This is a genomic window from Flavobacterium cauense R2A-7, from assembly GCF_000498475.1.
GTDB classification, from domain to species: domain Bacteria; phylum Bacteroidota; class Bacteroidia; order Flavobacteriales; family Flavobacteriaceae; genus Flavobacterium; species Flavobacterium cauense.
Genome location: NZ_AVBI01000019.1, coordinates 634,387 through 692,057, shown reverse-complemented (window position 1 = coordinate 692,057; position 57,671 = coordinate 634,387). Strand labels below are relative to the sequence as shown.

51 protein-coding genes (2 of these 51 only partly in view) are annotated in these 57,671 nt (G+C 37.7%); 18 read left to right on the top strand and 33 right to left on the bottom strand.

The annotated features are described in order from the left end of the window. The 7 genes from fabV to FCR2A7T_RS13135 all read left to right on the top strand — a co-directional run. Positions 1-1,067, top strand: partial view of an enoyl-ACP reductase FabV gene (fabV, locus tag FCR2A7T_RS13165; protein ID WP_035118482.1) — the 3' portion only. 124 nt of this gene lie to the left of the window's left edge; 1,067 of the gene's 1,191 nt are visible here — the last part of the coding sequence; the start codon falls outside the window, past its left edge; the stop codon is at positions 1,065-1,067. A gap of 124 nt (positions 1,068-1,191) precedes the next feature. Continuing rightward, positions 1,192-3,660, top strand: coding sequence for a T9SS type A sorting domain-containing protein (locus FCR2A7T_RS13160; RefSeq protein ID WP_023571799.1), 2,469 nt, complete (start codon positions 1,192-1,194; stop codon positions 3,658-3,660). A gap of 148 nt (positions 3,661-3,808) precedes the next feature. Then, positions 3,809-4,909 (top strand): T9SS type A sorting domain-containing protein, encoded by a 1,101-nt coding sequence (locus FCR2A7T_RS14905; protein WP_023571798.1) that lies wholly within the window; start codon positions 3,809-3,811, stop codon positions 4,907-4,909. A gap of 89 nt (positions 4,910-4,998) precedes the next feature. Next, positions 4,999-5,997, top strand: coding sequence for a glycosyltransferase (locus tag FCR2A7T_RS13150; protein ID WP_023571797.1), 999 nt, complete (start codon positions 4,999-5,001; stop codon positions 5,995-5,997). Between the two features lies 1 nt (position 5,998). Beyond that, positions 5,999-6,583, top strand: a complete 585-nt coding sequence (coaE, locus tag FCR2A7T_RS13145) for a dephospho-CoA kinase (protein WP_023571796.1) — start codon at positions 5,999-6,001, stop codon at positions 6,581-6,583. 71 nt (positions 6,584-6,654) lie between these two features. Beyond that, positions 6,655-8,238, top strand: a complete 1,584-nt coding sequence (locus FCR2A7T_RS13140) for a sensor histidine kinase (RefSeq protein ID WP_023571795.1) — start codon at positions 6,655-6,657, stop codon at positions 8,236-8,238. 5 nt (positions 8,239-8,243) lie between these two features. Beyond that, complete coding sequence (locus FCR2A7T_RS13135) at positions 8,244-8,960, top strand: response regulator transcription factor (protein WP_023571794.1); 717 nt, start codon at positions 8,244-8,246, stop codon at positions 8,958-8,960. 247 nt (positions 8,961-9,207) lie between these two features. Here the strand turns inward: FCR2A7T_RS13135 and FCR2A7T_RS13130 are convergent, their stop codons facing one another. The 9 genes from FCR2A7T_RS13130 to FCR2A7T_RS13090 form a co-directional block, all read right to left on the bottom strand. Beyond that, a complete protein-coding gene (locus FCR2A7T_RS13130; protein ID WP_023571793.1) occupies positions 9,208-9,939 on the bottom strand; it encodes an acyl-[acyl-carrier-protein] thioesterase in 732 nt (243 codons plus the stop codon). A gap of 15 nt (positions 9,940-9,954) precedes the next feature. Further along, positions 9,955-10,863, bottom strand: coding sequence for a CDC27 family protein (locus tag FCR2A7T_RS13125; protein WP_023571792.1), 909 nt, complete (start codon positions 10,861-10,863; stop codon positions 9,955-9,957). 9 nt (positions 10,864-10,872) lie between these two features. Continuing rightward, positions 10,873-11,802, bottom strand: a complete 930-nt coding sequence (miaA, locus tag FCR2A7T_RS13120) for a tRNA (adenosine(37)-N6)-dimethylallyltransferase MiaA (protein WP_023571791.1) — start codon at positions 11,800-11,802, stop codon at positions 10,873-10,875. Then, entirely contained in the window at positions 11,795-12,634 is an 840-nt protein-coding gene (locus tag FCR2A7T_RS13115; RefSeq protein ID WP_035118472.1) for an ion transporter, read from the bottom strand. Before FCR2A7T_RS13115 ends, miaA begins: the two co-directional genes overlap by 8 nt. Before the next feature lie 28 nt (positions 12,635-12,662). Continuing rightward, on the bottom strand, positions 12,663-14,024 hold the full coding sequence (locus tag FCR2A7T_RS13110; RefSeq protein WP_023571790.1) for an exonuclease domain-containing protein: 1,362 nt from the start codon (positions 14,022-14,024) through the stop codon (positions 12,663-12,665). An 87-nt stretch (positions 14,025-14,111) separates the two neighbouring features. Then, positions 14,112-14,771, bottom strand: coding sequence for a YggS family pyridoxal phosphate-dependent enzyme (locus FCR2A7T_RS13105; protein WP_023571789.1), 660 nt, complete (start codon positions 14,769-14,771; stop codon positions 14,112-14,114). 127 nt (positions 14,772-14,898) lie between these two features. Further along, a complete protein-coding gene (locus tag FCR2A7T_RS13100) occupies positions 14,899-16,119 on the bottom strand; it encodes a DUF1015 domain-containing protein (protein WP_023571788.1) in 1,221 nt (406 codons plus the stop codon). A 77-nt stretch (positions 16,120-16,196) separates the two neighbouring features. Then, on the bottom strand, positions 16,197-17,084 hold the full coding sequence (locus FCR2A7T_RS13095) for a 3-hydroxyacyl-CoA dehydrogenase family protein (RefSeq protein WP_023571787.1): 888 nt from the start codon (positions 17,082-17,084) through the stop codon (positions 16,197-16,199). Between the two features lie 80 nt (positions 17,085-17,164). Then, positions 17,165-18,130: a Gfo/Idh/MocA family protein gene (locus tag FCR2A7T_RS13090; RefSeq protein ID WP_023571786.1), complete on the bottom strand. Its 966-nt coding sequence runs from the start codon at positions 18,128-18,130 to the stop codon at positions 17,165-17,167. 167 nt (positions 18,131-18,297) lie between these two features. Here FCR2A7T_RS13090 and FCR2A7T_RS13085 point away from each other — a divergent pair, with 167 nt between their 5' ends. Then, complete coding sequence (locus FCR2A7T_RS13085; RefSeq protein WP_023571785.1) at positions 18,298-18,939, top strand: protein-L-isoaspartate(D-aspartate) O-methyltransferase; 642 nt, start codon at positions 18,298-18,300, stop codon at positions 18,937-18,939. A 4-nt stretch (positions 18,940-18,943) separates the two neighbouring features. Here the strand turns inward: FCR2A7T_RS13085 and FCR2A7T_RS13080 are convergent, their stop codons facing one another. Both FCR2A7T_RS13080 and smpB read right to left on the bottom strand, forming a co-directional pair. Continuing rightward, a complete protein-coding gene (locus FCR2A7T_RS13080; protein WP_051369563.1) occupies positions 18,944-19,306 on the bottom strand; it encodes a helix-turn-helix domain-containing protein in 363 nt (120 codons plus the stop codon). 65 nt (positions 19,307-19,371) lie between these two features. Then, on the bottom strand, positions 19,372-19,824 hold the full coding sequence (gene smpB / locus FCR2A7T_RS13075) for an SsrA-binding protein SmpB (protein ID WP_023571783.1): 453 nt from the start codon (positions 19,822-19,824) through the stop codon (positions 19,372-19,374). A gap of 137 nt (positions 19,825-19,961) precedes the next feature. Between smpB and FCR2A7T_RS13070 the strand changes: the two genes are divergently transcribed. Continuing rightward, entirely contained in the window at positions 19,962-20,648 is a 687-nt protein-coding gene (locus FCR2A7T_RS13070; RefSeq protein WP_023571782.1) for an OmpW/AlkL family protein, read from the top strand. A gap of 45 nt (positions 20,649-20,693) precedes the next feature. On the opposite strand, the gene FCR2A7T_RS13065 is transcribed toward FCR2A7T_RS13070, so the two are convergent. After that, positions 20,694-21,191 carry a GNAT family N-acetyltransferase gene (locus tag FCR2A7T_RS13065; protein WP_316928595.1) on the bottom strand — a complete coding sequence of 166 codons (498 nt, stop codon included), beginning with the start codon at positions 21,189-21,191 and terminating at the stop codon, positions 20,694-20,696. Between the two features lie 201 nt (positions 21,192-21,392). Here FCR2A7T_RS13065 and FCR2A7T_RS13060 point away from each other — a divergent pair, with 201 nt between their 5' ends. Further along, positions 21,393-21,677, top strand: a complete 285-nt coding sequence (locus FCR2A7T_RS13060; RefSeq protein ID WP_023571780.1) for a hypothetical protein — start codon at positions 21,393-21,395, stop codon at positions 21,675-21,677. Between the two features lie 302 nt (positions 21,678-21,979). Further along, positions 21,980-22,510, top strand: a complete 531-nt coding sequence (locus FCR2A7T_RS13055; RefSeq protein ID WP_023571779.1) for a hypothetical protein — start codon at positions 21,980-21,982, stop codon at positions 22,508-22,510. A gap of 69 nt (positions 22,511-22,579) precedes the next feature. On the opposite strand, the gene FCR2A7T_RS13050 is transcribed toward FCR2A7T_RS13055, so the two are convergent. Next, complete coding sequence (locus tag FCR2A7T_RS13050) at positions 22,580-23,824, bottom strand: MFS transporter (RefSeq protein ID WP_023571778.1); 1,245 nt, start codon at positions 23,822-23,824, stop codon at positions 22,580-22,582. A gap of 533 nt (positions 23,825-24,357) precedes the next feature. Beyond that, a complete protein-coding gene (gene clpB / locus FCR2A7T_RS13045) occupies positions 24,358-26,964 on the bottom strand; it encodes an ATP-dependent chaperone ClpB (protein ID WP_023571777.1) in 2,607 nt (868 codons plus the stop codon). 152 nt (positions 26,965-27,116) lie between these two features. On the opposite strand from clpB, the gene ytxJ reads away from it, so the two are divergent. Further along, entirely contained in the window at positions 27,117-27,503 is a 387-nt protein-coding gene (gene ytxJ, locus FCR2A7T_RS13040; RefSeq protein WP_023571775.1) for a bacillithiol system redox-active protein YtxJ, read from the top strand. 65 nt (positions 27,504-27,568) lie between these two features. Here ytxJ and FCR2A7T_RS13035 read toward each other — a convergent pair whose 3' ends face one another. The 5 genes from FCR2A7T_RS13035 to fahA form a co-directional block, all read right to left on the bottom strand. After that, a complete protein-coding gene (locus FCR2A7T_RS13035) occupies positions 27,569-29,986 on the bottom strand; it encodes an outer membrane beta-barrel family protein (RefSeq protein WP_023571774.1) in 2,418 nt (805 codons plus the stop codon). Positions 29,987-30,165: 179 nt separating this feature from the next. Then, positions 30,166-31,626 (bottom strand): N-acetylmuramoyl-L-alanine amidase, encoded by a 1,461-nt coding sequence (locus FCR2A7T_RS13030; protein ID WP_023571773.1) that lies wholly within the window; start codon positions 31,624-31,626, stop codon positions 30,166-30,168. A gap of 3 nt (positions 31,627-31,629) precedes the next feature. Continuing rightward, complete coding sequence (locus FCR2A7T_RS13025) at positions 31,630-32,481, bottom strand: hypothetical protein (RefSeq protein WP_023571772.1); 852 nt, start codon at positions 32,479-32,481, stop codon at positions 31,630-31,632. A 109-nt stretch (positions 32,482-32,590) separates the two neighbouring features. Continuing rightward, complete coding sequence (locus FCR2A7T_RS13020) at positions 32,591-33,775, bottom strand: hypothetical protein (protein WP_023571771.1); 1,185 nt, start codon at positions 33,773-33,775, stop codon at positions 32,591-32,593. A gap of 181 nt (positions 33,776-33,956) precedes the next feature. Beyond that, positions 33,957-35,243, bottom strand: a complete 1,287-nt coding sequence (gene fahA, locus FCR2A7T_RS13015; protein ID WP_023571769.1) for a fumarylacetoacetase — start codon at positions 35,241-35,243, stop codon at positions 33,957-33,959. Positions 35,244-35,355: 112 nt separating this feature from the next. Between fahA and glyA the strand changes: the two genes are divergently transcribed. Next, positions 35,356-36,630 carry a serine hydroxymethyltransferase gene (glyA, locus tag FCR2A7T_RS13010; RefSeq protein WP_023571768.1) on the top strand — a complete coding sequence of 425 codons (1,275 nt, stop codon included), beginning with the start codon at positions 35,356-35,358 and terminating at the stop codon, positions 36,628-36,630. 60 nt (positions 36,631-36,690) lie between these two features. On the opposite strand, the gene FCR2A7T_RS13005 is transcribed toward glyA, so the two are convergent. Both FCR2A7T_RS13005 and prfB read right to left on the bottom strand, forming a co-directional pair. Next, positions 36,691-37,929, bottom strand: a complete 1,239-nt coding sequence (locus tag FCR2A7T_RS13005; RefSeq protein ID WP_131473119.1) for an outer membrane beta-barrel protein — start codon at positions 37,927-37,929, stop codon at positions 36,691-36,693. Between the two features lie 194 nt (positions 37,930-38,123). Then, positions 38,124-39,219, bottom strand: a protein-coding gene (gene prfB / locus FCR2A7T_RS13000; protein ID WP_117614405.1) for a peptide chain release factor 2 whose coding sequence is annotated in 2 segments (ribosomal slippage) — positions 38,124-39,155 and positions 39,157-39,219 — 1,095 coding nt in all. Because the reading frame shifts where the segments join, the coding sequence is not laid out codon by codon here. A 47-nt stretch (positions 39,220-39,266) separates the two neighbouring features. Between prfB and FCR2A7T_RS12995 the strand changes: the two genes are divergently transcribed. Continuing rightward, positions 39,267-40,292, top strand: coding sequence for a threonine aldolase family protein (locus tag FCR2A7T_RS12995; RefSeq protein ID WP_023571765.1), 1,026 nt, complete (start codon positions 39,267-39,269; stop codon positions 40,290-40,292). Here FCR2A7T_RS12995 and FCR2A7T_RS12990 read toward each other — a convergent pair. Then, positions 40,289-41,989, bottom strand: coding sequence for an RluA family pseudouridine synthase (locus tag FCR2A7T_RS12990; RefSeq protein ID WP_081709392.1), 1,701 nt, complete (start codon positions 41,987-41,989; stop codon positions 40,289-40,291). The two genes, FCR2A7T_RS12995 and FCR2A7T_RS12990, sit on opposite strands and share 4 nt — an antisense overlap. A 104-nt stretch (positions 41,990-42,093) precedes the next feature. Then, the gene (locus FCR2A7T_RS12985) at positions 42,094-42,417 is read right to left on the bottom strand and encodes a YbaB/EbfC family nucleoid-associated protein (RefSeq protein WP_023571763.1); all 324 of its coding nucleotides are present in this window, start codon (positions 42,415-42,417) and stop codon (positions 42,094-42,096) included. A 138-nt stretch (positions 42,418-42,555) separates the two neighbouring features. Between FCR2A7T_RS12985 and FCR2A7T_RS12980 the strand changes: the two genes are divergently transcribed. Further along, positions 42,556-44,616: a S9 family peptidase gene (locus FCR2A7T_RS12980; protein ID WP_117614409.1), complete on the top strand. Its 2,061-nt coding sequence runs from the start codon at positions 42,556-42,558 to the stop codon at positions 44,614-44,616. Between the two features lie 82 nt (positions 44,617-44,698). Continuing rightward, the gene (locus tag FCR2A7T_RS12975) at positions 44,699-45,739 is read left to right on the top strand and encodes a PLP-dependent cysteine synthase family protein (RefSeq protein ID WP_023571761.1); all 1,041 of its coding nucleotides are present in this window, start codon (positions 44,699-44,701) and stop codon (positions 45,737-45,739) included. Positions 45,740-46,031: 292 nt separating this feature from the next. On the opposite strand, the gene FCR2A7T_RS12970 is transcribed toward FCR2A7T_RS12975, so the two are convergent. Together FCR2A7T_RS12970 and gcvT are read right to left on the bottom strand one after the other, a co-directional pair. Beyond that, on the bottom strand, positions 46,032-46,742 hold the full coding sequence (locus tag FCR2A7T_RS12970; protein ID WP_023571760.1) for a YebC/PmpR family DNA-binding transcriptional regulator: 711 nt from the start codon (positions 46,740-46,742) through the stop codon (positions 46,032-46,034). Between the two features lie 150 nt (positions 46,743-46,892). Beyond that, positions 46,893-47,975 carry a glycine cleavage system aminomethyltransferase GcvT gene (gcvT, locus tag FCR2A7T_RS12965; protein ID WP_023571759.1) on the bottom strand — a complete coding sequence of 361 codons (1,083 nt, stop codon included), beginning with the start codon at positions 47,973-47,975 and terminating at the stop codon, positions 46,893-46,895. Positions 47,976-48,067: 92 nt separating this feature from the next. Between gcvT and FCR2A7T_RS12960 the strand changes: the two genes are divergently transcribed. Beyond that, a complete protein-coding gene (locus FCR2A7T_RS12960) occupies positions 48,068-48,913 on the top strand; it encodes an NAD(P)H-hydrate dehydratase (protein ID WP_023571758.1) in 846 nt (281 codons plus the stop codon). A 46-nt stretch (positions 48,914-48,959) separates the two neighbouring features. Here FCR2A7T_RS12960 and FCR2A7T_RS15045 read toward each other — a convergent pair whose 3' ends face one another. Continuing rightward, a complete protein-coding gene (locus tag FCR2A7T_RS15045; protein ID WP_023571757.1) occupies positions 48,960-50,324 on the bottom strand; it encodes a TlpA family protein disulfide reductase in 1,365 nt (454 codons plus the stop codon). Positions 50,325-50,455: 131 nt separating this feature from the next. On the opposite strand from FCR2A7T_RS15045, the gene hutH reads away from it, so the two are divergent. Next, entirely contained in the window at positions 50,456-51,964 is a 1,509-nt protein-coding gene (hutH, locus tag FCR2A7T_RS12950) for a histidine ammonia-lyase (protein WP_023571756.1), read from the top strand. A gap of 28 nt (positions 51,965-51,992) precedes the next feature. Here the strand turns inward: hutH and FCR2A7T_RS12945 are convergent, their stop codons facing one another. From FCR2A7T_RS12945 to FCR2A7T_RS12915, 7 genes are all read right to left on the bottom strand, one after another. After that, positions 51,993-52,358 (bottom strand): DUF1304 domain-containing protein, encoded by a 366-nt coding sequence (locus tag FCR2A7T_RS12945; RefSeq protein WP_023571755.1) that lies wholly within the window; start codon positions 52,356-52,358, stop codon positions 51,993-51,995. 3 nt (positions 52,359-52,361) lie between these two features. After that, complete coding sequence (locus FCR2A7T_RS12940) at positions 52,362-52,559, bottom strand: GldL-related protein (protein ID WP_023571754.1); 198 nt, start codon at positions 52,557-52,559, stop codon at positions 52,362-52,364. Between the two features lie 2 nt (positions 52,560-52,561). Beyond that, positions 52,562-52,990 (bottom strand): SRPBCC family protein, encoded by a 429-nt coding sequence (locus FCR2A7T_RS12935; protein ID WP_023571753.1) that lies wholly within the window; start codon positions 52,988-52,990, stop codon positions 52,562-52,564. Positions 52,991-52,992: 2 nt separating this feature from the next. Further along, positions 52,993-53,571 (bottom strand): TMEM175 family protein, encoded by a 579-nt coding sequence (locus FCR2A7T_RS12930; protein ID WP_023571752.1) that lies wholly within the window; start codon positions 53,569-53,571, stop codon positions 52,993-52,995. Next, on the bottom strand, positions 53,572-54,087 hold the full coding sequence (locus FCR2A7T_RS12925; protein WP_035118468.1) for a DUF421 domain-containing protein: 516 nt from the start codon (positions 54,085-54,087) through the stop codon (positions 53,572-53,574). A 234-nt stretch (positions 54,088-54,321) separates the two neighbouring features. Then, entirely contained in the window at positions 54,322-55,689 is a 1,368-nt protein-coding gene (gene rimK, locus FCR2A7T_RS12920; RefSeq protein WP_023571750.1) for a 30S ribosomal protein S6--L-glutamate ligase, read from the bottom strand. Positions 55,690-55,768: 79 nt separating this feature from the next. Then, on the bottom strand, positions 55,769-57,671 hold the 3' portion of the coding sequence (locus tag FCR2A7T_RS12915; RefSeq protein WP_023571749.1) for an ATP-dependent Clp protease ATP-binding subunit. It continues 647 nt past the right edge of the window; the window shows 1,903 of its 2,550 coding nt (coding positions 648-2,550); its start codon lies off the right edge, out of view — the gene reads right to left on this strand; it ends in the stop codon at positions 55,769-55,771.

The window sequence follows — 57,671 nt, the reverse complement described above, 5'->3', positions numbered from 1 at the left end:
GCGTATTGGTTATAGGAGCTTCTACCGGATTTGGCTTGGCTTCAAGAATTACAAGTGCATTCGGTTCAGACGCTTCTACGATTGGTGTGTTTTTTGAAAAACCGCCAATGGAAGGAAAAACAGCTTCTCCGGGTTGGTACAATTCTGCTGCTTTCGAGCAGGAAGCTCATAAAGCTGGATTGTATGCTAAAAGTATCAATGGTGACGCCTTTTCAAATGAAGTGAAACAACAAACCATCGATATGATTAAAGCTGATTTGGGTCAGGTTGATTTGATTATTTACAGTTTGGCTTCTCCGGTTCGTGTTCATCCGGTTACAGGCGTTACACATCGTTCTGTTTTAAAACCTATCGGAACAACATTTACTAACAAAACGGTTGATTTCCATACCGGAAATGTATCTCAGGTTTCGATTGAGCCTGCAAACCAAGAGGATATCGACAATACGGTTGTGGTAATGGGAGGTGAAGACTGGTCAATGTGGATGGATGCCATGAAAGAAGCAGGTGTACTGGCTGATGGTGTAACTACCGTTGCCTATTCTTATATCGGCCCTGAAGTTACGGAAGCCGTTTACAGAAAAGGGACTATCGGTAGAGCAAAAGATCATTTGGAATCTACTGCTTTTGAGATCACAGATAAGTTACAAGATATTAACGGTAAGGGTTATGTATCGGTAAACAAAGCGTTGGTTACTCAGGCAAGTTCTGCCATCCCGGTAATTCCTTTGTATATCTCCTTATTATACAAAATCATGAAAGAAAAAGGTATTCATGAAGGTTGTATCGAGCAAATTCAGCGATTATTCCATGACAGGTTATATAGTGGTGCAGCTGTTCCAACGGATGACAAAGGAAGAATTCGTATCGATGATTGGGAGATGAGAACTGATGTTCAGGAGACAATTGCTAAATTATGGACAGAATCTACTACAGAATCTCTGGTTGAAATTGGGGATTTAGCAGGTTACAAACAAGACTTTTTAAACCTGTTTGGTTTCGGTTTTGACGGGGTGGATTACCTTGCGGACACTGATGAAATGGTTCAGATAGAGAGCATTAAGTAAGTAAAATCCTTAAAAATTGTTATAAAACTCACGCTTTGTCGTGAGTTTTGTGTTTTATGTCTGATTTATGTTATAATTAAGATTATTGTTATTAATTTTATGCTTTAATTTTAAAAGTTATAACATGAAAAAAATTACTTTATTGATGGCATTATTGATGTTTGCTATTACGGGTTCGTATGCGCAATCAGCATCAACTTATGCTTTTTCAAACAGTATGGGCACTTATACAGAAATGAGTGGTGCAGCTACTCTGTTAACAGCTGTAAGAGCTGATAGTTATTTAAGCCCTGCACAAAATATTGGATTTACATTTGTTTATGAAGGTGTGAATTATACCCAATTTAAAATGGGTTCCAATGGTTTTATTAGTTTGAATACTACCGGAACAGCGGTTTTAACTACAAACGACTTGTCGACAGCAAATGCTACATCAAGACCAATCATTGCACCTTTATGGGATGATTTGGATGGTGCTACACCAGCTTCTTCTGTTGCGGGATATGAAGTTACCGGTTCCGCTCCTAACAGAGTTTTAACTGTTGAATGGAGAAATTGGGAATGGAACTGGAATTCTGGTGCTACGCCAGTAATCAGTTTTCAAGTTAAACTTTATGAAACAACAAACGTTATTGAATTTGTTTACAGACAAGAGGCTACAAACGTAGCGTCAGGGTCAGCAACTATTGGTATCGGTTCAGCAACTGGATCCGGAGCGGGAAGTTACTTAAACTTAACAAGTGTTTCAACTCCAGCTGTAAGCAGTACTACATCAACAACAAATATTAGTACGAAACCTGCTACAGGTCAAATTTTTACCTTTACACCACCTCCTGCGTGTGCGGGAACTCCAGTTGCAGGAACAGCATCTCCGGTTTCCCAAACACTTATCAGCGGACAAGCTTCTGCTGCATTAAGTATTACTGGTCAGACTACAGGTGTAAGCGGTTTGTCATATCAATGGGAACAATCTACTGATGGTGGTTCTAACTGGGCAAATGCTGTTGGCGGAACAGGCGCAACAACATTGTCTTATACACCACCGGTTTATGCGGGTACTCCAATCCAATACAGATTAAAAATTACTTGTACTACTTCAGGTCTTTTTGCTTATTCATCTGTTGCTTCAATCGTTTCTTGTGGAGCGGTGACTTCTTTGCCTTGGACTGAAAATTTCGACGGCTTAACTACTTTAGGAACTACAAATTTCCCTTCATGTTGGTTTAAAGAAATTGGTGATTGGTCGTCTTCAAATGCAACCACATATAATACTGCCAGATCCGGTGCAAATTACATAAGAAATGCATGGTCATCTACAAATGAATATATCTGGACTGTTGGATTTGATTTAACAGCAGGGACTTCTTATGATTTCTCTACTTTTGTTCAAGGTGATGGTGGAACTGGTTGGGTAGTAGATATGTTCTACAATACGTCAGCTAGTTCTGTTGGTGCTACTCAATTGGGTGGCAGCTACAATGTACCGGGATCAGGAACAATAGCGATTCAGTCGTATGCTGAAGTGAAAAGAACTTTCGTTCCTTCATCTTCAGGAACTTATTATTTTGCTGTAAGAGTTAACCAACCAAGTTCTTCACCTTGGTATGTAGCTTTTGACGATTTTAAATTAGAGTTAACACCGGCATGTCCTTCTCCATCAGGATTAGCTGTAAACTCAATCACAGATGCAAGTGCATCGATAACTTGGACTGCAACATCAGGAAACTACCAATATGTTATCGATCAGGTAGCAACAGCTCCAGCAGGTGCAGGTACTAATTTAGCTGGTGAAACCTATGATGCGGCATCACTAAACCCTGTAACTACTTATTATTTCCATGTGAGAACTGATTGTGGTTCAGGAACATACAGTGCTTGGTCTACAGTGTCTTTCACAACATTGGCAACACCTCCTGCAAATGACGATTGTACTAATGCAGTTGCTTTAACACCAGGCGGAGTTTACAGTGATAACCCAGTAGACGGAACTAATGCGGGCGCGACAACTTCAAGTCAGACTGCACCAACAACTTGTTTCGGATTTAGCGGAGGAGATGTTTGGTATAGTGTTGTAGTGCCTGCCAGCGGAAATATTACGATTGAAACAGGAACTCCGGTAGGAGGAGGTGCAGGAATTGATACTGTAATTACAGCTTATTCAGGTGATTGTGCTTTTCCAACACAAATCGGTTGTGATGATGATGGTGCTACCGAATTTGCAGTAGGTTTTTCAAAATTATCATTAACGGGACAAACACCTGGAAATACAATTTTAATCAGAGCTTACGAATATAATAATGATGCAGTTGGAAACTTCGGAATTTCAGCTTACGATGCATCATTAAGTACGGGATCTTTTGATAGTGCTTCTTTCAGAGCTTATCCTAACCCAGTTAAAGACATGTTGAATCTTTCATATTCTTCAGATATTACTTCTGTTGAAGTTTATAATATGTTAGGTCAAAATGTTATGACAAAAACATTAAATGCTTCACAAGGACAAATTGATTTATCAAATCTTAATGCCGGTAACTACATTGTAAAAGTTACAGCTGACGGATTGGTTAAAACAATTAAAGTGGTAAAACAATAATCTAAACACGTTGTTTTTTTTAAAAGGTGGTCGAAAGACCACCTTTTTTTATGCTTTTACGAGTAATTTGTTATTTTTTATAAGAAATATGTAATAATGTTAATTATCTGAAAATATTTACTATTTTTATCCAAACTACTAAAAGCTTATGAAAAAAATTACTTTATTTATCTGTTTATTTTTTGTTGGTGTTGCGGTTAAAGCGCAATGTATTTCAACCAGCCAATATCCTTTTTCGGATGTAACTTCCTCTAATACGGGAGTCGTTCAGGAAATTACAAGTTGTAATTATGCCGGCGAATATTCCGTAATTACCGGTCTTATTATTGGGAACGATTATGAATTTACTGCAACAGGCGGAGCAGGAAATTATATCACGGTAACTGATGATTCAGACAACGTAATTGCATTTGGGAATTCACCCTTAACTGTAAATGCTGTCGCTGTAAGCACGGTCAGATTTCATATCTCTTTGAGTAATGGCTGTGAAACGGATTCCGATTGCCATACTACTACTATCCAGTGTATCTCTGCGACATGTGCGCCTCCACCTGCACCAGCAAATGACGAATGTGTGAATGCAATTTCATTAACAGTAGATTCTACTTTTTGTGATGGGACCAATACAAATGCTACAAATGCAGGCGCTACAGATTCAGGGGTAGTTGCGGCTTCTTGTTTCGTATACGGTGAAAACGATGTTTGGTTTTCATTTACCGTTCCAAGTGGTATTGCAACAGTAGATGTTTCAACAGATTTTACCGGAGGAACTCTTGTCGATTCTGAGATTTCATTATATTCAGGAACTTGTGGTTCTTTAACAGAAGTGAGTTGCGATCAGGATGGAGGGACTACAACCTTAAGTAATGGTTTCTCTTGGAATTCAATTATTTCGGATGCTCCTGTAAATGTAGGTCAAACGTATTATGTTAGGGTTTCTGGTTATGATGCTACTTCAGAAGGAACCTTTTGTTTGAAAGTGTCCACTAATCAACTGTTATCAGCTCAGGATTTTGTTTCAGATGCTTTCAAAGCGTATCCTAATCCGGTTAAGGATGTTTTAAATTTATCCTATTCTACAGAAATATCTTCAGTATCTGTTTATAATATGTTAGGACAGGAAGTTTTATCAAAACAATTAAATGCTGCACAAACCCAATTAGACATGTCTGTACTTTCTTCCGGTAATTATTTGGTTAAAGCAAATGTTGACGGAATAACGAAAACCATTAAAGTGGTTAAGCAATAATAAATTCACTCAAAATAATTCAAAAGCCACTTTTTCAAGTGGCTTTTTTGTTTTTATAGCATTACCTTTGTTAAAATTTATTTGCAGCAATGTATTTTTCATTTATTATTCCGGTGTATAACCGACCTGATGAAGTAGAGGAACTGCTAAAAAGTTTGGCAGAACAGGTTTATCATGAAGATTTTGAAGTTGTTATAGTTGAAGACGGTTCAACTATACCTTGTAAGGATGTGGTTAAAAAGTATGAAGGGAAATTGTTTATTTCTTATTTCAGCAAGCCCAATTCCGGTCCTGGCGATTCCAGAAATTTCGGGATGAAGCATGCCATGGGCAGTTACTTCTTGATTTTAGATTCGGATTGTATTTTACCGGAAGATTATTTGGCTTCGGTAGATAAAAACCTGAAGAAAAAGTACGTGGATTGTTTCGGCGGACCCGATAATGCATTGGATTCCTTTTCTTCAGTCCAAAAAGCAATAAACTTTACCATGACTTCGTTTTTAACAACAGGTGGGGTTCGTGGCGGTTCGGAAAAAATAGGAAAGTTTCAGCCAAGAAGTTTTAATATGGGATTGTCTAAAAAGGCTTTTGAAGCGTCGGGTGGTTTCGGAAATATTCATCCCGGAGAAGACCCGGATTTGTCCATCCGACTTTGGGAAAAAGGTTTCAAAACCCGATTATTCAAAGATTCCTACGTATATCATAAACGAAGAATAGATTTCAGTAAGTTCTACAAACAAGTTAATAAATTCGGAAAAGCCAGACCTATTTTGGATTCCTGGTACCCAAAATACAGTAAAATAACGTTTTGGTTTCCTACACTTTTTCTGTTTGGATTTGCGCTCTCTTTACTTTTATTCGCCTTCGGATTTTCAATTCCGATTAAAGTATATGCGGCTTATTTTATTTTATTGTTCTGGATCGGTTCTATAGAAAATTTAAATCCCTGGATTGGATTTTTGTCTGTTTTTGCAGCCATTTTTCAGTTTGTCGGATACGGTGTCGGGTTTTTACAGTCGTTCATCAAAATTAAATTGAAAAAACAACAGCCCGAAACCGCTTTCCCGGAATTGTTTTTTAATAAATAATATGACAAAGATAATCGGACTTACAGGTGGCATCGGTAGCGGAAAATCAACCATAGCGGGCTATTTCAAAGCGCTTGGGGTTCCTGTGTATATTGCTGATGATGAAGCAAAAAAACTAATGAACAATCCGGAAACGGTTAAAAAGGTACAGTCGGTTTTTGAGGAAAATGTAATAGAAAACCATGTTTTGGATCGGAAAAAAATTGCGACTCTTGTTTTCTCCAATCCGAAAAAATTAGAACAGCTTAATAGCGTTGTACATCCGGAAGTTAAAAAACATTTTCTTACATGGCTGAAAATACACAAAAACGAACCTTTTATTGTTAAAGAAGCGGCCATACTTTTTGAAAGCGGAAGTTATAAAGACTGTGATAAAATAATAATGGTAACGGCTCCGGAAGCTGTTAGAATTGAACGAGTTATGCAGCGCGACAAAGTTACAAAGGCGCAGGTTTTAGAACGGATGCAAAACCAATGGCCAGAAGAAGAGAAAATAAAAAGGAGTGATTTTGTAATTGAAAACATCGATTTAAAGGAGTCTGAAAAAAAAGTAACCGAAATTCTTAAAGAATTGAATAATCTGTAAAATGAAGGGCAGATGTTAATCTTTGGTTAATATTTTTAAGGTCTAAATGTTAAAATGTTAATTTTGTTTTGATGAATAAAACGCGTTTCCGATTGCTTGTTGTTTTGATGAGTTTGTCCCTCTTGGGGATAATTCTCGTTCAGCTGTATTGGATTGATACTTCTTATAAGAATAATGAAGAGCAATTCAAATACCATGTGCAACAGGTTGTGGGTAATGTGGCAGATAAATTGCAACAGCAGGAGTTCTTTGAATTTTACAGAAAATACAATAAACTGAAAGACAGTATCGGGAAAGCCCCTAAGCAAAGTGACTTGAAAGAGTATTTCTTTGTGGAACGCAATCCGAAAACCAATGAGCAAATCATTTATTCGAATACTATTATTTCAGAAGATTACAATTTAAACCGTTCGTTCTTTGATAAAAATTCTGATTCGGTGCCGCTAAAAAGTTTCGTTGCAAAACGTAAAACAGAAATTTTTAACGGAAACATCATCGATAATTCCGGAATTCAGAAAAAAAGCACGCCGGACATAACTCTAGAAAAATCCGGATCGCTCGATATTTTGGATAAAGCACAATTTGAGATATATTTCAAGGACATTGTAGCTTTAAAACCCTTGCAGGACAGGATTTCGAAAGAGCGGCTTAATGCAATGTTGGCCAACGAATTACGCCAGTACGGTGTGAAAACGCCATTCGAATTCGGTATTTACAGTAACGGATTGGCTACGAAAATAAAATCGGAAGATTTCAATTTCGATAAAAAGTCAACCTACAGCATTCCGGTTTTTACAGACAATGATAACGAAAACAAATACCAGTTGCTGGTAAGTTTCCCTCACAAAGGAAAATTTTTGTTTTCATCGCTGGTAGGCATCACATCGTTATCGCTCATTTTTACATTGGTAATTATTGTCGCTTATTTCAGTGCACTGAACCAATTGATTAAACAAAAACAGATTTCGGAAATTAAAACCGATTTCATTAACAATATGACGCATGAGTTTAAAACACCTATAGCAACCATTAATCTTGCTTTAGATGCGATTAAAAACCCAAAAATTATAGAAGATAAAGAAAAAGTGCAACGTTATCTTCAAATGATTCGCGACGAAAACAAACGAATGCACGCGCAGGTGGAAAACGTACTCCGAATTTCAAAATTGGAGCGCAAAGAGTTAGAAATCAGCAAAGAACCAACCAACGTTCACGATATTATTGAAGATGCCATAGAACACGTGAATCTGATTATCGAAGATCGTGGAGGAACAATTCGGGTAAATCTGGAAGCCAAACGAAACACGATTTTATTAAACGATGTTCATTTTACGAATGTGATGGTTAACATATTGGATAATGCCATAAAATATTCTCCGGAAACGCCCGTAATTGAGGTTTCAACGGAAAATGTAAAAGACTATATCCTTATAAAAGTAAAGGACTATGGCGCCGGAATGAGCAAAATAGCCCAAAAGAGAATATTTGAAAAGTTTTACAGAGAGCACACCGGCGACCTGCATAATGTCAAAGGACATGGTTTAGGGTTGGCTTATGTAAAAAGAATTATAGACGACCATAACGGTCAGATTTTTGTAGAAAGTGAAAAAGGAAAGGGAAGTACCTTTACCATAAAAATGCCTTTAATAAATTAAAAAATATGGATACAACTAACAAAAAAATTCTATTAGTAGAAGATGATCCAAATTTCGGAGCGGTTTTAAAAGATTATTTAATTATAAATGATTTCGAGGTTACTTTAGCTAAAAACGGAATGGAAGGTTTCGAAAAATTCAAGAAAGACAATTACGATTTGTGTATTCTTGACGTGATGATGCCTTACAAAGACGGTTATACTTTGGCAAGAGAAATCCGCGAAAAAAACAAAGAGGTGCCTATCATTTTCCTAACAGCGAAATCGATGAAAGAAGACGTTTTGAAAGGATACAAAGTAGGAGCCGACGATTATTTAAACAAACCGTTTGATTCGGAAGTATTATTGATGAAAATCAAAGCCATCATCATGCGTAAAGCTTCCGAAACCAAAACAGACAACACCAAATTTGAATTTGAAATCGGTAAATTCCATTTAAACTCAAAATTGCGTTTTCTAACGTTCCCTGGCGACGAACCAATCAAATTGTCTCCAAAAGAGAACGAATTGCTTAAAATGTTGGCCTTGCATGAAAATGATTTAATGCCTCGTGAATTGGCGTTGACAAAAATATGGAGAGACGACAACTACTTCACTTCCAGAAGTATGGATGTGTATATCGCAAAATTGCGTAAATACCTGAAATCCGATGAAGACGTTGAAATTTTAAACATTCACGGTGAAGGGTTCCGTTTGGTGGTAAAAAGCAAAGCGGCAGAATAGATAGTTATTAGTTAATAAATTATATTGGTTAAGAAGCTCTGAGAAATCAGAGCTTTTTTTTATGTGAAACTGTTTCCCGCTTTCCGCTCCAAGATTTTTCATAAAAAAAGAAGTTCCAAAGAACAAAAAAGAGCTTCCGTTGGTCGCTTTTTTTCTTCAGGAACTTCTACTTTTTTATTTCAAAATGCTTTCCACTGCAATCGGGGTTAGGGCTTTTTGTTATTGAAACAACATTTTTTTTAAAAACTTATTTCCGTTCCAAAACCAAAGCAAAACAAACCTTTTCGTCTTTCGTAACCGTAAAGAAACCTTTGTCATCCGAATGAAGTTCCACTTTATCATTCCAATTCAGCTCCCGCAGAAAATTCATTTCCAAATTTTTTATTTCCTGTTTCAGTATCGTTTTCGGATTTAGAGTATCAAGGCACCATTCCAGATATTTTGTGTTATTCACGTGATTTACAATATCCAAATCGGATAAAACTACTGTTCTATCAGCAATTTTTTCAGTTTCCTGAAGCACGTTTATTCTCATAAATCTTTGTGATGTAGCTTTGCGATCAACATATTTTTCAAAATGTTCGTGTGGTAACGCCAACGGCTCCGATTTTCGCAACTTCGTATTTAAAACGGCCCAATACGTCGTTGCACCAACAATTTTCTTTCCGTCAAGGTACATTTCAATGTTACGAATCGATTTATTGCCGTCCAGAAGTTCAATCCATGTTTTTACAGTCACTTTATCCATCCATTTTGGTAAAGTTTCAATTTCCACCCGAATCCGGCTTAACACCCATGCCTGATGGTGCTGTTGCATATCATTAAAACTCAGTCCGCCTAAAATAGAATGTTCCGCAGCGGTAAGTTGCAGTAAATTGCACAAATCTACATACTTTAAAAAGCCGTTTGGAGCGCATTGGGTAAAATTAATTTCCCATTCGTGCGAATATAGGGAAGTGAAATTTGGGGATATTGGCATTTTGTATAGTATGGATTATTTTTTAAATAGTTCTGGATATTTTTTCCGTATTATTTCCATCTTTTTTTTCCGCAGTTTATAAGGAGGTAAGCCGATAGCCATCCTGCGCTCATCTATTTTGTGAAAGTCTTTGATTGCTGTGGAATCAACATTATCATAGATTCCATATGAATATTGCCCTGCAAACCTTAATCTGCTATCTATCATGTTGGCTAACAAATTTGGAGCGGCCTGTCCCTTGCGAATGTAGTCTAATAAAACGGGTTTAAAGTAGGTAGTGTCGTTAAAATGCATGAGCATAACCGTGATATCCGTTCTTGATTCCCATGTCGAAGGTCCTATTAAATCTGCATTTGGGTAACCGTATTGTTTAATTATCTCTTTAATACGAATTTCGTTCAGGCTGTCCGTTTTCTGTACTACTTGCCAGTTTATTGGCTGTTGACGCACTTTTTGATCAGCAATTTTCATTTGGATTATTTCTTCACGAAGCTCCTTATTGATTTTTTTGTCGAAGGCCGCATTGGCCGCATTTGCATAAACTACTAAATTGTTCCATTCCGGATTTTTTTTCAGTGGGGCAAAGATATCACTACTCTCCACATTACTTAGTTTCATTCCATGATCGACATAACTTTTAAGATAATGGAGCACTTCCTTTTCCTTACCCAATCTCATGCAGCATTCTGCCATTATTCGGGTTTCATTAATTTCCTCTTGGTTCAATAAGCCTCCGCAATTGCTGTCTGCCTTTTTTAAAAGTGTGTACGCTTCGGAAAACTCATTGCTTAAATAATGTATTTCTGCTTGGTACACCAATTGGTAATAATTTTTTGTATAATCGCAATTGCAGGAATTGTTTTGGTAGCTGGTTAGAAAAAATAACGAAACTATACCTAATAAAATCTTGTTTCTTGTTGTCATGAAGTCAAGTTAATTCTTTTGTATTTCAATATTGATTTGTTTTATAATCTCATTGATATCTTTTTGATAATCAAACCATTTTGCATTTTCGGTTCGTTTAAACCAGGTGATTTGTCTCTTGGCAAAACGTCTGGTATTTTTCTTGATTTCTTCCACAGCGAAATCCAAAGTCGTTTTTCCGTCGAAATAATTAAATAATTCGCGGTAACCTACAGTTTGTAAGGCATTCAACTGTTTGTTCGGGTACAATGCTTTTGCTTCTTCCAGCAATCCTTCCTTCAGCATTAAATCGACACGAAGGTTAATGCGTTCGTACATTTTTTCTCTGTCGGCTTCCAAACCAATGATAATCGGAGTGAAGTTGCGCTGGTTTTTTCTCAGTCCGATAAAAGAAGAATACGGTTTCCCGGTACCCAAACAAACTTCCACAAAACGCTTCATCCGTTGTGGATTTTGCAGTGTTTGCGGATTTTCGGAAAGCAACTTGGCATAGTAAACAGCATCCAGTTCTTTTAGTGTGTTTTGCAGATAATCAATTCCGAATTCGTCAAATTTAGCATTGATTTCTTCCCGTACCGTTGCGTCAATTTCCGGAAAATCGTCAAAACCTTTCAAAACCGCATCCACATACAATCCCGAACCGCCCACCATAATCTGAATGTTGTTTTCTTTGAAAAGTTCGTTCAATTTGGCAATAGCCTCAGTTTCAAAATCACCCACTGAATAATTGTCGAAAACAGATATATGTTGAATGAAATGGTGTTTTGCCGAAGCTAATTCCGCTGTATTTGGAACCGCAGTACCGATTTTCATTTCTTTAAAAAACTGCCTGCTGTCGCACGAAATGATATCACAACCAAAATGTTGCGCTAATTTGATGCTTAAAGCGGTTTTTCCAATGGCTGTAGGACCAATTATGGTTATTAGGTAATTATTCATGTGCTAATTTTTCACCACAATGATGGCAATATCGTGCGTCTTCATTATAAATTATGGTAGTGCAGGACGGACATTTTCGGTTAGTTTCATTGAATTTCTGATTTCTTTTCGCAGCTGCAAATTCTGCGGTTACGATTCCGGTTGGGACTGCGATAATGCCGTAACCCATAATCATAATGCAGGAAGCTATAATTTGTCCGAGCGTCGTAACCGGTGCAATATCGCCGTAACCAACTGTTGTCAGCGTAACGATACACCAATATATACTGGTGGGAATACTGGTAAAACCACTTTCTTTGCCTTCAATTACATACATCACAGCACCCAGTAAAATGGATACAATCAATACGAAATAAACAAACACGATAATTTTTGTCCGACTGGCTTTTATGGCCAATTTCAATTGCGATTCCTGACCGGTAAAATGCACCAGATTCAAAATCCCGAACAAACGCAACAAACGCAGTGCTCTAATTACGGACAACATTCGAGATCCCGGAATGAAAAACGACAAATACATCGGTAAAATCGAAATAAAGTCGACTATTCCGTAAAAACTGAAAATGTAGGTGAGGGGCTTTTTATTGCAAAGTATCCGCAGTAAGTATTCTAAAGTGAAGGATATTGTGATAATCCATTCTGAAATAAGAATGAACGAATGGTATTTGGCATCGAGTTTCTCCACCGATTCCAACATGACCAATAATACGCTTAAAAGTATTATTCCAAGCAGAATTAAATCGAAAAGACGTCCGGCTACCGTATTGGAACCATAAATGACGATGTAAATTTTCTGTCGAAGAATTTCATATTCCGATTTTAATCTTTTCATAGTATGAAACATAAGGTATCAAAGTTACTTAAAACTTTATGATTTTAATAACCTTCTTTTTTCGGATGTAATTCTGAATGATGTTACGGCTGTCGCGGTTGTTCTGCATCGGAATAATAATGTTTTTTAAAATTTCGATGTTGTTGATCTGATAATTCAAATCGTAAAAACAATAACCTTTGTAAATACCGTTTTCAAAGAGAACAGCGCTGCGTTCGTTCACGGTTCTTCCATGATCGACAATTACCATGCTTTGGCTTTGCAATTGGTTGTTTTCCAAAAAGTAGGTTACTCTTTGGTTGTACTCTTCCGGAGCCTCTTTGTCGATACAAGCGCCATAACACTTTTTTAAATCGTATTGAAAACAACTTTTTTTGGTGTCGTACAATCCGTTGATTTTCTGGCAAAGATTGTTTTCCTCGGTAATTTTATGCAGTATGTTTTTCCCTTCCTGAAGTGTCGCAAAGGAAGTGATTTCTTTTTTTCGACCGTCGGTTTTCTGTAATCGTAAAGCCATATATCCTTTTTTATCCTTTTCGGCATATAGCGCCCAAGGGAAAATGGTTTTGCGTCCGGCACGATTATATACTGGGCGGTTGACTTTAATTTCTTCGCTTTCTTTCAATAAGGCGATGAGTTCGCTGCCGGTTTCTTCAAACGTTACGGCATAGACTTCGTTCTGTAGTTTTTTAGACTTACGATCGGTGCCGGTAAAATGTTGGTTGACTCTTTTTTTGATGTTTTTGCTTTTCCCGATATAAATGATTGTGCCGTCTTCACGATGAATATAATAAATACCGGTTTTCGACGGAATCCCGTCAATAATGTCCATTAGTTTCGGCGAAATACCGGATTTAATTTCAATTTTGATATAACTTTTTACGATTTCTTTCTCCAAATCCTTGGCCAAAAGCATTTTAAAAAGTTTTACAGTTGCCATAGCATCACCGGTGGCGCGATGTCTGTCGGCCATTGGAATTCCCAATTCACGAACCAATTTACCCAAGCTGTACGAATGATGTCCGGGTAATAATTTTTTGGAAAGTTCTACCGTACAAAGGGTTGGTTTTTTAAAATCAAAACCCAGTCGGCGGAATTCGGTTTGTAAAATTCTGTAGTCAAACGAAGCATTGTGCGCTACGATAACACAATCCTGAGTGATTTCGATAATGCGTTTTGCCACTTCATAAAACTTCGGAGCCGAGCGTAACATTGCATTGTTAATTCCGGTAAGTTTTACCACAAACGGCTGAATCGGAATTTCAGGGTTTACCAGACTGATAAACTGATCCACAACCTCATGACCATCGAATTTATAGATGGCGATTTCGGTTATTCCTTCTTCATTATACTGACCTCCAGTGGTCTCTATGTCGAGAATTGCGTACAAAATAGGTATTCAGTGTTCAGTTATTAGTAATCAGTGTTCAGTCCGAGATAAAGCCGATTATTCTTTTTGTCTTATCCCTTTCTTCTTCTATCGGTTTCCAAAGATACTACTTCCTACGCGAATCATCGTACTTCCGCATTCAATTGCTAATTCGTAGTCGCCACTCATTCCCATTGAAAGTGTATGCAGCTGACAGTTTCCGGCATTCAACGGTTTGTATTTATCGAAAATGGATTTTAGATGTAAAAATTCCCGTTTGATTTGTTCTTTATCTTCTGTAAAACTAGCCATGCCCATCAAGCCTTTAATAGTAATGTTTGTCATTTGTTTCACTTCCTCAGAATTCAGAATTTCATTCAGTTCTTTTTCGTCCAATCCGAATTTAGTTTCTTCTTCAGCAATGTAAATTTGTAACAAAACATTAATGTGTTTGCGCCATTTTACTGCTAAACGATTTATTTCTTTGAGCAATTTCAAACTGTCAACCCCATGAATAAGTTTTACATACGGCACCATATATTTGACTTTATTGCTCTGAACATGACCAATCATATGCCATTCGATATCTTTAGGCATTTGCTGCCATTTTTCAGTCATTTCCTGGATTTTATTTTCTCCGAAAATGCGCTGACCGGCTTCGTAAGCTTCCATCAAATCACTGACTGGTTTGGTTTTGGAAACCGCTACCAGTGTTACGTTTTCAGGTAAGTTGGTTTTTATTTGCTGAAGGTTGGATTGGATGGACATAATTGTATTTATTTTTTGGTCATTGTTAAGAAAAACGCGATTCCGGCAAATTAATTTAATAACTATTTTTGTATTAAAGCTTGTTTACTCAGAAACTCAGAAACTCAGCGACTCTGCAACTCTATCTTCACAACTCATACACCACCAAACCACTTCGAAACTTAGGTTCGATATAAGTGCTTTTCGGAGGCATGATCAGATTTTCGTCTGCAATGGTTTTTATTTCTTCGATAGCAATAGGGTAGAGCATGAATCCCACTTCAAATTCTCCGCCGTCAACTAAATCTTTGATAACAGAAACCGATTGTTTACCGGGAATATAATCAATACGTTCGTCGTTTCTCAAATCACCAATGCCTAATAAAGGATGCAACACTTTGTCATATAAAATCTGAGCGTCAAGATTGCTTAAAATGTTTTTTTTCTGTGACACTTCATTTTTATAGTATAACGCATAAAAATTGCCGTCCAGATACATTCCGAACTCATTTTTATTTTGCGGTTTCCACAGTTCCTGATCTTTTAGTTTGATGATAAAAGTGTCAGCCAGTTTTTTGATGAATTCTTCTTTCGACATTCCGTTCAAATCCCGAATGATACGATTAAATTCGTAAATTTTGACGTTGCTTTCGGCAATCAGAAAACTCATGAAATATTGCAGGTTTTCTTTCCCTAAATGCTTGTCCTCTTCATAAAGTAATTCCGCGGAAGCTGAACGATGATGACCATCGGCAATATACAGATTCGGAATCTTTTCAAAATGTTCCTGCAGCCAGTCGATTTCACTTTGGGTATCAATTTTCCACAACGTGTGTTTTTCCTTGTTCGTGGTGGAAAATTCATAAATCGGTTTCGTTTTTTTTCGCAATCCGATAAAAGTATTGATTTCGATACTGTCCGGATAAGTAATCAGCACCGGTTCGGTATTGAATTTCGTCTGATGCAGATAATCCTTAAAAAGTTCCACACGATATTGCAACGTGTCTTCGTGTTTTTTGATAACATTCTCTTGATAATCCTTAACAGATGTTCCGGCTATGATTCCGGTGAAAGTCTGCACTTTTGTCTGAATTTCATAAAGATAAAAAACAGGTTTTTCTTCGGTAATAAGAATGTTTTCCTGTTTAAAATCCTGATATTTAAGCGCTACTCCTTTAAAACGCTTGTCCGTCGAAATTTTTTGCAGATGTGCATAAGCCGGATTAATAACATGCAAAAACGAATACGGATTAAAATTCAGCCAGGCAGCAAGTTCGGCCGGACTGTAATCGTCATACGTTCTGCAGGTTACCAAAGCTACTTTATCTGCAATGGGACGAACCGCTTTAAAAGGAATTATTTTGGCCATTCAATTAATTGATAATTAAAAATTGACAATTGATAATGAGCGAACCCAATTATCAATTGTCAATTATCCATTGTTAATTATGAAAATTGTTTTGATACTTTTTCTGCTTTTTTGCTTTCCGAATAGTCATAGAACCCTTCTCCGGATTTTACGCCTAATTTTCCGGCCATAACCATGTTAACCAATAACGGACATGGTGCGTATTTAGGGTTTTTGAATCCGTCGTACATTACGTTTAAGATGGATAAACATACGTCAAGACCAATAAAATCAGCTAATTGTAATGGTCCCATTGGGTGTGCCATACCTAATTTCATAACGGTGTCGATTTCCTGAACGCCGGCAACTCCGTTGTACAAAGTTTCAATCGATTCGTTAATCATCGGCATTAAAATTCTGTTGGCTACGAAACCTGGATAATCGTTCACTTCGGTTGGCGTTTTGCCTAATTTCACCGATAAATCCATGATAATTTTCGTTACTTCATCAGACGTATTGTATCCGCGAATGATTTCCACCAATTTCATAATCGGCACCGGATTCATAAAGTGCATTCCAATAACTCTTTCCGGGTGAACTACTTGCGCTGCAATTTGTGTAATTGAAATGGAAGAAGTGTTGGTTGCCAAAATCACGTTATGATCGCATACTTCACTCAACTGTTTGAAAATATTCAGTTTTAACGTTACATTTTCCGTAGCGGCTTCCACCACTAAGTCACAACCTACCACACCATCTTTAATATCGGTATAGGTAATAATGTTTCCAATGGTTTTATGTTTGTCTTCTTCGGTGATACTTCCTTTGGCTACCATACGGTCAAGGTTTGCGGCGATAGTGGCCATTCCTTTTTCCAATGATTTTTCGGAAATATCAATCAATTTTACGGTAAATCCGGATTGCGCAAAAGTATGAGCAATTCCGTTGCCCATGGTTCCCGCGCCAATTACAGCTATGTGTTTCATTTTATATTAGTTTGTTTTCTGTTTTTATTTTTGCCGCAGATTAAAAAGATTTTCACAGATTAATTTTGGCTGATTATTCATTATTTCTGAAAGCAATCGATAATCTGATACGCCACTCGTAAAGCTTCCGTAGCTTGTTCTAAGGTTACGATTGGTGTTGTATTGTTGTTGATAGCATCTGCAAAAGATTCCAATTCGTCCAAAATCGCATTGTTTGGTTCCACGGTCGGATTGTCGTAATAGATTTGTTTTTTAACACCTTCCGCATTTTGCAGAATCATGTCGAAATCACCCGGAGTTTCCGGCGCATCTTTCATCCGAACCACTTCGCAGACTTTGTCCAGATAATCAACAGAAATGTAAGCGTCTTTTTGGAAGAAGCGCGATTTACGCATGTTTTTCATGGAAATTCGGCTTGACGTAATATTTGCCACACAACCGTTTTCAAATTCGATACGAGCGTTGGTAATATCCGGTGAATCAGAAATCACGGCTACACTGCTGGCATTGATGGTTTTCACTTTCGATTTTACAACACTCAAAATAGCATCGATATCGTGAATCATCAAATCCAAAACTACAGGAACATCTGTACCGCGCGGGTTGAATTCGGCCAAACGATGCGTTTCGATGAACATCGGATTTTGGATTCGGTCTTTTACTGCTTTAAATGCCGGATTAAAACGCTCCACGTGACCAACCTGACCTTTTACATTGTATTCGTTGGCTAATGCTATAATCTCTTCAGCTTCCTCAACGGTAGTGGCAATAGGTTTTTCAATAAATACGTGCTTCCCGGATTTGATGGACACTTTGGCACATTTGTAATGCGAAAGGGTAGGTGTAACAATATCCACCACATCAACCGCATGAATTAATTTAGCGATGGTATCGAATCGTTTGTAACCGAATTCGGCTGCGATTTTTTCAGCATATTCCTGATTTTCATCGTAAAAACCTACTAATTCGAATTTCTCAGATTGATTGAGTAATCGTAAATGTATTTTTCCAAGGTGACCGGCACCTAAAACGCCTACTTTTAGCATAGAAATCTATTTTTTATTTCATAACAGTTCGGCTTACAGCCTCGAGTGAACAAATGTAATATTATTTGTTTAAAGTTTGATGTTGAAATTTAGTGGTTTTTTGGAATTTTACATTTGATTTTTGAGAATTTTAAACCTAATTTTACGAAATAAAACACGCCGAAACAGTGAGAGATTTAGCCAGACATCAAGGACTTCGAAATCAGTTGGTAACCCTTTTGGAAAAGAAAGGCATAAGCGATAAAAATGTATTGGAAGCCATTCGAAAAATTCCGAGACATTTATTTCTGAATTCGAGTTTCGAAGATTTCGCCTATCAGGACAAACCTTTTCCGATAGGTGCCGGGCAAACTATTTCTCAACCTTACACGGTTGCCTTTCAAACCGAATTACTCCAGGTGAAGAAAGACGATAAAGTAATGGAAATTGGTACCGGTTCCGGTTATCAGACGGCTGTTTTATGTACGATGGGCGCCAAGGTTTATTCCGTGGAAAGACAAAACGAATTGTTCAAATCGACTTCCCTTTTATTGCCGAAATTAGGCATTCGTCCGAAGCATTTGGCATTCGGGGACGGATATAAAGGCTTACCGAATTATGCTCCGTTCGACAGTATTATTGTAACGGCTGGCGCTCCTTTTATTCCGCAACCCTTAATGGCGCAGTTAAAAATAGGAGGACGATTGGTAATTCCGGTAGGGGAAGATGTGCAGGTGATGACGTTGCTAATCCGTAAAAACGAAACCCAGTTTGAAAAACACGAATTCGGTGATTTCCGTTTCGTGCCTTTATTGGAAGACAAAAACTAATTAATTATAAATTGGAAAGTTTGTTTTTCAGATTGTCGATTTCCGAAAGAATATCGGCCAGCTGAAGTTCCTTTTTATCTTCCTGAGCGATTTTGATCCCTTTCTCTGACAGTATTTCCGTTACCGCCTGAATCGAATAGGTGTTGAAATCCAAAATATGCAACAGTTTTTCTTTGTACCAAGCCACCATTAGTATTGCTAAATCTATATCCAATAATTTCGCAAGATTTTGAATTTGTGTTTCGGTGGGAATGCGTTGTCCGCTTTCAAACTTACTGATTAAGGCTTTGTCAATGGAAAGCAAACGCGCGACTTCTGTAGTTTTGAGTCCTTTTTGTTCCCGGGCGTTTTTAAGCAGTGATTTCATTTTAAATGACGTTAGTTTTTCAGACAAATGCTGTCCTGAAATTTAAAACAAAAAAGTGAAGTACATTAAAATGATTTCTTAATTCGATCCAAATCACGTTTGGTATCCTGTTCTTTCAACGATTCACGTTTGTCGTACGTTTTCTTACCGCGACAAAGTGCGATGTCCATTTTCGCCAAACCTTTTTCGTTGGTGAAAAGACGTAACGGGATAATTGTCAAACCTTTATTCTGCACACTTTTCAGAAGACTTTTCAACTCGCGTTTGTTCAGCAACAATTTGCGCTCGCTTTTCGCTTTGTGGTTGTAATGTGTTCCGTAAAGGTATTCTTCGATGTGTGAGTTGATTACGAAAAGCTCTGTTCCGTGGAATTCACAGAAACTCTCCGCGATACCTGCTTTTCCTAAACGGATGGATTTGATTTCAGTTCCGGTCAAGACAATACCAGCTGTATATTTTTCGAGTATTTCATAATCGAATTTGGCTCTTTTATTAAGGATGTTGACCGTTTTTTGCATAGGACGACAAATGTATGAACAATTAGTCGAATATTAAAGAGTAAATAAAGCGAAAATACTTTTTTGACTATGATTTTTATCAGCCTTTTCGTGGTTTTTGAGGGGTACTTTTGAAGTGTAATTAAAAACAAACAAAAATGAAAAGAATTGTATTTGCCCTATTAGCGATGTCTTTTTTAAGCGTTGGATTTGCTCAAGAGAAAACAGAAACCAAATCAGCAGATTTTTCAAGATGGAAAGTACGTGTTAGAGGAATCGGAGTGGTTCCTAACGAAAGCGCGTCTATCGAAACAATTGGTGGTGATGTTTCCATTTCGACAGCCTTGGTACCCGAGTTAGATTTTACCTATTATTTCACTAAAAACATTGCAGCCGAATTAATTTTAGGTACAACAAAACACGATGTAAATACCGTTGGTTCTGATATTTCAGCCATTGGCGGACCAACAAACTTTAATGTTGATTTGGGTTCGGTTCGATTATTACCGCCAACATTAACAGTTCAATATCATTTCAATCAATCGTGCGACAATGTGTTTAAACCTTATTTGGGTGCTGGTGTAAATTATACCATTTTTTACGACGTAAAACCCGGTGATGTGGTTAAAGATGTTAGTTATGACAATGCATTTGGTTATGCAGCTCAAGCCGGTTTTGACTTAATGGTTACCGATAAGTTTTTTATCAACGCCGATGTGAAACGCTTGTTCTTAAAAACAGATGTTACCGTAGATGCTTCAAACCTTGCGCCCGGTTTAAGCATTCCTGCAAAAGTGGATATCAATCCGTGGATTATAGGAATGGGTGTGGGAGTGAAGTTTTAATTGATAGTTTTTTGGTTTGAAAGTCCGCTGTAAAGCGGACTTTTTTTATTTATTCAAAAGCGAATACACAAAGCTGTCCAGGTATTTTCCCTGCCAAAAACAATCTTCTTTGAAGTGCCCTTCACGGATAAAACCATTTTTTTCCAATAAACCCCATGAAGCATAATTTTCAGGATCAGTTACCGCTTCTATGGAATGAAGTTTCATGGTTTCAAAACCATAATTGATAATTTTTGTTAAGGCTTCCTGCATGATTCCTTTTCCCTGAAATTCCGGTCCGAGCATGTAGCCTATTTCGGCACGGTGGTTTTCGGGCTGCATTCTGAAATAGCCAATATTGCCAATCAATACGTTATCTTCTTTCAAACAGATTGCCCAGTTAATACATTCACCACTTTCCAACAATCCCTGCATGAATTCGATGTGTTTTACAGCATCATCAATGTTTTTTGGCATTTCACGGGGAATGTATTTCATGATTTCCGGATTGGAACGTAACGCAAACATTTCATTGGCGTCTTCTTTAATTATTTGTCTAAGCAATAATCGTTCGGTTTGAAGTAAGGGAAAATCAGTAAAATCGAAAATTAGCATGGTTACTGTCAGAAAGTTAGGTTTTGTTGAAAACGTACTGTTGTGAAATTTTAGTGAAAATTACTAAAAAAAGGGGTTGATGCTAACTTTTTAATATTTTTTTTAATAAATTTAGAAAACCAAAATCAAACTAACTAACTATTAATTACCATGAATTACAATTTTGAAACTATTGACAAAGAAAAAATCGGAAGTTTATCTTTTCCGAACAATGATGTTTTGGAAGATGACAAAGAGGCTATCAAACAGCGTAAAGAAGAATTAGACAGAGCGCTGACTTTAGGAAATCTGGAGCACCTGAAAATTAAAATTTATTTTGAAGATGATACGTCCAAAAAAATGGTGGATACCACAATTTGGGGATTAACCGAAGAGCGAATCATTTTAAAACAAGGTGTCGTTATTCCGATTAAAAGAATTTACAAAACCGTTTAAGCTATCTTAGGATAGCTTTTTTTATGCACGCCTACTTTCTAAATTATAACAAAATATACTGAAATCTTTAACAGTGTAACATTTCTATATCGACTAACTTTACACTATTAAACTCCTGTCTTCCATACTACTAAGTTCTCTTGCGGTAATTATTGTTTAATTTTAAAGAATTGATTACTAATGCTGTTTTTTTTGAATCTGAATAATGTATAGTTCATACAACAAAAAGGGGAAGTAATAATATGCCTTACGATTTATACATTATGAATAAATAAATATTTATAAATCAAAAATCGAACATTATGAAATCAATAATCTGTTTATTAGTTATCGTTGGGTTTGCCCTAACTGGATATTCTCAGGACAAAACCTATCAAAGTGAGGAAAGTATGAGTTTGAAAAAACTTCCTGAGATAGTTATTAAAAGAGCCGGTAACGACTTTTCCGTGTATCTTCCTGAATTTGAAAATCAAGACGCAAAAATCAAACAATTACAGGAATCGTTCATAGCCTACGACTTAGGTAAAGATTATGAAGGATATGAAAATTATTTGGTAACCATGAGAGTAAAAGATGGTTCGTTGGTGGCAACTTATAATGAAAAAGGCAAACTAACCCGAGTAGTTGAAAAATATGAAAATGTAAAACTGCCGATGGATGTTATTTATGGTGTATATAAAACCTATCCAGGTTGGAAAATCAGTAACGATAAGTATTTGTATTCTCAAGAAGATGGGGATATCATTAAAAAACAGTACAATTTGAAACTCACAAAAGACAAGGAAACTAAAAAAATTGTTGTGAATTCAAAAGGTGAAGTCCTAAAAGGATAATGGATTAGAAGTGTATTAAAAGTAAATATAAATAAAAAAGCTATCTCTTTCGGGATAGCTTTTTTTGTCTTATTCGTTGAAATCCAAGTCTTTGTTGTGGGTTTCTTCAATGGTTAGTGTCGAATAAATGCCGAGTGTAAACGCAATTAAACCAACAATTGCTGCCGCCGTAATTACACCGCTGTTAACTTTTAAACCATCAAAAGCGAGTAACATTACCGGAACGAGTCCGCGAACCATATTGGGGATGGTCGTGGTTGCCGTACTGCGGATGTTAGTCCCGAACTGCTCCGAACCCACCGTAACAAACATGGCCCAATATCCCGTTCCTAATCCTAACCATGCGCAATAAAAGTAATACATGTTCTCCGATTTAGTTCCGCTGAAAAGTAACAGACAAACGCCAACAATGGTAAACAACATCATATAGAAAATGGCTTTCTTGCGCGAGTGCAGCCAATGCGAAATGAATCCGCTGGCGAAATCTCCCACTGATATTCCAACATAAGCCCACATGATTGCTTTTCCGGGTGTGATGGAAGTAATGCCCATAACCGGTGCAAACTGATTGGCCATCATAGCAAGGATGCCGATACAGAACCATGTTGGTAAGCCTATGGCGATGCATTTCATGTATTTTATAAAACGGTCCCAATTGGTAAAGAACGAAAAGAAGTTTCCTTTTTTGATCTCGCTGTCGTGTTTGATCTCGTTGTAAATTCCCGATTCCGCAACGCTTACACGGAGTAATAACAGCATTAATCCTAAACCACCGCCAATGAAGTAGGCAATGGTCCAATCTCCGGCCAATTCTACGGTTAATTGTGCTACCACGGCACCTAACAAACCAAAACCTGCTACAATAGACGTTCCTATGGCGCGTAGTTGTTTGGGTAAAGATTCGGAAACTAAAGTAATTCCGGCGCCTAATTCTCCGGCAAGACCAATTCCGGCAATAAAACGGAGTAGGGCATACACCGTTGTTTTGTCTTCAAAAGGCATTTGCGGTAAGAACCCGCAAGCGATATTGGCCAAAGAGTACACTAAGATGGAGCCGAATAAAACAGAGAGCCTTCCTTTCTTATCGCCTAAAACGCCCCAAAGGATTCCGCCCAACAATAAGCCAACCATTTGATAGTTTAGGATTAAAGTGCCGGCGGTGTCTACGTCAAGATTCATGTCTTTTAAACTGGGAACACGCACGATCCCGAACAGGAGTAAGTCGTAAATGTCTACGAAATAGCCTAAGGCGGCGACAATTACAGGAAAGGAAAACAGGTGTTTCAGTTTTTCGTTAAAGGTGAATTCTTTCATTTTTGGGTTTGGTTAGGATGCCAAAAATAGAAAAATATAGTTAGTAGTGAAATTTTGTGCTGTTTATGATGCATGTTTTTTAAATGTAATACGATGCAGAGGACAAGTAAGCTTTTACCATAAAAGAAATGGTAGGAAGTCAGGCAGAAAATAAATGCGTTGAGAAAGAAAGTCAATGCGCAGAAGTAAAATATGAATGCGCCAAGGCAAAAAATGAATGCGCCAAGACAGATTATGAATGCGACGAGACAGAAAAAGAATGCGTCGAGGCAGAGAAAGAATGAGTCGAATCAAAGAAAGGATGCGCCGAGGTAGAATACGAATGTGCCTAACCAAATAGTTATTGCAATTGTTTTATGAAATGTTGATTTTAAGTAAGACCACCACTCAATAGCCCTGATGGGAGCGGTGCCTTGCAAAGCAGACAGCAGGAAAAGGGATTGCAAAGAAGCGTTGCCCTTTCGCTCCAAAAAAATACCCGACTGATGCTTTGAAACCAGTCGGGTACAACCAAAAATAATATGAAAAACTATTTACGCTTTAATTTCATCGGATTGGTTTCTGAAAACCAGTTGCCCGTTGAAGCTGTCTAACAGTATGATACTGTCGGTTTTGACTTTGCCGGAGAGAATCTGTTTTGACAGTTCGTTGAGAACGTCTTTCTGGATTACTCGTTTTACCGGTCTTGCGCCAAAAGTTGGATCGTATCCTTTCTCGGAAAGATAGGCGATTGCTTCCGGAGTGGCATCCATTGTGATGTGTTGGTGTGCCAGCATTTTGATAACGCTTTTTAACTGCAAGCCTACGATTTCTTTGATGTTGTCGCTGCTTAGCGGAGTGAACATCACGATTTCGTCGATACGGTTGATGAATTCGGGACGAACGGTTTGTTTTAACAAGCCTAAGACTTCGGTTTTGGCTGCTTCGGTAGCTGCTTCGATTCCGCCTTTTAAGTTCTCGAATTTCTCTTGTATGATGGCGCTTCCCATGTTGGACGTCATGATGATGATGGTGTTTTTGAAATCGGCCAAACGTCCTTTGTTGTCGGTTAAACGTCCTTCGTCTAATACTTGTAGTAAGATATTGAACGTGTCCGGATGTGCTTTTTCGATTTCATCCAATAATACTACAGAATACGGTTTGCGACGTACGGCTTCGGTTAACTGACCGCCTTCATCATATCCTACATATCCCGGAGGCGCACCAACTAATCGGCTTACGCTGTGACGTTCCTGATATTCGCTCATGTCGATTCTGGTCATGGCGTTTTCGTCGTCGAATAAATATTCGGCCAACGCTTTTGCCAATTCGGTTTTACCGACACCAGTGGTACCAAGGAATAAGAACGAACCGATTGGTTTTTTAGGATCCTGTAAACCGGCACGGCTTCTGCGTACGGCATCACTAATCGCCTGAATGGCTTCTTCCTGACCAACTACACGATTATGTAATTCGTCTTCCAGTTTTAATAACTTTTCGCGTTCGCTTTGGAGCATTTTGGTTACCGGAACGCCGGTCCATTTGGCTACCACTTCGGCGATATCGTCGTGCGTTACTTCTTCTTTTATTAGGGAAGTTCCGGCTTGGTTTTCCTGTAATTGTTTTTGCAGTACTTCGAGTTTTTCCGTGGCTTCTTTGATTTTTCCGTAACGGATTTCGGCTACTTTTCCGTAATCGCCATCACGTTCGGCACGTTCGGCTTCGGCTTTAAAATCTTCTATTTCTTGTTTAACCGTTTGAATGTTATCGACTACATCTTTTTCGGATTTCCATTTGGTGAAAATCTCGTTGCGTTCTTCTTTCAGATTCGCCAAGTCCAAGCCGAGAATCTTTAATTTGTTCTCGTCGTTCTCACGTTTGATGGCTTCGATTTCGATTTCCAATTGCATGATTTTTCGGTCCAAAACGTCGAGTTCTTCGGGTTTGGAGTTGATTTCCATGCGGAGTTTGGAAGCCGCTTCGTCCATTAAGTCGATGGCTTTATCCGGAAGGAAACGATTCGTAATGTAACGTTGCGACAGTTCTACCGCGGCAATGATTGCATCGTCTTTGATGCGTACTTTATGATGGGTTTCGTATTTCTCTTTGATTCCGCGTAAGATGGAAATGGCGCTTTCGGTATCCGGTTCGTCCACCATTACTTTTTGGAAACGACGTTCCAAAGCTTTGTCTTTTTCGAAATACTTTTGATATTCGTCAAGCGTAGTGGCTCCGATGGCTCTTAGTTCACCGCGGGCTAATGCGGGTTTTAAAATGTTGGCAGCGTCCATAGCGCCTTCACCACCGCCGGCACCCACTAAAGTGTGGATTTCGTCAATAAAAAGTACGATATCGCCTTCGGCAGAAGTTACTTCTTTTACTACCGATTTCAAACGCTCTTCAAATTCTCCTTTGTATTTCGCTCCGGCGATTAAGGCACCCATATCCAAAGAGAAAACGATTTTGTCTTTTAGGTTTTCGGGTACGTCGCCGTCTACGATTCGGTGTGCCAAACCTTCGGCAATTGCGGTTTTACCTACACCGGGTTCACCGACTAACATTGGGTTGTTTTTGGTTCTTCGGGTAAGAATCTGTAATACACGACGGATTTCCTCATCACGACCGATAACGGGATCTAGTTTTCCGGTGCGGGCTAATTCGTTGAGGTTTTTGGCGTATTTGTTTAAGGCGTTATAAGTTTCTTCAGCAGAAGCTGAGGTTACGCGTTCTCCTTTTCGGATTTCGGCAATGGCGGCTTCCAGACCTTTTTCGGTTACGCCCTGATCTTTTAAAATTTGGGCAACTTTGCTTTTCGATTTGAAAATCGCCAGGATTAAATGCTCGATGGAAACGTATTCATCGGTCATTTTTTTGGCAATGTTGTTGGCTTCTAAAAGCGTGTTGTTGGCTTCTCTGGAGAGCATGATGTCGCCACCGGAAACCTTTGGAAAACTCTGAATGGTACTGTCTAATATTTGTTTGAATAAATCGACGTTAACATTCAGTTTCTTTAAAATAAAAGGAGCAACATTTTCATCGACCTCAAGAATCCCTTTAAAAAGGTGTTCGTTTTCGAGTTGTTGTTGTCCGAAGCCTTGCGCAATTTGTTGTGCTTGCTGAATGGCTTCTTGTGATTTAATGGTAAAGTTATTTAAGTTCATAGTGTTAAAAACTATTTATCGTTGTTGTAATTGTTTAGCTTTGCATTGCAATGGACAATATGTGTTCCAATGTTGAAATCAGGACAAAATGACTTGTTTTGGTGTTTTTTCGGAATCAGAACAAGACAAAATGTCGTAAAAACGGACAAATTATGAGTTTTATTAAAAATATCTTCGGTAGTTCGGGTGAAGAAAATCCGCAATCAAAAATGGATTGGGTTTCGCTTACCGATTTGGGGCAGTTGCATGAAATTACCGATTTATCGCATGAAAATCCGGTGGTAATCTTCAAACACAGTACGCGTTGCAGTATCAGCAGAATGGCGTTAAAGCAGTTTGAAAACGAATTTACATTGAAAGATAAAGTTACTCCTTATTTTTTAGATTTGCTAAATCATCGGGAAATTTCTAATACCATTGCTTCGATGTTTGATGTGGTACACCAATCGCCACAACTGATTGTGGTTAAAGAAGGCAAAGCTGTTTATGATGCTTCTCACAGTGATATTGATGCGGAAGATTTGAATCGGTTTGTCTAATTAGAGCTAAATAAAAAGCCTGCTGATTAAGCAGGCTTTTTATTTGGTTAAAGAGAGGTTTAGATTTAGAACATTCCTCCTCCTTGTTTTACGTTATTGTCTCTCTGTTTTCTGTCGAGCGATTTGTTTTTACCACTTCCAAAGCGATAGCTGAAGTTTAAGTTAACGGTTTGGCTTTCCCATCTGAATTTCCCGTTTATGTTTGCTGGCTCTGTTGAATAAAATCGAGACTGCATTGTTTTGAAAATATCATTAAATCGTAAGCTTAACGAGCCTTTACCTTCAAACAAGTCCAATCTTGAACCTAAATCCGTTTTCCACATATCTTTATTAGAGAATTGCAGCCCTTGTCTTGCTCCTGAATACATCGTGAACCATATTAGTCGGAAGTTTTTGGTAACTTTAAAAGTGTGATTCATTCTGGAATTGAATATGGACGCATGTATACTTTCTTCGTATAAATTCCCGTCTCTTTTTTCAATAATACCTCTTGTATTGTTGAAATAATTATCTACACCAAAGTTTACATTCCACCACTTTTTAAATTCGTAACTACCTGAAACTTCTAAACCATATTCCTGATTTTTGTCGAAATTAGTAAAGGTCATTAATTGTTTTGTAGGATCGTAAGGGTTGCTGGTTAATACCTGATTGATTTCGTCTTTGATGAACCTTACAAACGCTCCGGCTGTAATGCTTCCTTTTTGCAGTTTGCGGGTATAATTAGCTTCTATTGAATTTGTAAACTGTGGTTTTAATTCGGAATTACCTATTTGTTCAATGGTGGAAGCGCTCCATTGTCTGATTTTATTAACCTGATCCATGTTTGGTCTGTCAACTCTTCTGGAATAGTTAAAATTGAAAGAATTATTTTCAGACGGATTATACGTCAAATATGCTGAAGGATACGCCGTGAAAATATAATCTGTAAAGGTTTCATTAGGAAATCCGCTCTTTTTGAAAGTTCCTTTTACATCGTAGCTTTCCAGTCTTAAGCCTAACTGATAGCTCCATTTTGTAAATTGCTTGCTGAAGTTTCCGTATGCCGACTGAATATTTCGTTCAAAGTTAAAATCGGCATCAAAATTATCATTTACAACAAAGGTATTTGAAGTTTCATCTAATCTGCTTTCTAGACCTAATTCTACTTTCGTTGTTTCGTTTATCGGATTAACAAAATCAATATTTCCTATAAAGTTTTTTCCGTTTTTAGTAACGTTGTTTTTACGTAAGAAAGCATTGTTTCCGTCTGTATACAAACTGTTTTCAGGGGATTTGTCGGTATTGTAATTTAATTCGATATCTAAGGTTTTTTCTTCTTTATCAAAGATATGTTTGAAGGCTAAATTATAAGTTTGATTTTTAGATTTACCGGTTGAGTTTTGAATTTGCAGCTGATCTGTTGTTGCCGGATTAGAATAATCTACACCATTTTCAAATTTGAAAAGCGGACTGTTAAACGTCTGTAAGGTGTAAAATGAAACTGTGTTTTTATCATTGATATAATAATCAGAACCTAATTTGGTAAAATGTTCTTTGTTGAATTCCGTGATTTTAAACGATAAATCATAATCTTCTGCACTGTTGTATTTGTCCCAATGCACAATTCCCTTGTTTATTCTTTTTCCATGATTTAAGGAATACGTACTGTAAAAATTGAATTTATTGACTTTATAATTCAGGTCAAATGAGCCATTAAATTTTGGAACAATACCGAAAACCACACCCGAATTTACATTACCATTAAAACCCATCATTGAATTTTTGTTCAAAACGATATTAATGATTCCGCTCATTCCCTCCGGATTGTACTTCGCAGATGGATTTGTAATCAACTCAATTTGCTTGATTGAAGTTGATGGAATTTGCTGTAAAGCCTGAATGGCGGTTAAATTTGAAGGCTTACCGTTAATAAGAATTTTGACATTTTCATTGCCTCTTAAACTCACCGTATTATTTTGTAAATCCACGTTTACTGTTGGGATATTGTTCATTATATCGGCTGCCGTGGAACCTGTTGCCTGTAAATCTTTTCCAACGGTCACAATTTTTCTGTCAATCTTTTGAACGATAGCCGTTTTATCTTTTGTGATTATTACTTCGTTTAATTGTTTTGCTTCTTCTTCTAACGCTATGTTTTTTAAATTAATAGTGTTTTCTTCTTTTGAAAAATTTACTGTCGTTTCAAACTTTGCATAACCTATAAATACAATTTCGATGTGTAAGGTTTTTAACGGTAAATCGTTTAGGTTAAATGTTCCGTTTTCTTTTGTGATGCTTCCGGAAATAACCTTTCCATCGTCTTTCACTGTAATCGTTACATAAGGTAGAGGTTCCTTTGTTTTGTTGTCGATTACTTTCCCGGTTAAAGTTCCTTTAGCATCTGTTTTAACAGTTGTGTTAATTGTTGGAGGAACGGATTGTTGCGCTTGCATACCGGCAATAGAAGCCAATAAGCAAAGCATGATTGCTTTTACTTTCATTTGATTATGATTTGATTGATGATGGGACAAAGTTAGTGTAAAAAATAATACCATGTAATACAAGGTACTATTTATTTTAAATATTTGGCTTTGTCAGTAGGAAGACGAATGAATAAGCGATTTGTAAAATAAAAATGAAAAAAAATCCGAAGCTTTTAACTTCGGACTTCTATTGCAGCTTATTTTTTCACAATTTTTTTTATATATTCCTGGTTATCAATAAGTATTCGGATAATGTAAATATCACTTGATAATGTTGAAATATCGATTTGTTGTTTGAAATTTTCATTATCCAAACGATGTTTTGAGTTTTTAATAACCCTACCATTGCTGTCTAAAATGAAATATTCAAGCTGTTTGTTTTCAAGATTTTTTACTTCCAGATTGAAAAAGGTATCGCTTGGATTTGGATATATATGAATTACAGGTTCTACTGTAGTACTATCCTCTGCAATCTTTGAAGCACAACTTATCGCTGTAACCGAGGTTGTTCCATTTGAATTGTTTATTGTACCAACACTGTTTTTAGCCTTTACATAATAAGTATAAGTTGTGCCGGCTGTAATCAGATAAGTATTTAAAAAAGTTGTGCCGGTTACATCGGGTGCATATAAATTTCCATTACGGTAAATATCGTAGGTAGTTGCGTTTGCTGAAGCTGTCCAAGATAGATTTATAGCACTCGTGGTTCCGCTGCAGGTTGGTGCAACTGTTAGCGAGAAAGTTCCCGGAGGACAAGTTATGGCAGTTGCGGATAAGGTTCCGTTGGAATTGTTAGTGGTTCCCGTTGCGTTTTTTGCTTTAACCGAGTAAGTATAACTCGTACCAATGATGATGTAGGTGTTTAAATATTGTGTTCCGGTGATGTTGCTCGCATACAAAGCACCATTTCTGTAAATGTCGTAGGAAGTTGCATTTGATGAGGAAGTCCATACTAATTTAATCTGACTGGTGGTTCCGTTACATTCCGGTGTTGCTGTTAAAGTGAAAGCGCCCGGTAACGGCGATGAACACGTTACATTCAGATTCGATTTTAAGGAATTGAAATAGGAAAGCGCAAAAGTATCACGCCAAGTCGAACTCGTTAATTTAGTTGCATCGGCAGAATCCACAAAACCGATTTCATTCAAACATCCCGTCGCCGAAGAATATTTTAAAACCCCCAAATGATAAGCAAGGAAACTATTATCTTCCACACAACGGCGGTTATTCCATGCGCCGTTGGTAGCCATGTCGTTTTGGATTTTTTGCGCAAAGGCAATATCGGGTGCAGTGTTGGTATCACTGTCGGTACAATAAAAGGTTTCGGTTCCAGTTCCTCCGCCGGCATTGCAGTGAATGCTCAATAAACGGTCGGCATTCCAGTTGTTGGCCATTTGTGCGCGTTGGTTTACTGAAATCCAACTGTTGAGGTTTGTGGTTCTTGTCATTTGAACAGTCCAGGCAGAGCAGGCGTTCTGGATTAAAGTTCGCGTTCGTAATCCGACCTCTAAGGAAGTTTCGATTTCTGTTGCGGTTCTGCCGTCTGGGTTATCGCTTGTAGTGGCACCATAACCGTGTCCGGGATCGATTACTACAATTTGGGCTTTAACGGAAATGCTCAACAGCAAAATAAAAAGTATTTTGAATAGTTTTTTCATGGCTTATAATTTTAATTGAGAAGTAAAGATTTTACCGGTTTTGTCGTCTGTAAACATGATTTTGTTATCGTCATAAAAGCACGGAAACATTTCGATTACGTTTGCCGTCGCGGTTAATTTTACTGATTTTGCCGTTGCAGCATTAAATAAATATAAATCGGAGTTGGTTACCGAATGCCCGTCTTTACTTTCGTCTAAAAAACCAATTAAGTATTTGTTGTCTTTTGACCAAGCCGTAGCAATTCCGGTTCCTATTTTTATTCCTTTACCGTTTCCTTCGATGGGATAAACATAAATATCGGCACCATTATGAACCGCTACTTTTTTTCCGTCATGGGATAGAATCGCGTTGTAAAACTGACCATCTTCATTAGTAATATTCCAGCTTTTCTGAGTCTTTACATCTTTGGCCTCGATTTTTAAGGTTGCCGGATTAGTGTAAACCACAATTTTAGTCTGTTCTTTTCCTTTAAATGATGGTAAGCTGTTATGGTTGATTTCGTTTAATGTTTTTGCCTTTTTCGTCTTTAAAGAATAGGACTTCACTTTTGAATTTGAAAAATACTCTTTTTCTCCTTTTTCTTTGTAATAAAATGAAGTGCTGTTCGGGTTCCAGGAATAGGCATAACCGCTTCCGTCCTTATCCGAAATTTGAGTGATTTTTTTGTTCTTTAGATTCAGCAGGTATACGCCTTTTAAATGTTCTTTGGTTAACAAAACATAATTGCCGTCCGGAGAAACTACCGGGTTGGTAAACGAACCTTTAATCGGAATTTGTTTTGGTTTTTCCAATTGCTGTGCCTGCATCTGTAAGCTTAAGAGCAACGTGGCAGCGAGTAAAATTTTTGTTTTCATAAGTAAATATTTAAATTAAAGTAATAAATGTATTACAAAAATATTTCTTAAACAAAAAAAAACACCTTCTGTAAAAAAGGTGTTTTTTTATAATGAAGCTGAATTTAAGTTATCTTCTGAATTTATTACGGGTGATAATCGCTTTCAATTTTGCTTTTAAATCTTCACCGGTATCAAAAACCATTTGTTCATTGCTTGGGAACGGAACGGCTCTACGGTCGAAATACATCAAATAGTTGTCATCACAGGCACGTTTGTCTCCGTTGTAATTAGCATAAATGTATTCGAAGTTGAATTCACTGGTTAATGGGAATGTTTCGATCAATTGGTTCGTTCTGAAATCAACATAATCCACTTTGGCGGTTACCTGACATGCTTTAAACTGGCGGAATTCGTAAATGTTAGCGCGAATGGTTTTGAAGTTGTCTACTTTTATAGGATGGCCCAAACTGTCTTTTACCACATTTCCGTTGGCGTCAACCAATGTTTTAGTACCGTCTTTAACCTGTTTTTCTTTAATAAATTCTTTCTCTTTAATCTGTTCCGGAGAAATGTTAATCTGACGGAAATTCACAATCAACCCATAATCGTAAGTAACTCCTTTTTGGCGGTTGTTGTGGTACACAGTCCATTTGTCGTTTAAACCAAACGTGCTGAAATCCAGCAAATCGTTTTGCAAACGAGTAGGAATTACCATATTGGTTTCGTTTTTGGTAAACACATTCACGAAATCGGTTCCTTTAAACTGGGCTTCGTCCATTAATTGTTTTACGTCTTTGTACCCGGGATTGATGCTTTCCAGATACGCAAAATCATCATAAGCACGACGGTAGCTCATTTTATCATTGGTTTTCAATAATAATTTCGAATTGTCATATAAATATTTCGACAAGGCGTTTTTACTGTTTACAATCTGAGTCGAATAGTCCTCAAACGGAAAATAAGCATCTCGGCCTTGTTTCAATAATTTTAAAGGAAGCAGCGGACGAATTTTCTCCTGACGGTTGTTCAACTGAAGATAGGTATTATACACTTTTTCAAAGTTAGCCGGATTCGCATCTTTGGCCAGCATATCGATATTGCGCAAATCACGTTCTTTGGCTTTAGCGAAAGCTTCTTCCATTAAATACACGTAATCCTGTTTGCCTTTTGCATTTTTGTTCGTTTTTAAACCTTCTGCAGCACGGTTGATGGCGCCATCATAATCACCGTCGCTCAACATGCTTTGGGTTTGTTTTACACCACAGGAATAAACAAAAATCGACAATAAGAGTAGGGTAGTAATTTTCTTCATAAACAGTTAATTTTAGCAAAAATATAATTTTTTGGGAGCTATTCCCGCTATACACTATATCTTTTTGTATTGTTAAAAAAAACAATACAAAAAGGATGCCGTTTCTATCGGGGCTAGGCTGGATTTCATGTTCATACCCCCAAAAAAAACTCCGAAGGTTGAATTTCGGAGTCTTGTATTATTAATATTTTGTTGGAATAGGAGGTAACAACTTAGTCGAAACTTCTCCAAACCCAATGCGAACTTCATCGTTGGAACAGAAACCACGAATGATTACGGTATCTCCATCGTTAATAAATTTACGCTCAGTACCGTCTTTTAACGTAAGCGGTTTTTGTCCGCCCCAAGTCAGCTCTAACATCGAACCGAAAGAATCTTCCGTCGGACCGGAAATCGTACCTGATCCCATCATGTCTCCCGAATTGATTCGGCAACCGTTAATGGTATGATGCGCCAATTGCTGGCTCATCGTCCAATACATATATTTAAGGTTTGACTTACTAACGATAGTTTCTTCAGCTTGTTCCGGAGCAATCGATACTTCTAAATTAATATCAAAAGCATGATTCCCGTGTTGTTGCAAGTAGGGAAGCGGTTCCGGTTCTTGTTTCGGTCCGGCCGTTCTGAACGGTTCTAAAGCATCCATAGTTACAATCCAAGGGGAAATTGAAGAAGCGAAGTTTTTCGCCAAGAATGGTCCAAGCGGCACATATTCCCATTTCTGAATGTCACGTGCACTCCAGTCATTCAACAAAACCATTCCGAAAATATATTCTTCAGCTTCGTTTACCGGAATATTTTCGCCCATAATGTTTGCATCGGTAGTAATGAAAGCGGTTTCCAATTCGAAATCCACTAATCTTGAAGGTCCAAATACCGGTTGTGTTTCGCCGTTTGGCAACGTTTGTCCCATTGGTCGGTGTACCGGAATTCCGGACGGAACAATTGTAGAACTTCTTCCGTGATAACCCACCGGAATATGCAACCAATTCGGTAATAATGCATTTTCAGGATCACGGAACATTTTACCAACATTGGTAGCGTGTTCTCTGCTGGAATAGAAATCGGTGTAATCACCAATCTGAACCGGTAATTGCATTTCCACATCCTTAATGTTAAATACTACTACGTCGCGGTGTGATTTGTTGTCTCTTAATTCGGAATTCTCTGCATCGAAAATTTCGGCTAAACGATTACGAACCAATCTCCAGGTTTTTTTTCCGTCGGAAATAAAATCGTTTAAGGTGTCCTGCATGAACATATCGTCGGTTAATTCGATACCTTCAAAGTACCCTAATTGCTGTAAAGCACCCATATCGATAGCGAAATCACCAATTCGTGTACCGATGGTAACTACGTCTTCTTTGGTGATGAAAACTCCGAACGGAATATTCTGAATGGGGAAATCACTGTTTTCGGAAACCTGTAACCATGATTTTCTATGTGGATCGTTTGCTGTAATTGGCATGATGTTGTGTTTTTTATAAAAGTTGAATTTTCAATCATCAAATATAGTTTCAATTGGGATTTTACCAAACACTTTTCGTATTTTTGAGCTCGATTTAACAAAATATTTGAAAATGCAACGCGACGAACAAATTTTCGACTTAATTCTTGAAGAACAAGACAGACAAATCCACGGATTAGAACTTATTGCATCAGAAAACTTTGTAAGCGACCAGGTAATGGAAGCGGCAGGTTCGGTGTTAACCAATAAATATGCAGAAGGCTATCCCGGAAAAAGATATTACGGTGGCTGCGAAGTAGTAGACGTTATCGAGCAAATCGCTATCGACAGAGCCAAAGCTTTATTCGGTGCCGAGTATGTAAACGTACAACCACACTCCGGTTCACAGGCAAATACAGCTGTTTTGTCAGCGTGTTTAAAACCGGGTGATAAAATTTTAGGTTTCGATTTATCGCACGGTGGTCACTTAACGCACGGTTCTCCGGTTAACTTCTCCGGTAAATTATACAATCCTGTATTTTACGGTGTAGAACAGGAAACTGGTCGTTTGAACTACGATAAAATTCAGGAAATTGCTACTAAGGAACAACCTAAATTAATCATCGCTGGTGCTTCGGCTTATTCTCGTGATATGGATTTCAAACGTTTCCGTGAAATCGCGGATTCTGTAGGTGCTATTTTAATGGCCGATATCGCGCACCCAGCCGGTTTAATTGCCAAAGGTTTAATGAACGATCCTGTTCCTCATTGTCATATCATCACAACAACTACTCACAAAACATTACGCGGACCAAGAGGCGGAATGATTATGATGGGTAAAGATTTCGAAAATCCGTGGGGTTTAACTACACCAAAAGGTGAAATTAGAATGATGTCGCACGTATTGGATATGTCCGTTTTCCCTGGAAATCAAGGCGGACCGTTAGAGCACATTATTGCTGCTAAAGCGGTTGCTTTCGGTGAAGCATTAACCGATGAGTTCTTCCGTTATGCAATGCAGGTTCAGAAAAATGCTAAAGCGATGGCAGCAGCTTTCGTGAAAAGAGGATACAATATTATCTCAGGCGGAACAGACAACCACATGATGTTGATCGACTTGAGAAACAAAAATATTTCCGGTAAAGAAGCTGAAAACGCGTTAGTGAAAGCTGAAATTACCGTAAACAAAAATATGGTTCCTTTTGATGATAAATCACCGTTTGTAACTTCTGGTATCCGTGTGGGAACTCCGGCAATTACAACTCGCGGTTTGGTTGAAGCAGATATGGAAACTATCGTTGATTTGATTGACAGAGTAATCATGAATCATACTAACGAAGAAGTATTGGAACAAGTTGCCGATGAGGTTAACGACATGATGAGCGAAAGAGCAATGTTTGTTTTCTAGTATATCATTATATTTAAAATTAAAAAATCCCTCAATTGAGGGATTTTTTAATTAATGTGATTATTTTTTGCCAAAGAGTTCATAGCGCAATATGAAACTCGTATTGGTGAAATCCATATTAATGTTGGAGGCAGCCGTAATGTCGGAAGTCAGGTAATATCTTACTTCTCCAGATATTTTTCTGTAAGCGTATCCAATTCCAAATGCAGGGGAAAATGTAGTTGGAGCATAATCATAGTGATTTTTATTGCTGAATTCAACTGTATATTTTTTTCTCGGAATTACCCTAACATTGGCTACAGCATTTAAAAATATTTTAGAATTTTTGTTCAAAAAGAAATAGTGTCTTATTCCTAACGGCAATTGAAAATAATTAATAGTTGTTTTAGCTATGATTGATGATCCGCTCAAGCTTGATGGTGGCGTTGTTTGCTCATCCTTGAAATTATTATAACTCGGTTCAAAAGTAATTCCCCATTTGTTATTGTTAAATGGTAATATTAATTCATATTCCAATCCGAATCCAAATCCCGAATTTTTAAAATCTGGTGAATAACTAGGACTATATGAATCAACGCTTAGACTGGAATTATTGTACATTACTGCAGCTTTAAGATTATGGCTGATTTTTTTAGCCTTTATTTTGGTAACAACCGGATCCCCTTTACAAGCATTGTATTTTGTGAAATATTTTGTCAGGTCGGTTTCTGTATAATTTGTCGACTTAATGTTTTGTTGAGTAGTGGTTTCACATTTTACATCGGTCCATAACTGTCTTTTGAACAAATCATTAATTAAAACATCACCAGAGCTGTATTTTCCTTGATTGTTTTCTGAGGTTGCTTTGTATTTTATGAAAATCAATTGTTTGATAGGAGAGTTGTTTACAGAATAGAAAAACTTCTCTAAGCCATTTTCTTCAAATTTGTACAGATTTGAAGAACCGTAAACCAATTGTTTAAGAAAAACTCTTTCGTTTGTAAATTGCGGATCTTTATCAAAACCTATATGTTGAAGTTTGTTACTGGATTTTTCTATATCAATATCCGCTCTTACATATCTGCATATTTCTGATATTTCAAATTCTTTGGCGTAATCTATGGAGATGATTTTTGTCTCGCTGTTTTCCGATTCTTTAAACTCAAATGAATTTGGATTGTTTTTCCAATCGGTGTTTTTAATAAACCCTTCAATTTTATTGTTGTTATTGTCTAGGTAAAATCCTTTTTCAAAATTTGTTTGAGCGCTGACAAAATTGTAAATGAGTAAGAAAATAGTAATGTAAAAGTTATTCTTCATTGTTTTGTTTATTTGTTTTAAAGAAGTAAAAGTAAGACGTTGGTTGTGATTATTTGTGTGATTTTTTTTATTTTTTAATATCAAAAATATTTTTTTTTGTTATAAAAAAGAGGAGTTCATAATTGATTTTATGGACTCCTCTTTTAAAAATATATGAAGAAAATATCTTCTCTAAAGATAGGCTATTGGTACGATTATTCTTCTTTCTGTCCCATCATCATCAGATAGGCTTTCAGGAATTCGTCGATTTCACCGTTCATTACGCCATCGACATCACTGGTTTCATATCCGGATCGAACATCTTTAACCAATTTATACGGATGCATTACATAGTTTCGGATTTGCGATCCCCATTCGATTTTCATTTTACCGGCTTCGATATCAGCACGCTGGGCCAATTTCTTTTTCAATTCGATTTCGTATAACTGCGAACGTAACATTTGCATTGCTCTTTGGCGGTTATCGTGCTGCGAACGCGTTTCCGAACACTGAATCTGAATTCCGGTCGGTTTGTGCAACAATTGCACTTTTGTTTCCACCTTATTTACATTCTGACCACCGGCACCACTGGAGCGGGCTGTCGTAATTTCAATATCGGCCGGACTAATTTCAATCTCAATAGTATCATCTACCAAAGGGTAAACATACACGGATGCGAACGAAGTATGGCGTTTCCCGTTACTGTCAAAAGGGGAAATACGCACCAATCGGTGTACACCATTTTCACCTTTTAAATAACCGAAAGAATAATCGCCTTCAATTTCCAAAGTCACGGTTTTAATTCCGGCCACATCGCCTTCCTGAAAGTTCAGCTCTTTGATTTTGTAGCCTTGTTTTTCACCCCACATCAAATACATACGCATTAACATCGACGCCCAGTCACAACTTTCTGTTCCTCCGGCTCCAGCTGTTATTTGCAGTACTGCACTCAAGTTGTCGCCTTCGTCGGAAAGCATGTTCTTGAATTCGAGATTTTCAATGTGTAATAGTGTGGTATGGTATTGCTGATCAAGCTCTTCTTCGGTGGCATCGCCTTCTCTGAAGAACTCATAAATCAACTGAAGTTCTTCGGCCATGGTATTGCCTTTTTCGTAATCTTCGACCCATTTTTTCTTAGAACGCAGGTTTCTGACAATAACTTCGGCTTCCTTGGCGTTGTTCCAAAAATCCGGTGCAAAGGTTTTTTCTTCCTCGTTGGCTATCTCAATAAGTTTCTTGTCGACGTCAAAGATACCTCCTTAACGCACCAAGGCGCTCAATAATATCCTTAATCTGTTCGGTATTTACCATAAAAATTGTAGTTTTATACCGCAAAAATAGACATTCCTTTTTAGAATATGGAAATAAATTTAATTAGCGATACGGTTACCAAACCAACCCCCGAAATGTTACAACACATGTTTCGCGCCAAAGTAGGCGATGATGTTTACCGTCAGGATCCTACAGCTGTGGAACTCGAAGAAACAGTGGCCGATTTATTCGGAATGGAAGCGGCGTTGTTTTTTCCTTCCGGAACGATGGCGAACCAAACGGCAATTAAGTTACATACTCAACCCGGAGAGCAGTTAATTTGTGATAAATGGGCGCATGTTTATTTGTATGAAGGAGGAGGAGCGTCATTTAACAGTGGTGTTTCCTGTTCGTTAGTAGATGGAAATCGCGGGATGATTACTTCGCTTCAGGTAGAAGAACATATTACAGATCCGGAATTTTATCACAACCCAAAAACGTCTTTGGTTTGCATTGAAAACACGACGAATAAAGGTGGCGGCGCTTGTTATGATATCGACGAATTACGCAGAATAAAACAGGTTTGTGTCGACAATAATTTAAAATACCACTTAGATGGCGCGCGTTTATGGAATGCTTTGGTAGCTAAACGTCAGCACCCGAAACAATATGGTGAATTGTTCGATACGATTTCGGTTTGTTTGTCAAAAGGAATGGGAGCTCCGGTAGGATCCTTGCTTTTAGGAGACAAGGAAACTATTCACAGAGCCTTGCGAATCCGAAAAATATTAGGTGGTGGCATGCGACAGATTGGTTATTTGGCGGCTGCCGGATTGTATGCACTACAGCATAATGTGGGCCGATTGGAAGAAGATCATCGCCGTGCCAGAGAAATTGGTGCTTTATTACAACAATTGTATTGGGTGGATAAAGTAGAACCGGTTGAAACCAATATTCTGATTTTCTCCGTAAAACCTCAATTTGACGAAGCCTTACTGATGGAAAAACTGAAACAGAAAAACATTTTTATCAGTTCGATGGGGAAAGGAAAACTCCGTATTGTTACCCATTTGGATTACAAACAGGTCATGCACGATTACGTGTTGGAAGCTTTGATGAAAATTGAACTTTAGAAATCCGGATTTACCTGAAAAGTCATCGTTTCTTTTGTGACCGGATGTTTGAATTCAATCCATTCAGCATGAAGATGCAATCGGCTGGCTTTTGTTCCGTACAAATCATCACCCACGATCGGAGCATTTAATCCTAAACTATGCGAAGCGTGCATTCGCAATTGGTGCGTTCGTCCGGTAATCGGCCAAAAATGAATGCGGGTTTGCTTGTCGGTTCTTTCAATCACTTTGAATTTTGTAACGGCGCGTTTGCCATATTCGTAACACACCAGTTGGCGCGGACGGTCTTCCAAATCAATACGTAAAGGCAAATCGATTTCACCTTCAGCATCCGCAACTATTCCGTCCAGCAAAGCGATATAGCGTTTTTTAACCGTTCGTTTGATAAACTGACTTTGTAAAAGTTTATGCGTGTCTTTGTCTTTGGCAATCAGCATTAAACCAGAAGTCGCCATGTCCAAACGATGCACGATAAGTGGTCCGGTGGCTGTTGGATATTTCAGTTTCATGCGTTCGTAAACCGAATCCATAATATTGATGCCCGGAACCGATAAAAATTCAGCAGGTTTGTTGATTATGGCTAGGAAATCATCTTCATAAATCGTTTCAATTTCCACACCTAAAGCCGGATTTACAAGTAACGGATTCTCATCCACAGGTAAACCTTCCAACATGTGTCCTAATATTGGTTCGCATTTTCCGCGGCAGGCAGGGTAGAACTGTCCGTGTTTACGTATTTCCGATTTTGGTGATTCGCCCCACCAGAATTCGGCCATTGCAATTGGTTGCAGGTTATTTAAATAAGCATATTGCAAAAGTTTTGGTGCGGCACATTCTCCAGCTGCAGCCGGTGGTTTCAACAAAGCAGTTTTTTCGAAAATTTCACACAGACTTTTGGTTTCACCGTTATTGTTCAGAAAATGATACTGATCGAAAAGCTGTTGTTGTAAGTCGGCCGATTTTTCTTTTCGTGCCTCTTTTAAAGCTGAAATTTCAGAAGTATAATGATTTAACTTTTGTTTGATAACCGAAATTCCCTCTTCCAGATATTCCGTAAGTTCCCGTAAAAGAAACTTGTCTTTGAGGCTTTCTCTTACCAATGCATTCATCTTGATTTCAAGAGAAGCGGCGTCAAGATTTTCGCTTTCTATTTTTTTACGTTCCAGTTTGCGGACTTTCTTAGCCTCGCTCATTTTCAGTTTTTGTTCCTCTAACTTTTTGGTTGCCGATTCGGTTTCGGTTTTTAAAAGTCGGGATAATTCTAAAAATTCAGGATTGCTTTCTAAGGATTCAATCCGATTGTTAATCTGTGTAAGTTCCTTGATTCCGATGAGGAAAAAACTGTCTTCTTCCAACATGTCGAATATCGGAGGAACAAATAAAGGATGAATGTTTTTCTCGGCTAACTTCCCCGAAAAAGCTGCTAAATAGCCGATTTCATTCTGCTCGTTTTTAACCACCATTACACCGAACATTTTACCGATAACTGAGCCTTCCTGGTTTTCATCTAATCCGAAATTGTGCTCCCAATCAGTTTGTTGTTCCAGATATTCCTGAAGTTCTTTGGCAGCTAAAATACTCAACGGATGCGGTTCGTAATAAAAAGGAAACGTGAACCGTTCCGGCAAAGCATACGAGTCAATCACACCTTTAAAAGGAATAAAACATGTTGCTATTGAGGTTTTGGTCGGAGTCATTTTTGTTTTTTCGGAGTGCAAAAATACGAAGCTTTTGTAAGGTTACAACAAATAATAAAAACGTATGCCATAATAACATACGTCTTTACAGTAAGTCCTATTTTTTATTTGAACATATCCATACCCGGAATATTCGGCATTCCGTCTTTGGCTACAGCGGCTAATTCCGCTTCGTTTACGTTAGTTGCTTTTTCAATTGCTTTGTTCATAACTAACACTAAATAATCTTCCAATTGTTCTTTGTCTTCCAGTAGACTGTCGTCAATAATGATGGATTTTACTTTGCGGTTGGCTGTTAAAGTCACTTTCAATAGCCCGTCGCTGCTTTGTTCGTCAATTAAAACGGTTTCCAGACGTTTTTTTGTGTCTTCAATTTTTTGCTGGGTTTCTTTAAGTTTGCCCATCATGCCCATGATATCTCCAAACATGTTAATAAATTTAATGGTTATTGACTCACAAAATTATTAAATTGCAAGTACATAAATCCAAAAATGAAATATCAATTTCTTTTGAGTTGCGTTTGTCTTACTTTTGCATCCGCAATTGCTCAAAACAATAAACCAAAAATGGTAGAAAAAATAAAAGCTCCTTTGGCAGCTGTTAAGCCAAAACAACTTGAAAAACACGGTCATGTCCGTACAGATAATTACTATTGGTTAAATGAAAGAGAAAATCCGGAAGTAATTGATTATCTGAATAAAGAAAATGATTACTACAATGCAATGACGGCGCATACCAAGCAATTCCAAGCGGATTTGTTTGAGGAAATGAAAGCAAGAATTAAAGAAGACGACAGTTCTGTTCCATACTTATATAACGGTTATTATTACATTACCCGCTATGAAAAAGGAAAAGATTACCCTATTTATGCCCGAAAAAAAGGAAGCCTTGAAGCGAATGAAGAGATTATGTTCGACTGCAATGAGATGGCAAAAGGACATTCCTATTTTCAATTGAGCGGATTGAGCGTTAGTGAAGACAATAAATGGTGTGCATTTGGTGTAGATACGGTTTCCCGAAGAGAATATACCATTCAGATAAAAAATCTGGAATCCGGAGAAATTCTTCCGGTAAAACTGGAAAAAACAACAGGAGGTTCCACTTGGGCGGCCGACAACAAAACCTTGTTTTACACGCGAAAAGATTTGGTAACGTTGCGTTCGGATAAAATCTACAAACACAAATTAGGTTCGGAAGCTAAAGAAGATCAGGTTGTTTTTCATGAAAAAGACGATACGTTTTCGACTTACATCTACAAAGAAAAATCAAAAAAATACCTTGTAATAGGTTCTTCAAGTACTTTAACATCGGAATATCAGATTTTAAAATCCGACAATCCTGATGGAAAGTTCGAATTGTTTCAGAAAAGAACACGCGGATTAGAATATTCGATTTCACATTTTGGTGACAGTTTTTATGTGGTTACCAACAAAGACAAGGCAACCAATTTCAAACTAATGAAAACGCCGGAAACGGCTACTGCAAAAGAGAATTGGGTGGATTTGATTCCGCACCGAAAAGAAACATTGCTGGAAGGCATTGAAATCTTCAAAGATTATTTGGTGGTAGTAGAACGTAATAACGGTTTGAATAAAATCCGAATCATGCCATGGAGTGGGAAAGACGAGTATTATTTGCCTTTTGATATTGAAACGTACACGGCTTACACGACTACGAATGTCGATTTCGACACCGAAATTCTGCGTTACAGTTATCAATCGATGGCCACGCCTTCTTCTGTGATTGATTTTAACATGCGTACCAAAGAGAAAACCATCAAAAAAGAACAAGAGGTTCTTGGTGGTAAATTCGACAAGAATAATTATACCGAAGAACGTATTTGGGCAACAGCTCAAGATGGAACTAAAGTGCCAATTTCTATGGTCTATAGAAAAGGAATTAAGAAAGATGGTAAAAATCCATTGTTGTTGTACGCTTACGGCTCTTATGGTTCATCTATGGATCCTTATTTCTCGTCAATCCGTTTGAGTTTATTGGACAGAGGATTTATCTATGCTATCGCGCACATTCGCGGAGGGGAAGATTTAGGGCGTGAATGGTATGAAAACGGAAAATTATTGAAAAAGAAAAATACGTTTACCGATTTTATCGATTGTTCCAAATATGTAATTGAACAACAGTATACTTCCGCAAAACATCTCTATGCTGAAGGTGGTTCAGCTGGAGGATTGTTGATGGGTGCCATCATTAATATGGCTCCGGAATTGTATAATGGTGTAATTGCTCAGGTTCCTTTTGTGGATGTGGTTACTACAATGTTGGACGATTCTATTCCGCTTACAACAGGTGAATATGACGAATGGGGGAATCCAAACGACAAAAAATACTACGATTATATGTTGTCTTATTCACCATATGATAATGTTAAGCAGCAAAAATACCCAAATATATTGGTTACAACAGGCTTGCATGATTCTCAGGTGCAATATTGGGAACCGGCAAAGTGGGTAGCTAAATTAAGGGTTATGAAGCTGGGAGACAGTCAGTTATTTTTAGACACCAATATGGATACAGGTCATGGAGGTGCTTCCGGAAGGTTCGAGGCGATAAAAGAAGTAACAAAAGAGTATACTTTTTTGTTAGATTTAGAAGGAATTAAAAAGTAGATAAAGAATTTTTTATACATTTGCAAGGTTGTGACTATTCCAAAAAAGGTTTATATTCACAACTCGCAGAAATTTATTTTTTATGAAAGAAGAAATAAAAGCCTATAATAGCGTATTGGAATTAATTGGAAACACACCTCTAATTAAGCTTAATACGATAACAGAAGGATTAAAAGGAAACTTTTACGCTAAAGTAGAGGCCTTTAACCCGGGACATTCCACTAAAGACAGAATTGCATTATACATCATTGAAGAAGCCGAAAAACGCGGTATTTTAAAACCTGGTGATACCATTATCGAAACTACTTCCGGAAATACCGGTTTCAGTATTGCGATGGTAAGTATTATAAAGGGGTATGATTGTGTTTTGGCGGTAAGTTCTAAGTCATCCAAAGATAAAATTGATATGCTTAGAGCCATGGGAGCTAAAGTATATGTTTGTCCTGCTCACGTTTCTGCTGACGATCCTCGTTCGTATTACAATGTGGCCAAACGTTTGCACGAAGAAACCAAAGGATCCGTATACATCAACCAGTATTTCAATGATTTAAATGTTGATGCACATTATAAATCTACAGGTCCGGAAATTTGGGAGCAAACCAATGGTAAAATAACGCACTTTATTGCTTGTAGCGGAACTGGTGGAACTATCTCAGGAACAGCGCGTTATTTAAAGGAACAAAATCCGAATATTAAGGTTTTAGGGGTTGATGCTTTTGGATCAGTATTGAAAAAGTACCACGAGACCAGAGAATTTGACAATGATGAGATTTATCCGTACCGAATTGAAGGTTTGGGTAAAAATTTGATTCCTACAGCAACTGATTTTGATGCTATTGATAAATTCACAAAAGTAACTGACGAAGAAAGCGCTCATACAGCAAGAGAGATTGCTAAAAAAGAAGGTTTGTTTGTTGGATATACTTCCGGAGCAGCAATGCAGGCCATCAAGCAATTTGCAGAAGATGGTGAATTTGACGAAAACAGCAATGTAGTTGTTATTTTCCCGGATCACGGATCGCGTTACATGAGTAAAGTTTTCAGTGATGAATGGATGAACGAACAAGGTTTTTTTGACAGCATCAATGCGGAAGAAGCTCAGAAGATTGAATTTATAAAATAATTTCTTAGATAGTTAGATTTTTAGACTTCTTAGATTGTTAAATATAGAAAAAGCTCCATTTAAAATGGAGCTTTTTCTATTATTGAAATATCATTTGTCATTCCGACATCAGTAGGAATCTCATAAAGTAATACGATAAATATGTGATTTCTTGCTTTGGTCAAAGACTATTGCTAGAATCGACACGTAAAAAAAAATATTAGTAAACATAAAAAACTCCGTTGCGTTATAAAACGAGACGGAGTTTTTTTAATCTAACAATCTAACTTTCTAAGAAGTCTAATAATCTAAATTATTCCTGCATTGTATGATACACGTTCATCACATCGTCATCTTCTTCGATTTTTTCCAATAATTTCTCAACATCGGCTACTTGTTCAGGCGTTAATTCTTTAGTGATTTGCGGAATACGCTCAAATCCGGAAGATAAGATCTCAATATTTCTGTTTTCCAGTTCTTTTTGGATGGCACCGAAGCTTTCAAAAGGAGCATACATTAAGATGCCGTCTTCGTCTGCGAAAATTTCTTCTACACCAAAATCAATCATTTCCAATTCCAGTTCTTCTACATCCTGGCCTTCAGCCGGGATTCGGAAATTACAAGTATGATCGAACATGAATTCTACCGAACCTTGTGTTCCCATCGTTCCGTTACATTTATTGAAATAACTTCTGATGTTGGCAACAGTTCTGTTGTTGTTATCAGTGGCAGTTTCAATTAAGATTGCAATACCGTGTGGTGCATAGCCTTCAAACAATACTTCTTTAAAGTTGGCAGTATCTTTGTCGGATGCTTTTTTAATTGCACGCTCTACGTTGTCTTTTGGCATGTTTGCCGACTTCGCATTCTGGATAACGGCTCTTAAACGGGAGTTGGTTTCCGGATTTGGACCACCTTCCTTAACGGCCATTACAATGTCTTTTCCTATTCTTGTAAACGTTTTAGCCATTGCCGACCAACGTTTCATTTTTCTCGCTTTTCTGAATTCAAACGCTCTTCCCATTTCTATTCGGAGTTTATTTATTTTACAAGTTGCAAAGTTTCAAAGTTGCTGAGTTACTTAGTTTTATAAGTATGAAACTTTAAGCTGCAAAATTAATTTTTTATAACTAAAAAAAAAACTTTGACTCTTTGTTACTCTGCTGCTTTGCTACTATTTCTTAAAAAACGGCATTTTAACCACTTTTGCTTTAATATCTTTGTTTCTGATTCGGATGTAAATTTCGGAATCCGGAGTTGCTAAAGCTGTTGGAACATAGCCCATTCCAATTGCAATTCCCATTGAAGGCGATTGCGTTCCGGATGTTACAATACCAACAACATTTCCGTCAGCATCAGCAATTTCGTAATCGTGACGAGGAATTCCTCTTTCCACCATTTCAAAACCAACTAATTTTCGACTAACACCTGCTTCTTTTTGTTTTTTAAGATTTTCAGAATTGGTGAATTCTTTGTCAAATTTTGTAATCCATCCCAAACCGGCTTCTAATGGAGAAGTGGTATCGTTGATGTCGTTTCCGTACAAACAGAAGCCCATTTCCAAACGTAAAGTGTCACGTGCGGCTAGTCCGATTGGTTTGATTCCGAAAGCGGCACCGGCTTCAAAAACTTTATTCCAGATCGTTTCTGCATCTTCGTTTTTGAAGTAAATTTCGAAACCACCTGAACCGGTATAACCTGTAGCCGAAACAATTACATCCTGTTTTCCGGCAAAATCACCAATCTGGAAAGTGTAATAGCCCATGTTAGCCAAATCGATATTCGTTAAGCTTTGCATCGCTTCTGCTGCTTTCGGGCCTTGAATTGCTAATAACGAGTAACTGTCTGAAAGATTTTGCATGTCTACGCCTAAATCGTTGTGAGAAGAAATCCAATTCCAGTCTTTTTCAATGTTGGAAGCGTTAACCACCAGCATATAGTGATTGTCTGCAATTTTATATACGATTAAATCATCTACGATTCCGCCTTCATTATTTGGTAAACAGGAATATTGAGCTTTTCCATCCACTAATTTTGATGCATCGTTTGAAGTAACTTTCTGAATCAAAGCCAAAGCATTTTCGCCTTTCAGAAAAAATTCTCCCATGTGTGAAACATCAAAAACACCCACGCCGTTACGAACTGTTTCGTGCTCAATGTTAACTCCTTCATATTGAACAGGCATATTGTAACCTGCAAACGGAACCATTTTAGCTCCCAAACTTTCGTGAACGTGCGTTAATGCTGTATTTTTCATTGTATGTTGATTGTTTGTTTTAGGACGCTAATGTATTGATTTTTTTAGGAGTGACAAAACCATAAATCAGAGATATTTCGTAATTTTAAGGTATGGAAAATTATATTTTATTAGATAAAACTGTAGCCTTGCAACGGATAAAGCCAATTCCGGAGAATACGCATAAAGGAACTCAGGGACACGTAATGATTGTTGGCGGCAGTTATGGGAAAATTGGTTCCGTTTGTCTTTCTGCAAAAGCATGTTTGAAAGCGGGAGCCGGATTGGTTACGGCTTATGTGCCTAAATGCGGTTATGAAATTGTTCAGACTGTTGTTCCGGAAGTAATGGTTTTAACCGATGATTATACCGATCATATCACTTCTGTAAATCATAAACTGACTTTGAATGCTATCGGAATCGGAATGGGTATGGGGCAGAATGCCGATGTACAACAGGCTATGTTTCATTTTTTAAAGATGAATACAGTTCCGATGGTTATCGATGCGGATGGCTTGAATATTCTTTCTGAAAACAAAGAATGGCTGGAAATGCTTCCTAAGCAAACCGTTTTAACACCACATTTAAAAGAATTGGAACGACTGATTGGTGCTTGGAATTCCCATTCGGAAATGCTTGAAAAAGTACAATCGTTTTCTGTAGCATTTAATGTTGTTGTAATTGCAAAAGGAGCGCCAACCTTTATAGTGTATAAGACCTCTGTTTTTGAAAATACTACCGGAAATCAGGCTTTGGCAACTGCCGGAAGCGGCGATGTTTTAACGGGAATCGTAACTGGGCTTTTGGCTCAACAATACAATCCGTTGGACGCGGCGGTTTTAGGTGTATATCTTCATGGAATGACTGCCGATATTGCAGCACCAGAAATAGGTTATCACGCGTTTATAGCTTCAGATATTATTAATTATCTCGGAAAAGCATTTCTGACTTTAGAGTAATAAAAAAAAGCCGTTTTTTAGGACGGCCTTGTATTTAAATTATCAATTATTTAATCCCTAATTCTTCGAATTTTGCTACTAATTTAGGGTCGGATGGGCGAGGAGCATCAGCTGAAACAATGTTTCCGTTCGGATCCACTAAGATAAATCTCGGAATACCTTCAATTGCATATTCCTGAACAAATTTTGAATTCCAGTCGTTGTCCGCAAACAATTGGATACCGCCTAATTTTTTCTCTTCCACGAATTTTCTCCATTTTTCGTAATCTTTTTTCGCATCGATGGAAAGGCTTACGAATTCGATATTTTTACCGTGGTATTGTTCTTCTACCTTTTGTAAACTCGGAATTTCACGACGACATGGTCCGCACCAAGTTGCCCAAACATCGATGTAAACGTATTTTCCTTTTAAACTTTCTAAAGACGTTTTTCCGCCTTTGAAGTTTTCGTAGTCAAATTTAGGAGAAGGATTTCCCGCAGTAAGTGTTTTTATTTTGTTGAACTTGGTAGTTAATTCGGTTTTAAATTTTGTATCTGAAGAAAGCGAAATCAATTCGTTATAAAGCATGGCGGCATCCGGATTTCCGGCACCTACTTCATAGGCTAAATTTTGGATGTGCGCATTTTTAATTGCCGGGCTTTTTACTTTTTTAATTTCCGGTAACGCCAATTTATATGTGTATTCTTCATTTTCGCCTAGTTGTGCGAAGATGTTATTGTTGAATTTTGTGGCAACGATTTGTTTGTAAGGCGAAGAAAATAAAAAGTCCTGTTCGTTGTCTAAATCAATTTTAGTATCAAATTGCGGGAAGGTTGCCGAAGGTTTGAATCCTTCAATTTTTGCATAATGCGCATGGTATTCAGGGTAATTCAGCAATTGCAGCTGTTCGAAATAACCAATACTTTTCAATTCGTTTTTTTTGAAATTTTCATCGGTAATTTTCGATTTGTTTAATAAATCTGTCATTGCGGTTTTCACTTCCTTTACTTTGGTTAAAAAGGCAGTTTCATCCAATGCGTAGAAATCCTGAACATTTCCCATAAGTTTATTAGCTGCAGCAGATTTCAGAGCAAAATATTGATTCTCTTTGCTTCCGGCACCTGTATAAATTAAGCTCGCAGGGAAGTTTTTGTCGTCAAAATTAATCGCCAATTTGGTTCCTTTAGACAAATAAAGTGAAGTACGACTGTTTTTTGTAGCTAAATTATAGGTTCCTGAATATTCAATCGGGAACGTTTCCGAGAAAGAACCGTCAGCTTTAAGCGTTATTTCTTTTTCAAAAGATTCTCCTTTAATCTTCAATTTACCATCTTCAGTATTGATAATTTTTCCGGAAAGGGTGATGTTTTCTTTTGGAGTTGTAAAGGAAGCCAACAATACAACCAACAAAAGGTAAAGTGTGTTTTTCATGTTTAATGGTTTTTTAGTTGTCCAAATATAAGAAATGTCCGCTATAAAGTGTCATAATGAAATACTAATAATAAATCTTGCATTTTAACCGCTTTTTGTTGAATTTTGAGGTCTTAATTTAACCACGAAAAATGGATACTGTACATTATATAAGTTCTGATGTTTTTTCTTTAGAGTTGCTTGAAGAAATTATTTCTCAAAACAAAACATTGGATTTATCAGAAGAGGCACGTGTTAACGTTGAAAAATGCCGTACTTATTTAGATAACAAAATGCAATCACATGGCGAACCAATTTACGGAATCAATACCGGTTTCGGCTCGTTGTGTAACATCAAAATATCAAATGAAAATCTTACCAGACTTCAGGAGAATTTAGTGAAATCACATGCTTGCGGAACCGGAGACGAAGTGCCGCAGGAGATTGTTAAAATCATGTTGTTGCTGAAAATTAAATCGTTAAGCTACGGACATTCCGGCGTTCAGTTGCAAACAGTAGAACGATTGATTGAATTCTATAATAATGATATTTTTCCGGTTGTTTATACTCAAGGATCTTTAGGGGCTTCCGGCGATTTGGCACCTTTGGCACATTTGTCTTTGCCGTTAATCGGAGAAGGGGAAGTGTATGTTGACGGTTTCCGCCAGCCGGCCAAAAAGGTTTTGGAAAAAATGGGTTGGAACCCGATTGAATTGCAGTCGAAAGAAGGATTGGCGTTATTGAATGGTACCCAATTTATGAGTTCCTACGGATGCTACGTGCTTCTGAAGGCAATGAAGTTTTCCTATTTGGCAGATGTAATCGGAGCAATCTCCCTGGAAGGTTTTGATGGAAGAATCGAACCTTTCAATGAATTAATCCACATGGTTCGTCCGCACAAAGGGCAAATCAATACGGCAAAACGGTTTCAGGAATTATTGGAAGACAGTGAAATTATTGCGCAACCTAAACAACACGTTCAGGACCCTTATTCGTTCCGTTGTATTCCGCAAGTGCATGGTGCTTCAAAAGATACCATCGATTATGTGAAAAAAGTATTCAAGACCGAAATTAATTCGGTTACGGATAATCCAAATATTTTTGTGGGTGAAGATTTAATTATCTCCGGAGGTAATTTCCACGGGCAACCTTTGGCTTTAGCATTAGATTTCTTAGGAATCGCTTTGGCAGAGTTAGGAAGTATTTCCGAAAGAAGAACGTATCAGTTAATTTCCGGTTTAAGAGATTTACCACCGTTTTTGGTAAGTAATCCGGGATTGAATTCCGGTTTCATGATTCCGCAATATACGGCGGCGAGTATAGTGAGTCAGAACAAGCAATTGGCTACTCCATCGAGTATCGATAGTATTGTTTCGTCGAACGGACAGGAAGACCATGTGAGTATGGGGGCTAATGCTGCTACGAAATGCTTGAAAATCATGGAAAATCTGGAACGCATTTTAGCGATCGAATTGATGAATGCTTCTCAGGCCATCGAATTCAGACGTCCTTTAAAATCGAGTGAGTTTTTGGAAACGTTTATTAAATCTTTCCGTGAAGAAGTGCCGTTAGTGGATGAAGACAGAATTCTGCATTACGATATTGAAAAATCAATTGCTTTCCTGAACAGTTTACAGTTGGATAGCGAAGTTTTGGAATAACAAAAAAGCCTCTTAATTGAGGCTTTTTTTATTTCATGAAATGAATACTGATTATTGCCAATAGCGCAGGAACCGATTGTACATAAAATATAGTTCTTTGTACGGTAATCGCTCCGTAAACACCGGCCACAAAAACACAACTCAGAAAAAATAAAGCTACATTGAAACTCCAATGCGCATCACAAATTAATAACGACCAGATTAAACCGGCCGCAAGAAATCCGTTGTACAAACCTTGATTTCCGGCCATTTGTTTTGTCTTTTCGAACATTTCGGCAGGAACACTTCGGAACACTTTTTTGGCTCTTGTGGTCCAGGCAAACATTTCCAGCCAAACGATATAAAGGTGGATGCAAGCCACAAAACCGATGAGTATTTTGGAGAGGATTGTCATAATTTATTTGTTTAGGAATCCATTAGGGTTTTGATCTTTGTAAATTTTTAAAATAAGCATAACGCCGGCCAACGCTTCCGAGAGCATTCCTAAAATTAAGAGTACCGATGCATAAGGCCAATGCATGATTTTGAATAAAGCGCCAACAATTGTTATGATGCAACCTAAAATAAATGCGATTAAGATGTGTTTGTTTTTCATGTTTAATTTCTTTCTTGAAACGGAGTTATGATTCCTTTTTCTAAATATTGTTTTAATTGTCTGAGTAAATCAGCCCAGCAGAAACTGGCTACCCGAAATTCTTTACTGATTTCTTTCCAGTTGGTATGATAGAATTGTACGGTTGTTACATTGGGTACTTCTTCAGATAAGATAAAACCGAAACGTGTTGGTAACCATTCTTCCATGGCTTCGGTCATACTAAATTCAATTTCTTGGTTAATTTTCAATTTAGAGATTTTTGCAAACCAATTGTATTCTTTTCCAAAATAGAAATTGTATTCTTCATTCGGGTTTGCTTTTCCGCTGCAGCGTAAAGTCCACCAATTGTTTAGCCCTTCCGGAGTACTTATGGCTTCAAAAACTTTTGACGAAGCGGTATTGATACTAAAATCATGATAAATGGTGTTCATCTTTATTCGGGATCAATAATTTTCTCAATTCGTTTATCCGGAATCAACCACATTAAGGCAACCAAAATGTACATTATACCGGCAAATAAAGGATTAAAGTTAGCGCTAATAATTCCGATACTATACAAAACGGGAGAAATTTTTCCTTTTAGATCCTTTCCGATTGCTTTTGAGAGAACAGAATCCGGTCCGTGTTTTTTTAGAATTTGTGACTGTAAAATGAAATAGGCGATGGCAGCCATTAAAAGAATGACTCCGTATAAAATCATCGGAAAAGGAGCAAAATTATTTTCACCAATCCAAGCCGTTACAAACGGAACTAACGATAGCCAAAACAATAAATGTAAGTTAGCCCAAAGAATTCCACCGGTAACCTGTTTTACGGTGTGCATCATGTGGTGATGGTTGTTCCAGTAAATGCCAACATAAATAAAGCTGAGAATATAGCTTAAAAATTTTGGAAATATCGGTCGTAAAGATTCTAAATCCATGCCTTCAGGAACTTTTAATTCCAAGACCATAATGGTGATAATGATAGCCAAAACACCATCGCTGAAAGCTTCTAATCGCGTTTTATTCATTTAGTTGTTGATGTTGCCTAAGGTTTTATGAATTTTTCTTTTGTGATGGGTTTGCTTAAGAGTATCATTTCCACTTATGATACTGATATTACCATCTATTTCAAACATTGCTAATTTCACATCTTTATAATATTCCACGCCGTGTTCCCGCATGGCTTCTTCCAGTTCGTCCGAAGTAATCCCCAGTTTTACCAATGCTTTAAAATCAATTTTTCCGTTATGAATCAGTATTTCCGGTTTGTCTTGCACAAGATTTTTAATGAAAGCGGAATTAAGCATCGTTTTTTTAAAAATCAGGTTGATTAAAAAAAGAGCGAAAGCAGCCGTCACACCACCAAGTAATGTGGTGTTGTTTCCAACCATGGCATTTTGTACCGAGTTACTAATCAGTAAGATCAGAATAATATCGGCGGTATTGAGTTGCGAAAGTTCCTTCTTGCCAAAAATCCGCAAAGCAATCACCATAAAGAAATATACGGCAATACTTCGCAGGACTATGTCAAGGTATGGGTTCATTTATCTTTATAATTAAAAGATTAAAAGATTAAAAGATTAAAAGATTAAAAGATTAAAAGATTAAAAGATTAAAAGATTAAAAGATTAAAAGATTAAAAGATTAAAAGATTAAAAGATTAAAAGATTGTTTGTCTAAAGAACAAAATTTAATTTTGCTCACTGCTCACTGCTCACTGCTCACTGCTCACTGCTCACTGCTCACTGCTCACTGCTCACTGCTCACTGCTCACTGCTTTATTTCCACTTGAAATTTTTCTCAATTGCCTTAATCATTTCTCCGGCAATGTCTTTGTGAGTGGCTCCTTCAATGCCTTCCAATCCCGGAGAAGAGTTCACTTCCAATAGTAAAGGCCCTTTTGAAGAACGGATGATATCAACCCCGGCGACTTTTAAATTCATCGCTTTTGCAGCTTTGATGGCGATGCGTTTTTCTTCCGGAGTTACTTTTACCACTGAAGCGGTTCCGCCTAAGTGAATATTCGCTCGGAATTCTCCCGGTAGGGCTTCACGCTGCATCGCTGCAACCACTTTTCCGTCTACGACAAACAAACGCAAATCTTTACCGTTAGCCTCTTTGATGAATTCCTGAACTAAAATGTTGGCATTTAAACTTTTGAAGGCATTAATTACCGATTCGGCTGCTTTTTTGGTTTCGGCTAAAACAACACCTTTTCCCTGTGTTCCTTCCAATAATTTTACAATTAGAGGAGAACCGCCTACCATTTTAATCAAATCGTTGGTGTCCAGCGGAGAATTAGCAAATCCGGTTGTTGGAATATCCACACCGTTATTTAATAATAATTGTAACGAAAACAGTTTGTCTCTTGACTGACTGATGGCTGCCGAGTTGTTTAATGCAAATACTTTCAATGCTTCAAACTGACGTGTCAAAGCGCAACCATAGTAGGTCATACTCGGACGGATTCTCGGAATTACTGCATCAAAATCATTCAGAACACGGCCGCCACGGTAATGGATTTCCGGTGTATCGGCATCGAGTTTCATGTAGCAGTATTTCAAATTCAGGAAGTGCATTTCGTGCCCGCGCATTTCCCCGGCTTCCATGATTCTTTTATTGCTGTACAATTCCGGATTACTGGCTAAAAGTCCTATTCGAAGTCCTTTTTTACCGGTATCTTCAGCGTAATAATACTCTTTTATTTTTTCGTTTGTGGGTTGTCCCAATAGGTATTTCTGTTCTGGGTCTACTAAAATTCGCCCAGACATAGCTTCGCGACCTAATAACATTCTGAATCCCATTGAATCACGATTGGTTAAGGTGACTTCAATTTCCCAAAGGCTTCCGCCGATTTCCAAAGTAGTTTTAATCACATAACGTTGTTCACGGTAACCGCTTGAGCTTTTTACGACACGTTTGTCAACTAAAACCGCTTCACAATGAATAACCGCTTTCAGATTGTTTTGTATGGGATTGATATCGAATCGGATCCAATTTTCTCCGTCTTTTTCAAAAGGAGTGATATTTGTAGCGTGCAGCGCTGATGTTTTTGCGCCCGAATCAACACGAGCTTTAATGGTTGGGATTCCAAGTGCTGGAAATGAGCACCATTCTTCGCTTCCTACGATAACTTTGTCTAGCATTTCAATACATAATTAGTAATTCTAATGTACTACTTTTTTTGAAATGCCAAACAATTTTGCCTAAAAAAGAAAAAACCTACTAATTAGTAGGTTTTTCTGCTTTTTTTATAGTTATAAAGAGTTGTTGTTTTTCTTCGTTCAGATCCATGAAAATTTCGTCGCCTTCATGAATTTTGGAAGTGATGATTTCTTCGGCCAATTCGTCTTCAACGTATTTCTGAATCGCTCTTTTTAATGGTCTTGCCCCAAATTGTTTGTCGAAACCTTTTTCGGCGATATAGTCTTTGGCTTTCTCGGATAATGAAAGTTTGTATCCTAAATCGGCTACACGAGCGTACAATTTGTCCATTTCGATGTCGATGATTTTATCGATATCTTCTTTTTCTAGAGCATTGAATACGATTACATCATCAATACGGTTTAAGAATTCCGGTGCGAAGGCTTTTTTCAAAGCATTTTCGATAATTCCTTTTGAAACTTCATCAGCCTGAGCAGTTTTTGCTGCGGTTCCAAAACCAACTCCGGTTCCGAAATCTTTCAATTGACGTGCTCCAACATTGGAAGTCATGATGATAATCGTATTTCTGAAATCGATTTTACGGCCTAAACTGTCGGTTAAATGTCCGTCGTCCAATACCTGAAGCATCATGTTGAATACATCCGGATGCGCTTTTTCAATCTCATCCAACAATACCACACAGTATGGTTTGCGTCTTACTTTTTCAGTTAATTGTCCGCCTTCTTCATAACCTACGTATCCCGGAGGCGCTCCAACCAATCTTGAAATGGCGAATTTTTCCATGTATTCACTCATGTCGATACGAACCAATGCATCTTCAGAATCGAATAATTCTTTAGCGATTACTTTAGCCAATTGCGTTTTACCTACACCGGTTTGTCCTAAGAAGATAAATGAACCAATCGGCTTGTTCGGATCTTTCAATCCGGCACGGTTTCGTTGAATGGATTTGGCAATTTTCATTACCGCTTCGTCTTGTCCAATTACCTTACCTTTAATAAGTTCTGGCAAGTGGGCTAATTTATTACTTTCAGTTTGTGCAATACGGTTTACCGGAATTCCGGTCATCATGGAAACCACATCGGCAACATTATCTTCGGTAACTACGATGCGATTGTTTTTAGCGTCTTCTTCCCATTGTTCTTGGGCGATGGCTAAGTCTTTTTCAATGCGTTTTTCGTCGTCGCGAAGTTTGGCTGCTTCTTCGTATTTCTGTTTTTTAACGACAGAATTTTTCAGTTCACGCACTTCCTCTAATTGTTTTTCAAGTTCCAGAATTTGTTTCGGAACATCGATATTGGTAATGTGAACACGAGAACCTGCTTCGTCTAAAGCGTCAATAGCTTTGTCCGGTAAGAAACGTTCCGACATATAACGGTTCGTTAATTTCACACAAGCTTCAATCGCTTCCGGTGTGTAAATTACGTTGTGATGGTCTTCGTATTTGTTTTTGATGTTGTTCAGGATGGTTATGGTTTCTTCGACTGATGTCGGTTCCACAATTACCTTTTGAAAACGTCTTTCCAAAGCACCGTCTTTTTCAATATACTGACGGTATTCGTCAAGCGTAGTAGCACCAATACATTGGATTTCACCTCTTGCCAGAGCCGGTTTAAACATATTGGAAGCATCCAAAGAACCGGTTGCTCCACCGGCACCTACGATAGTATGAATCTCGTCAATGAAAAGGATGATGTCGTCGTTTTTCTCCAACTCGTTCATCACGGCTTTCATACGTTCTTCAAACTGTCCGCGGTATTTTGTTCCGGCTACTAAACTAGCTAGATCTAAGGTAACCACGCGTTTATTGAATAAAATACGGGATACTTTCTTCTGGATGATTCGTAAGGCTAAACCTTCGGCAATGGCAGATTTACCAACACCCGGTTCACCAATCAATAGCGGATTGTTTTTCTTTCTTCGGCTCAAAATCTGTGAAACACGTTCAATTTCTTTTTCACGT

What these genes read in the sequence shown, in the direction of transcription:
- FCR2A7T_RS12935 (WP_023571753.1), bottom strand. Translation starts at nt 52,990, where the DNA reads ATGAACACCATTTATCATGATTTTAGTATCAATACCGCTTCGTCAAAA.
- FCR2A7T_RS12930 (WP_023571752.1), bottom strand. Translation starts at nt 53,571, where the DNA reads ATGAATAAAACGCGATTAGAAGCTTTCAGCGATGGTGTTTTGGCTATC.
- FCR2A7T_RS12980 (WP_117614409.1), top strand. Translation starts at nt 42,556, where the DNA reads ATGGTAGAAAAAATAAAAGCTCCTTTGGCAGCTGTTAAGCCAAAACAA.
- FCR2A7T_RS13140 (WP_023571795.1), top strand. Translation starts at nt 6,655, where the DNA reads ATGAATAAAACGCGTTTCCGATTGCTTGTTGTTTTGATGAGTTTGTCC.
- rimK (WP_023571750.1), bottom strand. Translation starts at nt 55,689, where the DNA reads ATGCTAGACAAAGTTATCGTAGGAAGCGAAGAATGGTGCTCATTTCCA.
- smpB (WP_023571783.1), bottom strand. Translation starts at nt 19,824, where the DNA reads ATGCAAAAAACGGTCAACATCCTTAATAAAAGAGCCAAATTCGATTAT.
- FCR2A7T_RS14905 (WP_023571798.1), top strand. Translation starts at nt 3,809, where the DNA reads ATGAAAAAAATTACTTTATTTATCTGTTTATTTTTTGTTGGTGTTGCG.
- hutH (WP_023571756.1), top strand. Translation starts at nt 50,456, where the DNA reads ATGGATACTGTACATTATATAAGTTCTGATGTTTTTTCTTTAGAGTTG.
- FCR2A7T_RS13050 (WP_023571778.1), bottom strand. Translation starts at nt 23,824, where the DNA reads ATGAAAGAATTCACCTTTAACGAAAAACTGAAACACCTGTTTTCCTTT.
- FCR2A7T_RS12940 (WP_023571754.1), bottom strand. Translation starts at nt 52,559, where the DNA reads ATGAAAAACAAACACATCTTAATCGCATTTATTTTAGGTTGCATCATA.
- FCR2A7T_RS12970 (WP_023571760.1), bottom strand. Translation starts at nt 46,742, where the DNA reads ATGGGAAGAGCGTTTGAATTCAGAAAAGCGAGAAAAATGAAACGTTGG.
- FCR2A7T_RS13130 (WP_023571793.1), bottom strand. Translation starts at nt 9,939, where the DNA reads ATGCCAATATCCCCAAATTTCACTTCCCTATATTCGCACGAATGGGAA.
- FCR2A7T_RS13125 (WP_023571792.1), bottom strand. Translation starts at nt 10,863, where the DNA reads ATGACAACAAGAAACAAGATTTTATTAGGTATAGTTTCGTTATTTTTT.
- FCR2A7T_RS13055 (WP_023571779.1), top strand. Translation starts at nt 21,980, where the DNA reads ATGAAATCAATAATCTGTTTATTAGTTATCGTTGGGTTTGCCCTAACT.
- FCR2A7T_RS13090 (WP_023571786.1), bottom strand. Translation starts at nt 18,130, where the DNA reads ATGCTAAAAGTAGGCGTTTTAGGTGCCGGTCACCTTGGAAAAATACAT.
- FCR2A7T_RS13035 (WP_023571774.1), bottom strand. Translation starts at nt 29,986, where the DNA reads ATGAAAGTAAAAGCAATCATGCTTTGCTTATTGGCTTCTATTGCCGGT.
- FCR2A7T_RS12925 (WP_035118468.1), bottom strand. Translation starts at nt 54,087, where the DNA reads ATGAACCCATACCTTGACATAGTCCTGCGAAGTATTGCCGTATATTTC.
- FCR2A7T_RS12990 (WP_081709392.1), bottom strand. Translation starts at nt 41,989, where the DNA reads ATGACTCCGACCAAAACCTCAATAGCAACATGTTTTATTCCTTTTAAA.
- FCR2A7T_RS13025 (WP_023571772.1), bottom strand. Translation starts at nt 32,481, where the DNA reads ATGAAAACAAAAATTTTACTCGCTGCCACGTTGCTCTTAAGCTTACAG.
- FCR2A7T_RS13060 (WP_023571780.1), top strand. Translation starts at nt 21,393, where the DNA reads ATGAATTACAATTTTGAAACTATTGACAAAGAAAAAATCGGAAGTTTA.
- FCR2A7T_RS13070 (WP_023571782.1), top strand. Translation starts at nt 19,962, where the DNA reads ATGAAAAGAATTGTATTTGCCCTATTAGCGATGTCTTTTTTAAGCGTT.
- FCR2A7T_RS13115 (WP_035118472.1), bottom strand. Translation starts at nt 12,634, where the DNA reads ATGAAAAGATTAAAATCGGAATATGAAATTCTTCGACAGAAAATTTAC.
- ytxJ (WP_023571775.1), top strand. Translation starts at nt 27,117, where the DNA reads ATGAGTTTTATTAAAAATATCTTCGGTAGTTCGGGTGAAGAAAATCCG.
- FCR2A7T_RS13095 (WP_023571787.1), bottom strand. Translation starts at nt 17,084, where the DNA reads ATGAAACACATAGCTGTAATTGGCGCGGGAACCATGGGCAACGGAATT.
- FCR2A7T_RS13105 (WP_023571789.1), bottom strand. Translation starts at nt 14,771, where the DNA reads ATGTCCATCCAATCCAACCTTCAGCAAATAAAAACCAACTTACCTGAA.
- FCR2A7T_RS13005 (WP_131473119.1), bottom strand. Translation starts at nt 37,929, where the DNA reads ATGAAGAATAACTTTTACATTACTATTTTCTTACTCATTTACAATTTT.
- FCR2A7T_RS13030 (WP_023571773.1), bottom strand. Translation starts at nt 31,626, where the DNA reads ATGAAAAAACTATTCAAAATACTTTTTATTTTGCTGTTGAGCATTTCC.
- glyA (WP_023571768.1), top strand. Translation starts at nt 35,356, where the DNA reads ATGCAACGCGACGAACAAATTTTCGACTTAATTCTTGAAGAACAAGAC.
- FCR2A7T_RS12975 (WP_023571761.1), top strand. Translation starts at nt 44,699, where the DNA reads ATGAAAGAAGAAATAAAAGCCTATAATAGCGTATTGGAATTAATTGGA.
- FCR2A7T_RS13100 (WP_023571788.1), bottom strand. Translation starts at nt 16,119, where the DNA reads ATGGCCAAAATAATTCCTTTTAAAGCGGTTCGTCCCATTGCAGATAAA.
- FCR2A7T_RS12960 (WP_023571758.1), top strand. Translation starts at nt 48,068, where the DNA reads ATGGAAAATTATATTTTATTAGATAAAACTGTAGCCTTGCAACGGATA.
- fahA (WP_023571769.1), bottom strand. Translation starts at nt 35,243, where the DNA reads ATGCCAATTACAGCAAACGATCCACATAGAAAATCATGGTTACAGGTT.
- FCR2A7T_RS13160 (WP_023571799.1), top strand. Translation starts at nt 1,192, where the DNA reads ATGAAAAAAATTACTTTATTGATGGCATTATTGATGTTTGCTATTACG.
- FCR2A7T_RS12945 (WP_023571755.1), bottom strand. Translation starts at nt 52,358, where the DNA reads ATGACAATCCTCTCCAAAATACTCATCGGTTTTGTGGCTTGCATCCAC.
- FCR2A7T_RS13135 (WP_023571794.1), top strand. Translation starts at nt 8,244, where the DNA reads ATGGATACAACTAACAAAAAAATTCTATTAGTAGAAGATGATCCAAAT.
- FCR2A7T_RS12985 (WP_023571763.1), bottom strand. Translation starts at nt 42,417, where the DNA reads ATGTTTGGAGATATCATGGGCATGATGGGCAAACTTAAAGAAACCCAG.
- FCR2A7T_RS12995 (WP_023571765.1), top strand. Translation starts at nt 39,267, where the DNA reads ATGGAAATAAATTTAATTAGCGATACGGTTACCAAACCAACCCCCGAA.
- coaE (WP_023571796.1), top strand. Translation starts at nt 5,999, where the DNA reads ATGACAAAGATAATCGGACTTACAGGTGGCATCGGTAGCGGAAAATCA.
- miaA (WP_023571791.1), bottom strand. Translation starts at nt 11,802, where the DNA reads ATGAATAATTACCTAATAACCATAATTGGTCCTACAGCCATTGGAAAA.
- clpB (WP_023571777.1), bottom strand. Translation starts at nt 26,964, where the DNA reads ATGAACTTAAATAACTTTACCATTAAATCACAAGAAGCCATTCAGCAA.
- FCR2A7T_RS13080 (WP_051369563.1), bottom strand. Translation starts at nt 19,306, where the DNA reads ATGAAATCACTGCTTAAAAACGCCCGGGAACAAAAAGGACTCAAAACT.
- FCR2A7T_RS13020 (WP_023571771.1), bottom strand. Translation starts at nt 33,775, where the DNA reads ATGAAGAAAATTACTACCCTACTCTTATTGTCGATTTTTGTTTATTCC.
- gcvT (WP_023571759.1), bottom strand. Translation starts at nt 47,975, where the DNA reads ATGAAAAATACAGCATTAACGCACGTTCACGAAAGTTTGGGAGCTAAA.
- FCR2A7T_RS13150 (WP_023571797.1), top strand. Translation starts at nt 4,999, where the DNA reads ATGTATTTTTCATTTATTATTCCGGTGTATAACCGACCTGATGAAGTA.
- FCR2A7T_RS15045 (WP_023571757.1), bottom strand. Translation starts at nt 50,324, where the DNA reads ATGAAAAACACACTTTACCTTTTGTTGGTTGTATTGTTGGCTTCCTTT.